The organism is Streptomyces sp. S07_1.15 (assembly GCF_020739505.1).
GTDB classification, from domain to species: domain Bacteria; phylum Actinomycetota; class Actinomycetes; order Streptomycetales; family Streptomycetaceae; genus Streptomyces; species Streptomyces xinghaiensis.
In genome coordinates, this window is the sequence record NZ_JAJBZK010000001.1 from 7,053,709 (window position 1) to 7,094,148 (window position 40,440).

Genomic DNA, 40,440 nt, shown 5'->3' on the forward strand with positions numbered 1-40,440 from the left:
CGTGGGCGTCCTCGACGACCAGCCACGGGTGTTCCAGGGCCGACAGCTCGGCCCGGCCCAGCACCGTCCCGATCTCGGTGAGGTCGCCCCGGCGGAAGGTGACGCGCGCGTCCCGCACGGCCACCGGGTTCCGGTCGACGGAGAGGACGGCCGGCTCCAGTCCTGCCGAAGCAGCAACGTCTGCCATCCAGACGGCGCTCGCCCCCGAGCCGGAGCCGAGTTCGATGATGCTCGCCGGCCGCAGCTCGGAGATCAGCATGGGGATGATCGCGGCATCGTAGACGGACTTGACGAGCGGCAGACCCGCCCAGGTCAGGGTCGACACGACGCCCTGACTCCGATGGATGGTGCGCTGGTCGGCGGCCATCGCCGCGTGCACCTCCCGCAGCGATCTGCGGAGTCTCTCCGTGGGATCGGCGAACCGGGGCGCCTCCGCCCGGCGGAGAAAGTCGGTCAACTCCGTCACCGCGGCACGGAATTGCCCCGACCGGCGGGAGTCCGGCGCGCCGTCGAGGGCGGAGTGCGCGATCTCGGCGAGCAGCAGCATCCTGTTGTCGAAGAACGTGGGAACGCCGTTCTGCGCCGCCACCTTCCTCCGTACCACCCTGCGGGACCGCGCGATGGCCGACGCCACATCGGCGTCCGGGGGGAACTCCCCGTCAGCTCCGGCTGCTTGTGGTGCGTCCTGCATCGATTTCCTCTTCCTGTCCGACATTCCTGTCGTCACCGATGCCGTCGCCCGAGGACTCCGTGCCGGAGGCAGCGACGCGGCGGGCGTAGGCGAGGAGCGCGTCCGCGAGGCCCGGCGGGTCCCGCCGGGCCGCGGCCGTGACGGCTCGCCGTATCTCCTCCGGCCCGTGGCCCGCGCCGTCCACCACCACCGCCACCCGCTCCGGCGCGAGCAACTCTGCTGCCCGGGCGCGAAACCGGGCCGGGGTGAGGCCCTCCGGCGGGGGCTCCGCCGGTACGGCCGGCGACGCGGCGCCGGCTGCTGCCACGGCCGCGGGGCTGCCGGTGGTGGCGGCGCTGTCCCGCTGGTACGCCTCCACCGTGCTGCGCAGATCGTCCGCGTCCACCTCCCCGGCCGCGAGGCCGAACAGCTCGCCGAGCGCGGTCACTGCGGCCGGGGCCACCAGGGCCTGGGCCACCTCGAAGCGGATCCGGAGCGAGCAGACCCCGCCGTCCTGCCACAGCTCGCCGTGCACGGAGTAGGCCAGGGCGGAAGCGTCCCGCAGGGCCCGGGAGAGCCGGGACGAGGCGGTCGCCACGAGGAGGCGGCGGGCGATCTCCAGGATCAAGGGGGCATCGTCCCGGGCCGTGGCCCGGACCCCGAGCATCACCACGCACCCCCCGCCCCCGGTGCGTCGCCGCAGGGTCAGGGGCCGCACCCGGGCAGCGAAGTCGTCCGCCGGGTTCGGCTGCCCGGGCTCCGAAGATCCCCGGTGCCGCGTCTCCGCCGCCGTCTCCGGCGCCGGAGACGGGCAGGCCCGGACGAGGGCGCGCAGGTCCACCCGCGTGAGGTCGGCGGCGACCACGAGGTCGCGGGGCGCGCTCAGCACGCCCCGGTGAAAGGCGTGCACGGCGTCGGCGTCGACGCGCGCGGCGGAGCCGGCGTCACCGGCCATGCCGCGTCCGTACCGGCTGCCCGGGAACAGTGCCGCGTCGAGCAGCGGTCCCGCGGATCCGCCGGGTGCCCGGCGGGCCGCGGCGAGGGCCCGGCCGCGGCGCCGCGCGAGCGCCCGCACCTCCTGAGGCGTGGGGCGGAACGCGCCGAGGGCCCGGGCCAGCAGGGCGAGGGCGTCCGCCAGGCAGTCCGGAGTCGAGTCGAGCGTGAGCCGGACCGCCTGCCACCCCAGGCTGAGAGTGAGGGTCGTGCCCAGCTCCTCCAGCCCGGTCTCGAAGCACTCCCGTGCTCCCCGCTCACCGGCTCCGCCGTCGCGGCGCAGGAGCACCGCCCAGGTGGACCCGGTGCCCTCCCGGCCCGGCGGGTCCGCTCCCGCACCGTGCCGCAGCAGCAGGGACGCGGAGGCCGTCAGCCTGCCGGGCAGGTGGACGGGGACCAGCCGGGTCCGGGGCGTCCGTGCACGGAAGGCCCTCACCGCGCGGTCTCCGCGGCCACGGTGCCCGCCTCGTCGCAGACGAGGAAGGTCGCGGCGGCCGTGCTGCGCCCGGCGGCGTGCACGACGGCCTGCTCGGTGACGTCGGCGACCGCCTCGGCCGCGGTGTAGGCGTCATGCGCCCCGCCGGTGACGCGGGTGTGGACGGCGAACGCCTCCGCCCGCCGGGCGGGGTCGTCCAGCCCGGCGAGCCGCTGCCACCGGACGAGCCGGACGGCCCGCTGGAGTTCCCGGGGCGCGAGGCCACCGGAGACCGAGGTGAGAGCGGTCCGCACGCCGTCCAGCAGGCGTGCCCCGGTGGTGCCCGGTGTGGCGGCCACCGCGCCGTAGAGCAGCGAGCTGCCCCGCTCCAGTTCCCACGAGGCCAGCAGCTCCCCGGCCGGGCGGGCGATGCGGGCGCGGCGTACGGCCGAGCGGAACAGCCGGCTGCCCCTGCCCAGGCCGAGAACCGCCGCCAGCACGGCGTACGCGGGGTGTTCCCGGGCGCCGTACGGCGGAGTGTGCAGCAGGGCGTACACCCGGGGCGGGGTGCCTCCGGGGCAGGTGGTCCGGGCGACGGCGGGTGAGGTGCGGAGCGGGCCGGGGGGCCGGTCCGGGGGTGGCGGGACGTCGCTGTCCCCGGGGGCGGCGCCGAGGGTGGTGGCGGCCGTGCCGGCCACCGTGTCCGGGTCCAGGTCGCCGACCACGACCAGGGTGGCCCGCTCGGGCCGGTAGTGCCGGCGGTGGAAGCGGGCGACCTCCTCGGGGGAGAGGCGGCCCAGCGCGTCCGTGTCGCCCATCGACGGGTGGCGGTAGGGGTGGCCGGGAGGGTACGCGTGCTCGAAGAGCAGCCGCGCCGCGTTGCCGAAGGGCCCGCGGCAGCGCTCCCGTTCCTCCCGCCGGACCAGTGCCAGATGGCCGGCGAGGGCCCGCTCGTCGAGCTCCCGCGCGAGGTTGGTCATCCGGTCGGCCTCCATGGCCAGGGCCAGCGGCAGCAGATCGGACGGGACGGTCATGGTGAAGGCCGAACGGTCCTGGTTGGTGGACGCGTTGACGTCCCGGGCGCCGGAGCGCCGGAGGGTCTCCAGGAAGTCGGGGTGTCTGCGGGTGCCCAGGAACATCAGGTGCTCCAGGAAGTGCGCCAGACCGTGGTGGCCGGGTGCCTCGTGCCGGGAACCGACGTCGTACCGCAGGTGGACGTGGAGCCCGCGCAGGGCCGGGTCCCGCTGGGCGACCACGGTCAGCCCGTTCGCCAGGCGCGTGGTGGACAGCGGGCCGTGCGGGGCGTCGTACCGTTCCACCGCTCAGACCCTGGCGTAGGCGAAACGCACGGGCAGGGCCAGACAGTGGCCGGGGTCCAGCGTGAGTACCAGGCGCTCCTTCGCGAGGAGGGCCAGCGCACGCCGGTCGCCGGGGTCCGGGGTGGCCGGGGCCGCGAATCTGCGCAGCAGGTGCCCGTAGGGCCGGTCCGGGACGGTGTGGCGGCGCGGTGCCCGTGCGTCGCGCAGGTCGTCGACGACGACGAAGCCCGGTCCGCGCCGCAAGGTCAGCAGGGGCGCGGGCGGGACGGGCCAGGCCGGTCCGGCGTCGCCCCGCGGCGGGTCCAGATGGTGCAGCAGCTCTGCCGGTACGTCCCCGGTGCCGCCCTCCCAGTAGACCCGCAGGCCGGTCCCCGCGGCCTCGGTGAGCAGGTGCAGGAAACGCACGGTCGCGGCCGGTTCAGCGGTGGAGAGGCGGACGGGACGGTGGATCACCAGGCCGCGCATGCCCGAGCGCGCCCAGGCCGCCAGCGTCTCCCTGCCGGGGGCGTCCTCGGGCGAGCAGGGCACCAGGAGGGAGGACCGGGTGGCGGTCCGGGCCGATTCACTCATGGCCGAGTCCGGTGGGCAGGGCCACGTACCGGCCGTCCTCGTGGAAGAGCCAGCGCCGTTCCCGCCACTCCTCCAGCAGCCCGGTCACCCGGTCCTCGGTCCCCGGGATGCCCTGTGCGGTCACCTCGCGGGTGACGCCCGCGGCGGAGCGGCCCTTCAAGGTGGCGCGGAAGGCCGCGACGGCGAGCGGGGTGCGGAGCACCTCCTGGACCGGGGTGGGGTTGCGCTCGTCGACGATCCGCAGTGTGTCCCCCTCGGGGAGCGCCACCAGCCGGCGGCCCCGGTGGTGGGCGCGCCAGGTGTCCACGGCGGTCCGCAGGCGGTCCGCGACCTCCTCGGAGATGCCGGCGGGTCTGCTCTCGAACACGTAGCCGATGTCGGCCACCTCCTCGGCGGGCAGCCGGTAGACCTTCTGCAGCAGCCCGGAGGGGCCGAGGTTCTCCAGGCCCAGCCCGGGGTCGTTGTAGAAAGGGCTGAAGCGGGTGAGGACGGCCCGGTAGACACCCTCGGGCGGGGTGAGGTGCCAGAGCCCCGGCAGCTGCTCGATGATCTGCTCGTAGTCGGCCTCCGTCTCCCCCGGGAAGCCGTAGAGGAAGTTCCAGCCGGGGAAGACGGCGACGGTGCGGCTGTCCCGCAGCAGGCGTACGTTCTGCCAGCCGGTGACGCCCTTGCGCATCAGCCGGAGCACATGGGTGCTCAGGCTCTCGATGCCCGGCTGGACCTGGGTGACCCCGGCGTCGGCCAGCACCTTGAGCTGGCCCATCCCGAGGTTCGACTTGATCTCGAAGAAGAGCCGCAGGTCCCAGGGCTGTTCGGCGAGCTTGGGCAGCAGGTCGCGGAGGTAGCCCATGTCCATGATGTTGTCCGCGAAGACGACGTCGAGGACCTGGTGGTCGCGGACCGCGTTGGCGATCTCGGCCAGGACGCGGTCGGAGGACTTCGCCCGGAAGGCCATCAGGGAGCCGTTCAGTCCGCAGAAGGTGCAGTGGTGCTTCTCGCCCCACCAGCAGCCCCGTCCGCCCTCGAGCTGGATCTTCGGCTCCACGTCCGCCACCGCCCGGGCGGCCCGGAAGGTGGCGAAGTAGCCGCTGAGGTCCGCCTCGGGAACGGCGTCGATGGGAAGCCCCGCCGCCGGCTGCTCGTTGGCCCGCGCCCGGCCCCCGGCGTCCCGCCAGCACAGCCCGGGGACCGCGGCGAGCCGTGCCGCCGCCGGGGCAGCGCCCGGCTCCGTACGGGCCAGCAGCCGCAGCAGCGCGGGGAAGACCAACTCCCCCTCGCCGCGCACCACATAGTCCAGGAAGGGGAAGTTCCGGTGCAGCGCCTCGCCCTGCACGTCGTCGCAGTTGGCGCCGCCCATGACCGTGACCACCCCGGGAGCCCGTTCCTTGAGGGCGCGGGCCAGGGCCAGACTCGGCATGTTCTGGTCGAAGGTGCTGGTCATCCCGACCAGGTCGTACCCGCCCGCGGCCAGTTCGCCGGCGAGCGCGTCGACGAAGCCGGAGCTGAGCCGGTACATCTCCACCGCTGCCCGCAGATCGGCCCCGCTGCCGGTCGCCGCGGTGTGGAAGGCCGACCCGACCGGCTCCTCGAAGCCGTACAGGGCGGGCGAGAAGATCCACTCACCGGTCGCCACGTAGTAGCCGTCGACGATGCGCCCGTAGTCGGCGCTGCCGATGGCGCCCCCGGTGCGCTCGTGGACGTGGTCGGCCCAGCGGATGTTGGCGTAGACGGTGTCGACCGCGCCGACTTCCTCCAGCGCGCGGGCGGCCGGCGCGAGGGTGCTGATGGCCATCGAGGGCATGTCGAGCGCCGCCCAGGGCATGCACACCAGCGCCACCCGCAGCGTGCGGACGGGCCCCCGCTCCGGGGCTTCGGGGAGGCCGAGGAACTCCGTCGTGGGCATGGGCCTGCTCCTTCACACGCGGGCGTTGACGGGCTTGGGCAGGTGCGTCCCCCGGTAGTCCGCGCGCTCGATGTCGGCACCCTCGGTGAACGCCTCGTCGAAGGACACGTCCCAGACGTACGCGGACCAGAAGTCCGCTCCGCGGAAGGCCGTTCGCCGGCAGGTGGACTCGCGCAGGTCGGAGTGGCGGAGGTCGGTGCGCCGCAGGTCGGCCTCGGTGAGGTCCGCGCCGAAGAGGCTGGCACGGCGCAGCGTCGCTCCCGAGAGGTCCGCGGAGCGCAGGCCGGCGCGGGCCAGGTCGGCGCTCTCCAGCCGGCTGCCCGAGAGGTCGGCGCCGGAGAGGTCCGCGCCGGTCAGCCGGGCCCCCGTCAGGTCCGCGCCCCGCAGGTCCGCGCCGCGCAGGTCGGTTCCGGCGCCGTGGCCGCGGAGCAGGAGCCAGCCGTCGACGAGCGCCAGCGTGCGCAGGCCGGTCTCCTCCTTGACGACGAGGGCCAGGGTCCGCATGCCCAGGCCGGCCGCGGCGACCTCGGCCGCGGTCCGCGCCAGGGGCACTCCGGCGGCGGGCAGAGGGGAGGCGAGGACCGGGTCGGTGCCGGCGGGCCCCCGCAGCCGGCCGTCCAGCGGCAGCAGGCCGCAGCCGCCGGGGCCGGCCGTGTCGTCGCCGACCTCGGCCAGCACCACATCCAGCAGGCTATGCACGGGTTCTGCTCCTCTCGTCACCCGTCCGTGGGGCCCGGGCGGGTTCGCCTTCCATGAAGAAGAAGTTCTGGGTGAGCCGGCCTTCCCCGGGGGCGTCGCCGAACAGTTCGGTGATGCCGTGGAAGAGGCGGCCCCCTCGGAAGACGACGCACCGGTTGTAGGCCAGCTCCACCTCGTGGAGGATTTCCCACCGGTCCTCCGAGGCGGTGTCCCGCAGCACGTACCGCTCGTCGAACTCCTCCCTGCTCCGGCAGCTGAAGCGGGCCAGCTCACCGTCCGCCGGGACCCGGTCCAGGCCGGTGGGTAGGTGGCGGTAGAACCCCAGTCCTCCCCGGGCGTGTTCGGCTGGCGAGAGGTAGACCACGGCCGTCCAGTCGACGAAGTCGAGGTGCACGCGGGTCTGCCCGGAGTCGGACCGGGTCGCGATCCGGAACTTGCCGAACACCAGCTGCCGGGGGTCGTGGAAGACGGGGGCGCCGACGATCTCCGCCAGGCGCCGGGCGTGCCCGTCGGAGGCGTAGGCCTTGACGCTCTCCCGGCCGGGGAAGTTCGCCGCCTCGCCGAAGCCGCGGTACTCGGCCGCGAGGGCCAGCTCCCTGACGCGGTCCGGGTCCTGGTAGAAGCCGTCGACGACCAGGACGTCGCCGCCGAGCGCGCGCTCGACGCGGGGGGCGGTCACCGCGCCGCCGCTTCCGCCGGGGCCGGTATCCGGCGCACCGCGCCGGGGACGGAACGGACCTCGTTGAAGAAGAAGTTGTGGGTGATCCGCGCGTTGGCCGGACGGTCCCCCAGCCCGCCGAGCGGCGCGTGGTAGAGCTCGCAGCCGCGGAAGAGCACCAGCCGGTTGTAGACCGGGGCGACCCAGTCCGTCAGCTCCCACTTGCCGAGGTCGGCCATGTCGCGCCGGGCGACGCCCTCCTCGAAGGCGTCGGCGTCGGCGAACCCGAGCGACCTCGCCACCCGGTCGCTGGGGGGCCGGCTGAACCCTGTCTCCCGGTGCCGGAAGAACCCGGTGCCCGCGGCGGCGGGCGCGCCGGGGGTGAGGTAGACCATGCCGGCCCAGTCGACCGCGGTGTCGGCGTGTACCTTGGTGGCCCGCCCGGTCTCCTCGGTGATCACCCGGAAGCCGCCCCAGGTGAGCCGGTCCCCGTCCACGTGGACCGCCGACCCCACGATCCGCTCGATCGCCCGCTGGAGCGCGTCCGTGCTGAGTGCCTTGTTGCTCTGCCAGCCCGGGTAGTTGTACCGGCTCGCGCTCTTGAAGTCGGAGCGGAGCGCGGCGGCCCGCACGCTGTCCGGGTCGGCGTAGAAGTCGTCGACGACGATCAGTCTGCTGCGCATCACGAGGCCCTCTCTTCGTCGAAGAAGAAGCGCTGGGTCAGACGTCCGTCGGCCGGGCTGGTGCCGAAGCCCGAACTCGCCCGGTGGAAGCGGGTGCCGCCGCGCAGCAGGACCAGGCGGTTGTAGACCATGCTGACGCGTGACATCTCCTCCCATGCCTCCGGCCGCACCTTGTCCGGGAAATAGACGTCCTTCATCCAGTGCTCGCGGTCGTCGTAGCCGAGCTCCACGGCCTTCGCGTCGTCCGGCGGGCCCAGGAGGCCGCTGTCGCGGTGCCGGAAGAAGGACAGGCCGCCGTCGCACCGGCCGGGCGGGACCAGGTAGACGATGCCCGCCCAGTCGGTGTCGTCGTAGTGGGTGGTCAGCGGGACGTTCGCGGACTCCCCGGTGAAGGCGAACACGCCGAAACCCATCACCGCCGGTTCGTACCGCACGCGGATGCCGAGGATCTCGCCGAAGGCTTCGGCGACCCCGCGCCCGGCGAAGGAGTTGTAGGTCTCGGCGTCGTAGGTACGGCCCTCGTCGGTCTTCTGCGGTGACCAGTCCCCCCTTTCCAGGGCCAGGGCGCGCACCCGGTCCGGGTCCGCGTAGAAGTCATCGACCACCTGCAGTGTCTTGTCGATCGGACTCTCCTCTCTTCCCTGTGACGATGCGGCCGTCCCCGAGGCGGAGCCGGAGGAATCCGGCCAGCAGCAGATACGCCGCGCCGCTTGCCAGGTAGGGGACCCGCAGGGCGTCCCGCAACCCGAGTGGTCCGGCGGCGGCCTCGACGAGGAGTCCGCCCAGGAGCATGCCGACGGCGCTCATTCCGAACGTCACCGTGCGGAAGGTGGCGTTGACCCGGCCGAGCTTGGCGTCGGGCACCGCCAGCTGCCGTACGGTCAGCGTGGTGACGCTCCAGAGCGCCACGCCGGCGGAGGCGAGTGTGTACAGCCCGACGACGACCGGCACGGTCGGTATCAGACCGACGCCGAGGAAGCACAGCGCCATCGCCCACAGCGCCGCCGTCAGCGAACGCTCGACGCCCCAGCGGTCCAGCAGCCGGCGCGCGTACTGGCTGCCGGCGACGCCGCCGAGGGCCGCGCACGAGAGCAGCAGCGCGTAGCCGAGGGCGTCGAGGCGGAGGGTCTCGCGGACGAAGAGCACCTGGCCCGCGAGCATGGTCGCGTAGAAGCTGTTGAGGACCACGGCACTGGCCGCCAGGACGCGCAGGAGCGGGTCCCGCCACACCAGGTGCAGGCCGGCGCCCAGCTCCGCCCGGACCGAGCCGTTCCCGGCGGGCGCGGGCGGCGGCGGGTCGTTCACGCGGCGCCGCATCAGCAGGAGCGCCCCGGCGGAGGCACCGTTGAGCAGGGCGTTGCCCAGGAACGGGACGGCCAGCCCCGATTTGAGGAGCAGGCCGCCGAGCGGCCGGCCCACGAAGTCGTTCGAGAGGATCTGGCTGGCCCGGACGTGGCCGTTGGCCCGTGCCAGGCCCTGCCCGGGGACGAGCAGCGGAACCGCGGTGTCGGCGGCGACGCCGTAGGCCACCTCGGTGGTTCCGAAGAACAGGGCGAAGAGCGCCAGCACGGCCACCGGTACGTCGGTGGCCAGGAGCAGCACCCCCAGCACCAGCATGGCGGCGGCCCGCGCGGCGCCGGTGACGGCCATCAGCCCGACCCTGGGCAGCCGGTCCACGAGGGCGCCCATGGGGAGCGCGAACAGCAGCCACGGCAGGCGCTCCGCCATCGCGACCAGCGCGATGGAGAAGGCGTTGTCGGTGACCGTGGCCGCCGCCCAGGTCAGCGCGATGAGCGTCATGCCGTCCGCGAGGCTGCCCGCCGTCAGACAGGACCAGAAGAGCCAGAACCGTGACGGCAGTGACGACTTCCGGGGAGGAGCCGGTGCGCTCATGAGGCGGCCGTCACGGCACTCGTCCGCTTCAGCAGGCGGTTCGTCCAGGGCCACTCGGGCACCAGCGGGTTGGCGGCCATGGCGAGGGCCTGGGGGAGAGCGGTCCTGGTCAGCCACTCCGGATGCTCCACGGCCAGCGACTCCGCCTCCTCGGCGATCCAGTCGCCGTACCACCCGAGCGAGGTGTCCCCGCCGAACGTGAGCGCGGCCGCGACGGTGGGCAGCAGGGCCGCGGCGGGGTGTCCGCGCCGGGCGAGCTCCAGGGTCGTCGGGACCGCCACCTCCCGGCGCAGGTAGAACTCCCGGGTCCCCACGACGGAGGCGTCGGCACCGGCGGCCTCGGCGTGGGCCCGGACCTCGGAGAGCATCTCCGGCCAGCGCCGGGCCATTTCGGCGTCCAGCTGCTCCGGGGTGCGGGGCACCGCCCCGCCGGCGTCGCCGCCCTCGGGCGGGTCCGCGGCCACGCGGAAGTCCGCCGCGCGGGCCAGCCGCAGCCGTTGCAGCGCCAGCACGGCCTCGTCCGTAGGGGAGAGCCGGGCGCCGCGGCCCGCCTCAGCGCCGCGGACCGTTCCGGCGGGGACGTCTTCCCGGGTGTCCCGGAGGACGACCGTCATGTTGCGGCGGCAGGAGAGGTAGGCGGCGTGCGGCCAGAGGGGGGCCAGCAGGCCGGCGAGCACGTGCTGGGGGGACGGCGGGGCGAGGGGCCGCAGGTGTTCGGGCAGTCCCCAGGCGTTCAGCAGCGCCGTGCCGCCCGGCGCGACGGCGCCGCGCACCCGGCGCCAGAAGGGCTCGGTGAGGAGGAAGTCCGGGTACGACTCGCCGGCGTAGACGTCGATCACGACGAGGTCGTAGCGCTCGCTGCCGTCGAGGAAGGCGGACGCGTCGGCCACCACGGTGCGGAAGTCCGTCCCGGGGAAGTGCTGCCGGAAGAGCGCGCGCGTCACCGTCACCATGTCCGGGTCGAGGTCCACGGCGGTGACGCGGCTCCCGGGTGACGCCGCGAGCAGGGGACGCAGCGATCCGCCGTACCCCAGGCCCAGCACACAGACCGTGTCCGCCGGGCCGGCCAGCGGGCCGACCGCGAAGTCGTCGGGCTGGTTCCCCACGAAGACCCGGTCGCCGGCGAGCAGGGTGGCCGAGGTGCTCAGCAGCAGGGGGGACGCGCTGTACATTCCACTCCTAGCAGGCGGTCACGGTGCCACGGTCGGGGACCGCCGGCGCGCGAGGCGAGCTCGCACCAGCGGTCCCCGAGCGACTAGCGGACGCGGGCAGGTCAGGACAGTGCCAGCACGTCGTCGACCTCGGCCTGCTCGTCCTCGCTCAGCGGGACGAAGGTCGCGAACATCGGCATGTTGTTGTTCGAACAGCGGGAGTACACCGCGTGGTCGAACTCCTCGAACAGGGGCTCGTCGTTCTGCGCGTGCTCGGCCATGTGCTCTCCTATCGGAAAAGGGAACTCGCATCGCTCGCTTGCGCCGGCGCCGGACCGCCCAACTGCCTCTGTGTACAAGGCAGTTCGGCGTTCCATGGACGGTTGGCCGAATCATGCCCAAGACGCGGACGATCGGCAAGAGGCCGCCGCGGCAGGGCAGGGCCGGGCGCATGGGGCCTTTCTCCTGATATCGGGCACCCGGGAATCGGGGCGTGTGATTCCAGATGCGGCAGTGCCGGGTGGGAAGGAGGAGCGGCGGCAGGCGGTACCCGCTCCGGTGGCCCGGCGGCCGGATCCGGCCACCCGCGCGATCGCCGGCGTGCCGCACATCCGGACCCGTCACTCCGGGCGCCGCGCCCGGGAGGTACCGGTGCCGTGCCCCGCTCACGGCCGCGGGGCCCGGCTCCGGGCAGGGCCGGCCGGCCCGCTCATCAGGGCCATTGGTCCCGCCGGATCACCCCCGGCCCGGACGTACATTAGGCATGCCTAACCTCAGGCCAGGTGAGGCCAGGGCCGGGCCGTGTTCCGCCCCTGTCGGACGGCTCCCGGCCGGGAAGAAGGGTCGAACCGTGACCTTGTACGAATGGCGGACCTCCGAGCCCGTCCGGCTGCGCCGGATCGCGGCCGACCGCGAGCTGCGGCTGCGCCTGCTCGAACTGGGCTTCGTCCCCGGGACCGAGCTGCGCGTACTCGCCCGCGGCCTCGCGGGCGGGCTCGTGGTCGCGCACGGTGACACCCGGACCGCGCTCGACAACCGCACGGCCGCGGCACTCGTCGTCCACGGAGCGCCGGAATGAAGCCCTGCTGTGAGGCCCACGGCGCGGCCGCGGCCACCGGCGCGACGGTGGCCCGCGACGACGCGCCCCTCCGCGTGGTCCTCGTCGGCAACCCGAACACGGGGAAGTCCACCCTGTTCAACGCCCTCACCGGCGCCCGCCAGAAGGTCGGCAACTGGCCGGGCAAGACGGTCGAGGTCGCCTCCGGCACCTGGCGGCCGGCGACCCGGGGAAGCGGGGGAGCCGGGGGAGCCGGGGTACACGTCATGTCGGTCACCGACCTCCCCGGCACGTACAGCCTCGTCCCCGCCTCACCGGACGAGGAGCTGACCCAGGACCTTCTCGTCTCCGCGGACCCGGCCGAGCGGCCCGATGTGGTGGTGGCGGTTCTCGACGCGGCCAATCTGGCCCGGAACCTCTACCTCTGCGCCCAGCTCAAGGACACCGGTGTGCCGCTCGTCGTGGCGCTCACCATGACCGACATCGCCGGGCAGCGGGGTCTGCGGATCGACGACGCCGCCCTCGCGGCCGGGATCGGTGCCCCGGTGGTGCCGGTGTCCGCCCGGGAGGGGCGCGGCCTGCCGGAACTCGCGGCCGCGGTCGAACGGGCTCACCGGCGCGGGGAGGTGCCGGCTCCGGCCTCCCTCGGCGAGCCCGTCGAGTCGGCCGTACGGGACCTGCTCCGGGCCCTGGCGCGGCAGGCTCCCGGCGAACGCCGCCCCGCGCGCTGGATCGCGCTGCGGCTGCTCAGCGGTGCGCGGGTGCCCGGCGTTCCGGAAGAGGTGCCGGCACTGGCGGCGCGGCTGGGGGAGCGGCTGGAGGCCGGGGCCCGGCCCGTGGCGGACGGCCGCACCGGAGAGGAGGGCACCGGCCAGGAGAGAGCCGGGGAGGACGGCACCCGCGGCGGCGCGGGCACGCGGGACGAGACGTACGACGAGGACTGGGACGTGCAGACCCTCCTCGCCGAGGGCCGCTACGCATGGGTGCACCGGGTGATGGCGGCCGCCGTGCACCGCGGCGGAGACGCCGGCACCGCCCGCGCCACCCGCAGCGACCGCGTCGACCGGGTGCTCACCTCCCGCCTCTTCGGCCTGCCCCTCTTCCTGGCCTCGATGTGGGCCGTCTTCCAGGCCACCACCACCCTCGCCGCCCCGCTGCAGACCGGGCTCTCCGACTTCTTCGCCGGGCCCGTCGCCACCTTCGCGGCACGGCTCACCGGGGACCCGGACGGCAGCCCGCTCGCGGGGCTCGTCGTCCACGGGATCGTTCCGGGCGTCGGGCAACTGCTGTCCTTCGCACCGCTGATCGTCATCATGTTCGTCCTCCTCGGCCTGCTGGAGGACTCCGGGTACATGGCGCGCGCCGCGTTCCTCGTCGACCGCCTGATGCGGATGATCGGCCTGCCCGGCAAGGCGTTTCTGCCGATCATCGTCGGCTTCGGCTGCAACGTCCCCGCGCTCTCGGCCGCCCGCATCCTCGGCGACCGGCGGCAGCGGCTGCTGCTCGGCATGGTGCTGCCCCTCGTCACCTGCAGCGCGCGGCTGACGGTCTACATCCTGATCGCCGGCGTCTTCTTCGGCAGCAGCGCCGGGACGGTGGTGTTCTTCCTGTACGTGCTGTCGGTGCTGCTGGTGGTCGGCGCCGGACTGCTGCTGCGTCCGCTGCTGTTCAGGGGGGCGCGCGCCGACGCCCTCGTCCTCGAACTGCCGCCCTACCGCCTGCCCCTGCCGCGGGTCGTCGCGACCCAGGCCTGGCAGAAGCTCGCCGCCTTCCTGAAGACCGCGGGAGGCGTCATCGTCGCCACGGTCGCCGCCGTGTGGCTGCTCTCCTCCATCCCGCTGGGCGCCGCCCAGGACGGAGCGGGCGCGGACGGGGGCTTCGGCCGGGTCGCCGTCGAGGACAGCGCCTTCGGCGGGGTCTCGCGGGCGGTCGCCCCGGTGTTCGCCCCGGCGGGCTTCGGCGACTGGCACGCCTCCGCGGCCCTGATCCCCGGCTTCGTCGCCAAGGAGGCCGTGGTCTCGACGATGGCGCAGACCTACGGCACGGAGGAGCCGGCCGACGGCCGGAAACCCGGAACGCTCGGCGAGGAGCTGCGGCGCACCTTCGACCACTCCTCCGGCGGCCACGGCGCCGCGGCCGCCCTGGCCTTCATGGTCTTCCTGCTGGCCTACACACCGTGCGTGGCGACGGTCGCCGCGCAGAGTTCGGTGATCGGCCGCCGTCTGACGCTCTGGAGCATGGTGACGATGATGGCGATGGCATGGCTGCTGGCGGTGGCCGTGTTCCAGGTGGGAAGGCTCATCACATGAGCCCGCTGCGCCGGGTGCTCACGGCGGTGACGGAGGGCCGCGCCCGCACCCTGGACGACGTGGCCCGGGAGGCCGGGGTGTCCCGGGACGAGGCGTCGGCGATGCTCGACTACTGGGTGTCCCGGGGACGGCTGACCCGCGAGGAGATCACCCCCGGCTGCCCGCCCCGGGGCTGCGGCAGCTGCCCGATGGCGTCCGGCTGCACCACGGGAACCCCCGGCAGCGCCCCGGCCCTCATCACCATCGGCGTCCGCCCGCGGCGCTCCTGACACCGGGCCCGCCCGGAGCCGCCGCCCCTCCGGGCGAGAGGGACGCTGCGGTGGATCCCGATCGTGGAGGATCGCGGCATGGACGAACGAGTCGAACGAGTCGACGAACAGGACCGGGTCATCGGTGTGGTGGGGAGGAGGGACGCGATCCGCAACCGGTGGCTCTACCGCATGTCGATGGTGTTGTGCCGGGACCCGGAGGGCCGCTACCTGGTGCACCGGCGCCCCGAGAACAGCTCCCGCTTCCCCGGGGAGTACAGCTGGCTGATAGCCGGGGCGGTGGGCGTGGGGGAGCCGTACGAGGACGCGGCCGCTCGGGAGCTGCACGAGGAGCTGGGGGTCCGCGCGCCGGTGCGGCCGGTGTTCCGGTTCCTGTGCGACGGGCAGTTGTCCCCGTACTGGTTCGCGGTGCACGAGGCGGTCGTCGAACCGGAGCGGATCGCCCCCGATCCGGCGGAGATCGCCGGTCACACGTGGTTGTCCGGGGCAGCCCTGAACCGTGCGCTGGAGGAGTGGCCCTTCGTCTCCGACAGCCTCGACGCGGCGGCCCGCTACCGCGAGCTGGTGCCGGGGGCGTTCGTCTGAGCGCGGGAGAGCCGGCCGGGTGGCGGGGATCGCCCAGTGCTCCCCCTCACCCGGCCGTGCCTGCGAGGAAGCGCTGCTGTCATCCCTCGTCCGTACCGGAAGGGTTGACCGGGGCGGTGGGCTGTTGGTTGAGTGGCTCATCCACTGAGCCAATTCGGCTCGGGTCAACGCTCCGGGAGGGATGCCGTGGAGGCGCTGCCCCGCCAGACCATCGTCGACGTACTGGAGGACCGGCTGCGCGAGGACATCCTCGCCGGCCGTCATCCGGTGGGCGACTACCTGCCGCCCGAGCGCGAACTGGCGCACGGCTACGGCGTCACCCGCACCACCCTCAAGCACGCCTTCGGCCGGCTGGCCCAGGCCGGACTCCTGGAGACCCGGCACGGCGTGGGCACCCGCGTCCGCGACTACGCCCGCCTGGGCGGCGCGGACCTGCTGCCGATGCTCGTGCGGCACAGCTCCGGCTGGATCGGCGAGATCTTCGAAGTACGGCGCGCCGTCGGCGCGCTGATCGCCGAACGCGCCGCCGTCCGGGCCACCGAGGCCCAGAGAGACGGGCTCCGTGCCCTGCTGGCGGCGGTGGCCGCGGCCGAAGGCGCGGACGCCGTGCAGCTCGCCGACGTCGAAGTGCACCGGGCCCTGGCCAGGGCGACCGGCAACCGCGTCTACGTCCTCCTCACCAACACCCTCTTCCAGGCCTATCTGCCCATCCGCTCCGCGCTGGCCGCGCCCTTCGGGGACCCGGCGGCCGCGCACGACCGGCTGGCCCCGGTCGTCGAAGCGGTCGTGGCCGGCGACGGCGGGGCCGCCCACGCGGCGGCCGGTGAGTACCTCGCCGCCACCGAACGGATCATGCTGGCGGGAGAGGACTCATGAGCCCGCGGGAGACGCGTTTCAGCGAGACGATGCTCGGCACCGTCCGCCTCGACGGCCGCGAGCCGCCACGGCGCATACGCCTCGACCTGCACGCCCGGGCCGACGGCGTGCTGCGCCCCTGGGCCACCACCCGCGCCGGGCTCACCGGCCGCGTCCGGATCACCGGCCTGGCCGACGACCCGCAGGCCACGGGCGAGTTGGAGATCTCCCCGCTCGCCCGGCGGCGCATCCGCTACCGCCTCCCGTTCACCGCCGGGGACCGCCGGCTGCTCCTGGACGGCTGGAAGTCGGTGACGCCCGCCCACCCCCTCACCTCGATGACCCGGCTGCCGTTCACGCTGTACGAGGACGGGGCGCGCGTGGGCGAGGGCACCCTGCGCTTTCCCCTGGCCTCCGGACTCCTGCCGTTCCTGGCGAGCTTCCGCTTCCCGCGCCCGGCGGACCGGCGGAACACGCAGACCCCGGGCGGCCCACAGACCCCGGGCGGCCCACAGACCCCGGAGGGCCCCGGGGCGGATAGCCCCGAAGCGGACGGCCGCCACCTCGCCCCCCGGTGGGACGGCACCCCCGGGCGAACGGAGGTCTGGTACACCACCCTCACCGACCCGGCGACCGGCACCGGGATCTGGCTCCACCACGAACTGACCGCCCCCACCGACGGCTCCCGTCCCCACGCGCACGGCTGGGCGGCGGCCTTCCCCCAGGACGGGCCCGTCCGGCACGCCCGCTTCGGGCCCGTACCGTGGCCCGGGCGGTCACCCGCCGGCGAGACCACCGGCGCGCCGGCCGGCGGGTCCGTCCGCGAGCCGGAAGCGGAGAGCACCTACGGAGCCGGGAACGGGCCCGCCCCGGACGAAGGCTTCACCGCCGGCGGCGTCCTGGCCGTCCCCGGCCGGCTGGCGGGCCGGGCCGGCGGCTTCTCCTGGGACCTCGCCGAACGGGCCGAGGAACCACCGCTGTTCACCTTCCCCCGCTGGTCCTGGCGCCGCCCTTTTCTCCCCGCGGCCCAGATGCTGCCCGCCGCACGGGCCTCGTACGACGGCGTCTTCTCCTACGAGGGCCGCACCCTCGCCCTGCGCGCCGCCCCCGGCGCCTCCGCGCGCATCTACGGGCACGGCAACGCCCGCCGCTGGGCCTGGCTCCACGCGGACCTCGGGAAGGACGGCGTGCTGGAGATCGTCGCCGCCGTCTCGACCCGCCCGGGGCTGCGCCGCCTGCCCCCGCTGGTCTTCCTGCGCCTCCGGCACGGCGGCCGCACCTGGCCCCGGCGGGCCGAGCGCTCCGCGGCGGGCTGGGCGGGCCCCGGCCGGTTCCGCGCCCGGATCGGCCTGCCCACCTGGACGGTGACGGGCCGCGCCGGGCTCCGCCGCATCCGCGTCCAGGTCACCCAGCCGCCCGGGCGCACTCTCGCGCTGGAGTACCGGGACCCGGACGGCAGCCTCTCCGTCTGCCGCAACAGCGAGACCGCCGACGCCCGCATCCTCCTGGAACGCTGGTGGGGCCACTGGCGCCCGGAAAAGGAGTGGACGCTGGCGGGCACCGCGCACGCGGAGGTGGGCAGCCGGTGAGCCTGCACGCGCTCGCCGCCGCCCTCCTCGCCGACGACGGCACCGAACCCTGGACGGCGGGCGTGGGGGAGCGGCTCGAAGCCGCCGTCGCGGCCATGCCCGCCCACGCCCGGCTCGGACTGCGGGCCGCCGCCGCGGCCGCCGACGGCTACGCCCTGGCCCGCACCGGGCGGCGGCTCGGCGCCCTCACCGCCGGGGAGCGCGAGACGGTGCTCGCCCCGCTGGCCGCCCGCCCCGGGCTCACGGCCCTGCTCGACGTGGTGAAAATGCCCGTCATCCTGGCCGGGGGCACCGAACGGATGCTCCACCACGGGCCCGGACCCGCGGGCGCCGCCCCGGCCCCGCCGCCGGACCCCCCGCTGGACTGCACCCCCGCCGCCCACTGGCCGGCCCGCACCACCGCCGACGCCGTCGTGATCGGTTCCGGAGCCGGGGGCGCCATGGCCGCGCGGACCCTGGCACGGGCGGGGATGTCCGTCGTGGTCCTGGAGGAGGGCGAGCACCACACCACCGGCTGGTTCGCCGCCCGCCCGCCGCTGGAACGGTTCACGCGGCTGTACCGCGACGGCGGCTCCTCCTTCGCCGTGGGCGTTCCCCCGGTGCTGCTGCCGCAGGGCCGCGCGGTGGGCGGGACCACGGTGGTCAACGCGGGCACGTGCTACCGCACCCCGGACCACGTGCTGCGCCGCTGGAGCGACGGCCTCGGGTTCCGTCTCGCCGAGGGCTTCGGCCCCTTCCTGGACGAGGCCGAGCGCAGCCTGCGGGTCGCCCGCCAGCCCCTGGACGTCCTGGGAGGCAACGGCCGGCTGGCGCTCACCGGGGCGGAGCGGCTCGGCTGGCGGGCGGCACCGCTGCGCCGCAACGCGCCCGGCTGCCGGGGCTCCCGCGCGTGCGTGGCGGGCTGCCCGAGCGGTGCCAAACAGAGCGTGCAGCTGTCCGTGCTGCCCGGGGCCTGCGCCGCGGGGGCCCGGATCGTCACCGGAGCCCGGGTGTCGCGGATCCTGGTGGACCCCGACACCCCCGGCGGTCCGCGCGCGGCGGGCGTACGTCTGCGGCGGCGCGGCGGCGGGGAGGCGGAGATCCTGGCACCGCTGGTGGTGGTCGCCGCCGGAGCCGTCCAGACACCGCTGCTGCTGCGGCGCTCGGGCCTGGGCGGGCATCCGCGGCTCGGCCGGAACCTCAGTGTGCACCCGGCGACGAGCGTGGCGGGACGGTTCGCGGAGGACGTCACCGCCGGGCCCGGCGTCCTGCAGAGCGTGGGTGTGGAGGAACTGCACGGGGACGGCATCCTCATCGAGGCGACCGCCGCGCCGCCGGGCATGGGGAGCTTCGTCCTGCCGGGCGCGGGACGGGAGTTGCGGCGCGAGCTGGAGGAGAGCGGCCATCTGGCGACGCTGGGCGCCATGATCGGTGACCGCCCGTCGGGACGGGTGCTGGGCCGTGAACGGGCCCTGGTCCGCTACGACCTGGACCGCCGCGACGGGGACCGGCTGATGCGTGCCGTACGGGCGATGGGCGCGGTGCTGTTCGCGGCCGGCGCCGAGGAGGTGCTGACGGGCCTTCCGGCCGCCCCCCGGGCCCGTTCCCTCGACGGGCTCGACGCGGCGCTGGCCCGCGGCGGTCCGCGGGCGCTCCACCTGTCGGCGTTCCACCCGAGCGGTACGGCCGCTGCCGGGAGCGACCCGCAGCGCTCCCCGGCGGATCACGAGGGCCGGTTGCGAGGGGTGCGGGGTGTGCTGGTCGCGGACGCGTCGGTCCTGCCGAGCTGCCCCGAGGTGAACCCGCAGCTGAGCATCATGGCGGCCGCGCTGGCCGTCACCCGGGCCTGCGTGGAGCGCGGGGGCGCGGGCGGGGCGCCGGCCGACGGCTGAGCGGCCGGACTCCGCGTGCCCGGCCGCTTCCGGGACGGCCGGGCACGGCGGGATGAGCGTTCGCCGCCTCCGCTCCGTATGGACGGGGGCGACACCCCGGCGGCGTGGTTCCGGATCGGTTCCGGTCCGGTCCGGCTCTCCGCTCCGGCCGCGGGCGTCGCACCGGGAGGCCCCGGCCACGGACGCACACGTCCGGCCGCGGGCAGGCTCCCGTCTCCTGTCAGTGAAGGACCGAGAGGTGAACATGTCGCGAGCAAGGGGCAGGAACCGAAAGTACCGGGTGATGGTCCTCGGGCTGGCGGGGGCCGCGGTGGTGGCCGGGGGAGTGGCCGTGACCGGGGCGTTCGCCGGGCAGGAGGGCACCGCGCCGGACGGGCAGGCCGCCGCCCAGGTCATCAGCTGCCCGTCGACGGACGGCCGGCTGCCGGAGATCCCCGCACAGGCCCGCGCCGAGGTCGACCGCGAACTGGCCGGCCTGGAACAGCAGATCGCGGAGGCGAACAGCCGGCTGGCCCGCTCGCAGGGCGAGGGCGGCCCCGACTTCGTGCAGAACGCCATCCTGGGTCCCCTGGAGGACAAGCGCACCGCGGCGCTGAACCGCATCGAGACGGCCGTGGGCCGGGTGGCCGAGAAGCCCGAAGGGCTGGAGGCCCTGGCCCCCTGCGGCCTGTCGGCCGGGGCCGGTGAGCAGGGTGGCGACGGCGGCGACCAGGAGGCGCCGCCCGGCGGTGAGGAGAACGGCGCCGGGGCCCCGGAGGAAGGGGCCTCCGGGGCGGGCGCGGCGAGCGTCGACTGCCCGGACGTGCGCTCCCAGCTTCCCGACGCCATACCGGCTGGAGCGCAGTCCCAGATCGCACGCGAACTGGCGGGCCTGGAGCAGCAGATCGCGGAGGCGAACGAACGGCTGATCCGCTCGCAGGGCGAGGGCGGCCCCGACTTCGTGCGGAACGCCATCCTGGGCCCGCTGGAGGACAAGCGCGGCGCCGTGCTCGACCGCATCGGACAGGCCATCGACCGCGAGGGCGGCGAGCGGCCCCAGGGGCTGGAGGCCCTCGGCACCTGTGGGCTCAACGAGGCGCCATAACAAGGGAGTTCACGGTTCCGGCGGGCGGTCTGGGCAGAGCCGGTCCCGGCCCGCTACGAGACCGGCAGGGGCCGGGCCCCGGCCGCAGGAGCGCCGTCGGGGCCCGGCCCCGGCACGGACGCCGACGGCCGCCCCGGCCCCGCGCCCCGGCCGCCGCCGGCCGGTCCCGGCGGTGGCACCGGAGCACGTCATCCCCCGGTGGGAGGGCCGGCCCCGGCACCGTCCTTTCGTACCCCCGCAACGGCGCCCGGAGATCGTTGTCCGGGCGGACGCCGTGCGCCGCCGCCCCGCATAGCGTTCCCGGCATGAGGAAACCACTGGCAATTCTGATGGCCGTGACCGCGGTGCTGGGCGTCACGGGACAGGCGGCCGCGGCACCGGAGACGGCGGGCCGGGGCACTGCCGAGGCGGGTCACCGCCCCGGCACCGCGACACTCCAGCGCGACGCGGACGCACTGCTCCGCCTCGGCGCTCCCGGCGTGCTGGCCGCTCTCAGCACCCCGCGGGGCACCGTGAAGGTGCGCAGCGGCTTCGGCGACACCGAAGCCGGGACGCCGGTGCCCTGGAAAGCGAGATTCCGCGTCGGCAGTTTCACCAAGACCTTCGTGGCCGCGACCGTGCTGCAACTCGTCGGCGAGGGCAAGCTCTCCCTGGACGACACCGTCGACCACTGGCTGCCCGGTCTCGTCTCCGGCCGGGGCAACGACGGACGCGCGATCACCGTGCGGATGCTGCTGCGGCACACGAGCGGTTTGCACGACTACGTGCGTGAACTGCCGTACCTGTTCCTGGAGAAGGAGTACGGGCCCAACCGGTTCAGGACGGTTCGGCCGGAGCAGGCCGTCCGGCTGGCGATGCGCCACGCCCCGGTCTTCCCGCCGGACACCGACTGGGGCTACTCCAACACCAACTACGCGCTGGCCGGCATGATCGTGGAGCGGGCCACCGGGCACAGCTGGCAGGACGAGGTCCGCACCCGCATCATCGAACCGCTCGGGCTGCGCCACACCTACGCCCCGGACACCTTCCCGCTCATCCCCGGTCCGCACGCCGTCGGCTACCAGCGGTTCGCCGAGAAGGGACTGGAGGCCGACCCGGCCGACCCCCGGTGGAGCGAGCCCGTCGACGTGACCGTCGGCAACCCGTCGTGGGGCGGCGCCGCCGGGGAGATGATCAGCACCACCGAGGACGGGAACCGCTTCCTGCGGGCCCTCCTGGGCGGAAAGGTGCTGCGGCCGGCCGAACTGGACGAGATGAAGAAGACGGTACCCGCCGGGGGCCTCGACGGCGCGTGGCCGGGCGTCCGCTACGGCCTCGGCCTGATGTGGGCCCCGACCTCGTGCGGCGGCGCCTGGTTCCACGGGGGCGACATCCCGGGCTTCAAGACGCGCAACGGCGTCACCGGGGACGGCACCCGGAGCGTCATGGTCTCGGTCAACACCCAGACCATGGTGCCGCAGCCGGGCGTGCCCGCACCGGCCGGGGACGAGGCGGCCGACCTGATCGACCACGCGCTCTGCGGCACTGGGTGACGGCGCTGCCGGGTGCCGCTGTCACGGTGGTCCCCGGCTCTCCGCCCCGTACTCGGGCCGGGCCCGCTCAGGAACCCTCCCGGGGAGAGACGAGACCGGTGTCGTAGGCCAGGATGACCGCCTGGACGCGGCTGCGGAGGGCGAACTTGTCGAAGATCTTCCCGATGTGCGTCTTGACCGTCGTCTCGCTGAGGGAGAGCCGCTGCGCGATCTCGGCGTTGGACAGCCCCTGCGCGAGGGCCCGCAGGACGTCCACCTGCCGCGCCGTCAGCACCTGCAGGCCCTGCGGCGGCGAGGGCTCGTCGCCGGGCAGCCGCGCGAAGCGGTCCAGGAGCCTGCGGGTCACCCGGGGCGACAGCACCGCCTCGCCGGCGGCCACCGTCCTGATGGCCTCCACGAGCGAGTCCGCGGGGCCGTCCTTCACCAGGAAACCGCTCGCACCCGCCCGCAGCGCGTCGACCACATGGGCGTCGAGGTCGAAGGTGGTCAGTACGAGCACGCGGCTGCGGGCGCCGGAGCCGGTGATGAGCCGGGTCGCCCCGACACCGTCCAGGCGGGGCATCCGGATGTCCATGAGGACGACGTCGGGCCGCAGCCTCGCGGTCTCCTCGACGGCGGCGGCACCGTCCGCGGCCTCGCCGGCCACCACGATGTCCGGCTCGGCCTCCAGGATGAGCCGGAAACCGGTGCGGATCATGGGCTGGTCGTCGACCAGCAGGACACGGACCGGGGACGTCACGGGCTGCCTCCCGGCGCGATGGCGGACGCGGGACCGGCCGGGGTGCCCGGCACGGGGCCCGGCTCCGGACCGGGCACGGGGATCGTCGCATGGACGCAGAACCCCCGGCCCGGCCGCGGCCCGGTGTGCAGGGTCCCCTGAACGGCCGCGATGCGCTCGGCCATACCGGTGAGACCGTGCCCGGCGCCCTCCGCCGCGGGCGCGGCGAGCGGTGGTCCGCCGCCCGGCCGCCCGCCGTCGTCGCAGACGTGGAGCCGCAGCAGGCGGGGAGCCTCCTGCCAGTCGACGGCGAGCCGGCAGCGGGCCCGGCCGGCGTGCTTGAGGGTGTTCGTCAGCGCCTCCTGGACGACGCGGTAGGCCGTCAGCTCCGAGCCCGCCGGCAGCGGCGCGGGGGTGCCGGTGCGGCTGAAGTCGACCCGCAGCCCGGCCGCACGCACCGCTTCCACCAGGGCGGGGATGGCCTCGGTGGAGGGCTGGGGCGGTTCGCGGGTGGGGTCCCGCTCCGCTTCGTCGTCCGTCCGCAGGACCTCCAGCAGCCGCCGCAGCTCCGTCACCGTCGCCCGGCCGGTCTCCTCCACGGTCCGGAGCAGGTCCCGCGTCGTGCCGGGATCGCGCTCCCGCACCCGGCCGGCGGCGATCGTCTGGACGACCATCAGGCTGACGTTGTGGGCGACGATGTCGTGCAACTCGCGGGCGATGCGGGTGCGTTCGCGGGCGAGCGCCGCCCGGGCGTTGGCCGCCTGCTCGCGTTCGACCGCCGCGGCCCGCAGCAGCGCCTCCCGCGCCGCCAGACGGCGCGCCATGAACAGCCGGCCCAGCGCCCAGGCCCCCGTCAGCAGCACGATGACGGTCACGGCGGTCGGCAGCCGGTAGGCGGGCATGAACAGGGCTTCGGCCGCGGCCACCGCCGGGATCAGGGCGAAACCCGCCCACGCGGCGGTACGGGGGCCGGACCTGAGCGCGGTGAGGAACACCCCGGTCGCCAGCGCCAGATGCACGAACCCGACGGACGGGCCGCCCCAGGGCCCGACCAGCGGCCGGGCGTAGTCCATCCCCCGCAGGGCGAGCACGGCCGCGGCGAGGGTGAGCAGGACCGGCAGGGGCCGGCGGTGGTGCGCCGCCAGCGGCAGGGTGGAGAGCAGGATCAGCAGGATTCCGGCGAGCCCGGGTTCCTTCACGTACTCGGCCGGGGCGTCCTCGCGGGCGGCGAGTCCTCCGGCGGCGAACACCACGGCCAGCACGGTGTCGAGGGCGGCGGGGGAGAGCTGGCGCCGTGCGAGCGCGTCGATGAACGCCATGGCCCGAACGTTAGCGCGCCCTTCGGCGGCCTGACGGGGCCTCAGGGCTGAGCCCGCGGGCCCGCCCTCCTCCGCGGGGTGCTCATCCGAAAGGAGGAAGGAGCCGGCAACGCGGCGGGGACGAGCCGGCGGCCCGGGCTCCGCCGGTGCCCGCGCGGCCGGGCGGGAGCGGAGGGCTGGAGCGGAGGGCCGGAGCGGATCCCGGATCGGGGAGAGCCGGTTGCCCGGGAGGGCGTTCCCTCGCGCACGGCGGCACGGTGTACGCCCCCGGCTTGCGGCCGTCCACGGCCGGGGCATGCCGCCGGCCGGGGCGGTGCCCGCCGTCCCGCGGGCACCGCCCCGGACGCCCGGCGTAGGTGCGCCGCGCCGGTCGTGGGACGGCCGGGTCCCCCGGCACGGCCACCCCGTTCAGCAGGCCGGCTGTTTGGGCGGAGCGGCGGGAAGGTCCGGGCGGCGACCGCCGGTATCGCGTGCGGGCACGCCGGAGAAGGGAGGGACGAGGAGAAAGGAAAACGCGGGCATTACCGCTGCCGCGGGCGGACTCCAGCCGTGCGAAAGGACCGGCGGAGCCTCCAGGATAGTCCGGGCCGGCCGAAGCCCGCCATGCGCCGGAGCATCGAAAATTTGCCCGGTTCCCGGCGGTGCGCGCCGCCGCGTTCCCGCATTTCCGCCGGAATGGGCGGTGAGGACCGCACCCGGGCGCACGGCGGGAGCCGGCCGTGTACGGGCCGCCGGGGGAGTACCGGGCGGTGAACGGCCGGAACGGCTGCGGGCCTTGGCGCGCCGGGGGAGGAGGGAATCCCCCCGGCGGGCCCGCGCGGGACGGCCGCCGCGGCACTCCCGGACTGCCGGGATCACCAGGAGAAGTTCACGGTTCACCGTCTTCCCGTTACGACGGCCGCCGCCGCGGCCCCGGCCGTCCCACCGAAAGACCGCCGCACCGGGTGCAATTGCCCCGGCCGGCCGGTCCGCCGCGGCGCGGGCCTTTCCGGGGAAATCCGTTCCGCGGGACGCGGGCCGGCCGGCGCCCCCGAATACCCCCGCCTCTCCCGGGGCTCCGCGGGGAATGGCGCCGGCGGCACACGCAGGCCCCCGGAACGTCCGGCCCGGGTCCGCCGGCCCACGGGGTTGACAGCCGGGAAACCGGCACTGCCGCCGCGAACCGCCCCGCCGTGTGCCCCGCGCCGACGGCCGTGCGCCCGCCCCCCTCCCCGCTGACGGAGCATCACGGACCCGGCCGGCGGCGCACGGCGGCGCACGGCCCGCGACGCGGCTCCGTGCGCCTTGTGACCGGCCGGGCACGGCTGCGCTACTCGGACCAGTCCGCCCCGGGAACCGACCCGGGACGGGAGCCCTGAACGCGTAGCGGAGAGGACCAAGGCCCATGGCCGCTGGAGGAGTTCACCGCCGTCGTCTGCCCAGCCGGATCCTGCCGGTGTGTCTCGCCCTGACGGTGGGAGGCGCCGTCGCCGTCCTGCCGTTCCCCGGAAGCGGCGTCGCCACCGCCGCCGGGGCGGGGGTGTGGGAGAAGGTCGCCCGGTGCGAGAGCGGGGGCGACTGGGACATCAACACCGGCAACGGCTACTACGGCGGACTGCAGTTCTCGCAGAGCACCTGGGAGGCCTACGGCGGCACCGCACACGCCCCCCGCGCCGACCTGGCCACCAGGGCCCAACAGATCAGCGTGGCCGAGGCGGTCCTGGCCGGCCAGGGCCCGGGCGCCTGGCCGGTGTGCTCGCGGCGGGCCGGGCTGACCCGCTCCGGCGGCGGCGAGGCGGCGGCCGGAGCCGGCAGGGAGGCCGGGGCGGGCGGCAGCAGCCGCGGCGGGAACGCCCGGGAAAGCAAGAGCGGCCGGGACGGCAAGGCCGCCGGCTCCACCGCGGCTCCCCGCTCACGCCCCACCGCCCCCGCCGCACCTGGCACCGGGTCCGGCAGCCGGCGGACGGCTGCCTACACCGTGGCCGCGGGGGACACCCTGTCAGCCATCGCCCAGCGGCTCGGCGCCGGCGGCTGGAAGCGCCTCTACGCGGCCAACCGCCGCACCATAGGCCCCGACCCGGACCTGATCCTGCCCGGCCAGCGGCTGGTCGTCCCCGGTGGCCGGGCGAGCCGGTCCGCGGAGGCCCCGCGGCGCGAGAAGCCGGGCAAGGCGTCGCGGTCGGCCGCCCGGCGCGCGACCGCCCGCTCCGGCTCCGGCGCGGACTCCCGCCCCGGAGCCCGTTCCCGTACCGGCGCCCGGAAGCCGGGCGGCAACCGGTGGGCGCCTCCGGTCGGCGCTCCCGTCAGCACGCCCTACGGGGCCCGGGGCCGGTGGTGGTCGAGCGGCCGCCACACCGGCGTGGACTACGCGGTCCCGGCCGGCACCCCGGTCCGGGCGGCGGCCGCGGGGGTCGTGGTGTCGGCGGGCTGGAGCGGCGCGTACGGCCGCGAGATCGTCATCCGGCACACCAACGGCCTCTACACCCAGTACGCGCACCTCGCCTCCACGACCGTGCACCGCGGCCGGCACGTCCGGGTGGGCGAGCTGATCGCCCACTCCGGTTCCAGCGGCAACACCACCGGCCCGCACCTGCACTTCGAGGTGCGGACCAGCCCCGCCTACGGCTCGGACACCGACCCGCTGGGCCCGCTGCGCTCCGGCGGAACGGGCTGACGGGCTGACGGGGCACGGAGAAACTCCCGGGGGGCGGCCGTCCGCGCGCTGCGGCCGCCTCCCGGGGCCTTCCCGCTCCGCGCCCCGGCGACTCAACCCGGCCGGGTTTTCCCGCGCTTCGGCCCCGTAACACCTGCCGCCCGAGGCGCGCGGTACGGGCCCCGCACGGGTGCGGGGGTGTCCGGCCGGCGACCGGGGGCACACGGTGTTCACCACATCTCCAGGGGAGGCACCATGCTGGGTATCGCAGCGGCGGTTCTGTTCTTCATCGCGTTTCTCATCAACGCCGCGGATCTCTCGACGAACGACGTCTTCTCGTCCACGAATCTCATGCTGCTCGGACTGGGCCTGCTCGCCCTGCACGTGGCGGGCATCGGAAGCGGCCTGAGCCGGGGCGGCCGCAGACGCTGACGCCGGGCGCGGACGCCGGCGGCGGACGCGGATGCCGGGCAGGCCGTGAAGGCGGCCGCCCGGCATCCGCGCGCGTGCCGTGGTCACCGCGGTGTGTAGATCACGCCGAGCTTGTCGATCTCGTCGCCCGCCCGTCCGGTGAAGCCGCTGATCCGCCAGCCGGCGGGGGCGGTGAACGTGGCGGTGTCCGATGCGGCGGTGCCGGCGGAGAGGGTGCGGCCGGCGTCGGTGGTGAAGGCCGCCGAGAAGATCCGGGTGCGGCCGTCCTTGCGGCTGCGGGTCAGCGTCACCGAGGTGAGGTGCTCGCCCTCGGCCAGGGCGAGGGAGGCGGCGGTGCCGCCGGTGCCCCCGTGGGCGAGGACCGTGCCGTCGTCGAGGGTGAGGGCGACGGAGTCCAGGCGGGCGCCGCCGCGCAGGGTGAGGGTACGGACCCGGGGCACGGCGGGGAGTGCGCCGGCGTCGTTGAAGGCGGTGCCGTGCGGGCCGCCGAAGAGGTCGCCGGCGCGGCGGTCGGCGGGCAGCGACCAGCCGAAGGCGGCGCTGTGGGGATAGTGGTCGGAGAGATGCCCGCCCTCGGCGTCGAGGAACCGCCGCCATGCGTTGCCGTACCGGGTGGCGGTCAGGTTCACCAGCGGGCCGGAACGGTAGAGGATCTTGTCGACGACTTCACAGGTGTCGGTGGGCGCCGCCTTGTCGCAGACCAGCGCCGGGCTGCCGGGGGCGGGCGCGGCACCGCCACGCACCAGCTCCACCCAGGCGTCGGTGAGGCCGTTGGCCTCCGTCAGGGTGCGGATGGTGTCGCCGGTGCGGGTGTAGCGGGTGTTGGTGTCACCCATGACGATGACGGCGTTGCCGGCGGAGTGCGTGCGGATGAAGTCCGACAGCTGCCGGATGTTGGCCCTGCGTGCGGCGAGGGCCGGCTCGGTGACGTCGGCGTTGGTGTGGACGTTGTAGAGGTCCACGTGGACGCCTTCGGCAAGCCGGACGCGGGCGAGGGAGAAGCCCTTCGGGGTGAGGCAGTCGGTGCCGGTGCAGTCCTTCCAGCGGACCCGCTCGAAGTCCTGGAAGGGGTGGTCGGAGAGGGTGTTGAGGCCGTCCCCGATCCCGGCACCGCCGCTGGTGGGGGTGCGGTGGGGATGGGTGTCGTGGGCGTAGAGGGCGGCGTGGTGGTTGAAGTCCTCCTGGACGTTCACGAGATCGTAGGGCGCCAGCCGCTGGCCGATCAGCGGGGTGTTGGCCGCCGGATCGCTGTCGCTCAGGCCGAGCGGCAACCCGGCGATGTTGTAGGTGAGGACGGTGAAGGAGCCGCCGGCCGGGGCGGTGCCGGGGACCGCGGACGGGCCGGCCGCCGCGGCGGGCGCCGGTCCGGGGGCGGCGAGGCCGGTCAGGGCGATCACACCGGCGGCGACGGTGCCGAGCAGTCTGCGCATGAGGGGAGACCCTCCCGTGGGATGGTGGGGCCGGGCGGGGACGGAGGATCACCTTCCTCGCCAACTCGCCTTGGCACAAGAGGGGTTGACCGGCCGGGCCCGCGGCAGGGGCGGCTCGCCGCCTCCGCGCGGGCCGCTACTCGAAGCGCGCGGTGTCGCCGGCTCCGCGGCGTACGATCTCGGCCACGCCGTCCGAGAAGTCGATGACCGTGGTCGGCTCGGTGCCGCAGTCGCCGGAGTCCACCACGGCGTCCACCACGTGGTCGAGCCGTTCCTTGATCTCCCAGCCCTGCGTCAGCGGCTCCTCCTCGTCGGGCAGGAGGAGGGTGGTCGACAGCAGCGGTTCGCCGAGTTCGGCGACCAGGGCCTGCGTCACCACGTGGTCGGGGATGCGGACCCCCACCGTCTTCTTCTTCGGGTGCAGCAGCAGGCGCGGCACCTCCTTCGTGGCGGGAAGGATGAAGGTGTAACTGCCCGGAGTCGCCGCCTTGATCGCGCGGAACACGTCGTTGTCGACACGCACGAACTGGCTCAGCTGCGCGAAGTCCCGGCAGACCAGGGTGAAGTGGTGACGGTCGTCGAGGTTGCGGATCGACCGCATCCGGCTGATGCCGTCACGGTTGCCCAACTGGCACCCCAGCGCGAAACAGGAGTCCGTCGGGTAAGCGATGAGCGCACCGGCGCGGATGCTGTCGGCCACCGTGCCGATGGTGCGCTGCTGGGGGTTCTCGGGGTGCACATCGAAATACTTCGCCATTCGCCGACCCTACGTGATCAGAACGCATGTGCCCGGCCGGCGGCCGCTCGCGGGCTTACGGCGGCGGGGCCGGCCGGTGCGCAGGGAGGACCGCGAAGGCCGGGCTCCGTCCCCGTGCGCGGCCGGGGCTCCGGCGCCCCCGCCGACTCCGCCGGAGGCGCCCCGCGGTCCCGTCCCGCACCGGTCCGTGCACCGCGGCCCGGCCAACGCCGCCGCGCGGAAGGGCGGTTGCCTCGCCGGAAAGACCCGTCCGCTCACTGGCCGAGCCCGGCCTCCCGGCCCTACGCTGCCATCTTGCTGGATCACATGATCGACCAAAGAGACGGCCGGGTGATGCGGGCATGGTCGGGCGAGGAACGCCCTCCGGCGGAGGACCCGCGGAAGAGGCCGCGCACAGGACGCCCGTCACGCCTTCCGCGGCCGAGGAGACCGCACCGCCCCGGGTGGGACGGAGGTGGGTCACCGCCTATGTGCTGGCGATGGCCGGCGTGGCGGCGGGCTGGTTCGGCCCGATCCAGATCCTGCTGCCGGCCCAGGCCGGGCGCCTGGCGGGCCCGGAGGGCAAAGAAGCGCTGCTGGCCCTGGTCACCGGATACGGAGCGGCGGCGTCCCTGGCCGCCAATCCCCTCTGGGGCGCGGTCTCGGACCGGCTGCGCTGCCGCTGGGGACGACGCCGGCCGGTGTTCGTGGCCGGTACCGGCGTCGGCGTGCTCGGGCTGCTGGTGCTTTCGGACGCCACCTCGGCCACCGGCATGATGACCGGCTGGATCCTGGTGCAGGTCGGCCTGAACGGCCCCCTGGCCGCGCTCGCCGCCCTGCTCGGCGACCGGGTGCCCGACCGGCAGCGGGGCACGGTCGGCGCTTTCTTCGGCGTCGCGCAGATCGCGGGCGTCGTCCTCGGCACGGCCGTCGCGGTCGCCCTGGGCGAGGGAGCCCTGGGGTACGCGGCGCTGGCCGTCGCCGTGCCCGCCCTCGCCGTGAGCCTGCTCCTCGTCCACCGCGAACCGGCCGCGTCCGGCCCGCCGCCCGAGGTCCGGGCACGCGGATCCCGGCGGGCGGTTCTGCTCCGCCCGGGCGGGCAGTTCGGCTGGGCCTGGCTGATCCGCTTCCTGCTGAACCTGGTCAACGCACTGGTGCTGCTCTACCTGTACTACTACCTCGACGACGCCGTCGGCGCCGGCGACCCCGGCACGCTCGTGCTGGCCGTGACCCTCCTCAACGTCACCGTCGCGGGGGTGTGCGCCGCCGCCGGAGGTGTGCTGTCGGACCGGCTGCGCCGGCGCCGCGCCTTCATCGCCGCCGGCGCGGGCCTCCTGGCCTGCGGCGCGGTGCTGATGGCGCTGCTGCCGGCCGTGCCGGCCGTCCTGGCCGCCGCCGTCCTCGTCGGCGCCGGCTGGGGCTTCTTCGTCGCGGTCGACATGGCCGTCATCACGCAGGTGCTGCCCGACGAGGAGACCCGCGCGACCATGCTGGGCATCGCCAACATCGCCGGCACCCTGCCCCAGCTGCTCGCCCCCGTCCTGGCCGCGCCCCTGGTGACCCGGCTCGGCGGCTACCGGACGCTCTACCTCGTGACGGCGGCCGTGGCCCTGCTCGCGCTCGCCTGCCTGCCGCGGCTGCGCGACGTCACCCGGAAACCGGCCACACCCGGAACCTGACCCCACCCCGGAAGGACTCCCCGTGCCCCCATCACCGCCCCTGCTCCCGCCGGGTTTCCGCTTCGGGATGGCGACCTCGGCGTACCAGATCGAGGGCGCCGCCGACCTCGACGGCAAGGGACCCAGTATCTGGGACACCTTCACCGCACGCCCCGGCACCGTCCGCCACGGCGAGGACGCCCGCACCGCCATCGACCACTACCACCGGTACGAGGAGGACGTCACGCACATCGCGGAGGCCGGCGCCCACGACTACCGCTTCTCCCTCTCCTGGCCCCGGGTGATGCCCGAGGGTCGCACCGTCAACCCCCGGGGACTCGACTTCTACGACCGCCTGGTGGACCGCCTGCTCGAAGCCGGCGTCCGCCCGGTGCCCACGCTCTACCACTGGGACCTGCCCCAGGCGCTGGAGGACGCGGGCGGCTGGATGAACCGCGCCACCGCCCACGCGCTCGCCCGCTACGCGACCGCCGTGGCGGAGCGGCTCGGCGACCGGGTGCACGACTGGATCACGATGAACGAGATGAACGTCCACACCCTCTACGGCTACGCGCTGACCGACCACGCGCCCGCCCGGGGACTCGGCCTCGCCGCCCTGCCCGCCGCCCACCACCAGCTCCTCGCCCACGGCCTCGCCGTCCAGGCGCTGCGCGCCCACGGGGCGGCCCGCACCGGTGTGGCGAACCAGCACTTCCCGGTCTCCCCGGCCGGCGACGACCCGGCCGACACCGAAGCCGCCGCGCTCTTTGCGGACCTCACGAACTGGACCTTCTCCGACCCGATCCTGCGCGGCGACTACCCCGGCGAACTCATCCGGTCCGCGACCGGCACCGCGGAACCGCGCCTCGCCGAGGACCTGGAAGTGATCAGCGCGCCGCTCGACTTCTACGGCGTCAACTACTACGAGCCCACCGTGATCGAGGCGCCGCGCGAGGGCAAGGACTACCGAGGGGTGATGGAGGTCGACATCCCCGAGGGCCTGCCGTTCTCGCCCGTGCCGGTCGCCGGCGCCGAGCGCACCGACTTCGGCTGGGCCATCGCGCCGTCCGCGCTCACCGGCATCCTGCGGGAACTGCGCGACCGCTACCCGGCCCTGCCACCCGTCGTCGTCACCGAGAACGGCGCCTCCTTCCACGACGCCGCCCCCGACGCCCGCGGACGGGTGGCCGACCCACGCCGGATCGCGTATCTGGACGGGCACCTTCGGGCCGTGGCCGACGCGGTCGCCGCCGGGGTCGACGTGCGCGGCTACTACGTGTGGTCGGCGTTCGACAACTTCGAGTGGGCCGCCGGCTACGACGAACGGTTCGGCCTCGTCCACGTCGACCGCGCGACCCTGCGGCGGACGCGCAAGGACTCCTGGTACTGGTACCGCGATGTGATCGCCGCGCAGCCACCGGCCCCGGCCCCGGACCGGCCTCAGACCGCCGGCGGCGCCGGTGGCCCGGGCGCCCCGAGCTGACCGACGAAAGCCGTGGCCAGGCGCGACAGACGCTCGCCGCGGCCCTCCTCGGCCCAGCCGTCGACGAGGCTGAGCAGCGTGCTGCCCTCGACGAAGATGATGAAGTCGTCGATCACGTCGTCGTCCTCGACACCGGGACGCAGCTCACCGCCCTCACGCGCCTCCCGCAGGCACACGCACAACAACTCCCGGATCTCGCGGTGGGAGTCACGACGCGCCGCGGCCAGCCGGGGGCTGGACAGCGCCGCCCCCGCGAAGGCCACGTTGACGTGGGCGTCGGCGGTCCGCTCCTCGTCCAGGGGGAGCACGGCGTCCAGGGCGGCGCGCAGCGCGGCGAGGCCGGACAGGTCACCGCCGAGCCCGAACGCGCGGGTGACGATGCGCTGGTAGACGGCCGTCTGCGCCGCGACGAGGATGTCGTCCTTGCCGCCGAGGAAATGGGCCAGGACACTCAGCGAGCATCCGGCCTCGTCGGCGATGGCCCGGGTGGTGGTGCCCTCCACGCCGCGGGCGCGGACCACTCGCCAGGTGGCCGCGAGCAGTTCCGCCCGCCGCCGCTCGTGGTCCACCAGCTTCGGCACTCGCCCAGCTTACCGAGACCACAGGGCGCGTCCGGCGCCTGGCGGCGGGGACACCGACGCACCGGGACGGGGCCGGGCGCCCCGCCACCGGGCGGGAGGGCCGTACCGGGGCGGCAGATCCGGAAGGCCAACGGCGGCCGGGACCGGAGCACGTTCCCCGGACCCCCGCCACCGTCCACTCCGCCGCCCACTGCACCGTCCGCGGCTCAACGGCCGCGCCGGCGCCGCGTGTCGTCGGCGTCCGAGTCGATCCTCTCCTTGCGGACCTGCTCGGAGACCTCCTGCTGCTCGGTGACCGTCTCGGTGTCGAGCCGGACCCGTTCGACCGGCACGGTCTCCTTCTCCACCACCGGCCGTTCCTCGTGGAGGGTCACCTCGTGCTCCTCCTCGGAGATGGCGGGCCCCCGCATGGCCCGGTCGCGGTTGGCCTCGGTGATCGGCTCCCGCTCGACACGGACCTCTTCGTGGCTCACCGGCACGGTGCGGGTGACGTTCTCGGTCACGACGTGCTTGCGCAGATGGGCCTTGCCCGACTCGACGGACTCGGTCCCCACGCGGAGCCGCTCCTCGGAGCGGGTCATGGCTTCGTCGGTGGTGGGCCCGGAGGTGTCCCGCCCGACGGGGCGGCTCGGCCGCTCACCGGCGGGCGAGCCCCTGCCCCGCTCACCCCCGGTGCGGCCCGCCGCGGCCTCGGGCCGCTGCGCCTCGCCCCGGGGGATGCCGTAGTAGCGGTAGAGCTCTGACTCCTCCGACTCCGAGACGTGGCCCTGATCGGCTTCGACACGGGGAGCGTTCTTGACCTTCTCCTTGTCGTACGGGAGCTCCAGGGACCCGTCGGCGAGCCTGGCCTCGGCCAGCGGGACGAAGGACTCCTTGGTGCCGAACATGCCGGTCTGCACGGTGGCCCACTCCGGGCGGTTGCTCCGGTCGTCGACGTACACCTGGCTCACCTTGCCGAGCTTGCCGTCGGTGCCCACGGCGGTGCTGTCGGCGACCCGGTCGAGATCCTGGTACGAGATCACTGGTTTCTCCCTGGGAAATGCGGACGTGCGGCGCACGCCGGTCGGTCTGCGGTTGCGCGGGAGGTGTGGCTCCCCCGGGCGGACGGCGACGGTGCCCGCCGGCGTCCGTGCCGGGCCACCGGGGCGGCCCCCGCCTGGCTGCGGGCGCCCCCTGCCTCCTTCGTCACGCGGTACCCGCACAGATGTGTGTGAATCGCTCGAAAAGGACATTCCATCGAGGCGGAAGCGGCTCGGCAGGGCGGCCGCAGGGCCGCGGGGATGAGGGCACAGAGGCCCCGGCGCACAGTCCGGCGTCTCCCAATCCGCCGCGCACGGCAGCACAGCGAGCCCGCCGCTGCGGCATTGACCCGCGCCGGTGCCGGCTCTACCGTGCGCAAGGATCACAGCCCGCGGGGGAGGGGCGTGCGGGGAAACTACTGGAGAGGACAGTGATGGTGTCACGCCGCTTACCGAGGTCGCGTCACGGGTGGGCCCTGGCCCGGGCCGCCGGTCTCCTGGCCCTCTGTGCCGCGATGACGGCACCCCTTCCGGCCTCGGCGCGGGCGCATGCGGCGACACCGTTCCAGGACCACGGGCGGCTGCAGGTGTGCGGCACGGCGCTGTGCGGCGAGGACGGCCGGCCGGTGCAGCTGCGGGGGATGAGCTCCCACGGCACCCAGTGGTTCGAGCACTGCCTGACCGGCGCCTCCCTCGACGTCCTGGCCCGGGACTGGGGCGCGGACGTGCTGCGGGTGTCCACCTACGTCCAGGAGGACGGATACGAGACGGACCCCGCCGGCTTCACCGAACTGGCGAGCCGCGTCATCGACCAGGCGACGGAACGCGGGATGTACGTGATCGTGGACTGGCACATGCTCGACCCGGGCGATCCCCGCGTCAACAAGGAGCTGGCCGCCCGCTTCTTCACCGATATCACCGAGCGCCACGGTCATCAGGACAATGTCCTCTACGAGATCGCCAACGAACCGAACGGCGTGAGCTGGCAGGCGATCAGAAGCTACGCGGAGGACATCATTCCCGTCGTGCGGGCCGGCGACCCCGACGCCGTCGTGCTGGTGGGCACCCGCGCATGGTCCTCACTGGGCGTCTCGGAGGGCGCGGACGAGTCCGAGATCGTGGCCGATCCGGTGGACGCGGAGAACGTGATGTACACCTTCCACTTCTACGCCGCCTCGCACCGGGAGGAGTACCTGCGGACCCTGTCCCGGGCGGCCGCTGAACTCCCGCTGTTCGTCACCGAGTTCGGCACCCAGGACTACAGCGGCGACGGCCCCGACGACTTCGCCATGGCCCAGCGCTACCTCGATGTGATGGCGGAGAAGAACATCAGCTGGACCAACTGGAACTACTCCGACGACTTCCGCAGCGGCGCGGTCTTCCGGCCGGGAACCTGCTCCGACGGGACGTGGGCCGACCCCGGCACTCTGAAGGATGCCGGAGTGTGGATCCGGGACCGCATCACCTGACGGCGCCCGCGCCGCGCCCGGGGCGCTCCGGCGCCGCGGCGGCTGGCGGCCACCCGCCGCGAGGCGGAGGGCCAACCGGCAGCCGTACTGCCCGCGGGATCACCGGGGTACGGGTCTCCGGCCGGGACGGCGCCGGCCGGAGACGGTGCGTTCGGGGCCGGGTCCGGCACCGCTCGCTGCGGCTGTTCCCGTCTTCCACCTGGCACGGTTCACGCCCTCCAGCTGATCGGCCACGGCGGACAGGGGGCCTGGGCCACCGACCTGTGAGCGCGTTCCATCGAAGCCGGGGCGACAGATGGGAAGCACGGCGGCGATGGTCCGTCCGAGTCAGCGACTCCAGTAGTCGCGGCGGGGCAGTTCGACCCACACATCGGGAGGTCCGACCACGGCACGCCTGTCGGCCGGACGCAGCCCCGCATAGGCGCAGGAGAAGGCCACGGCGTTGTATTGGTAGAGGTACGAAGCCAGCACTTCCTCGGAGGTGCCGTTCTCGTGTGGTCCCCCGCCCGGGTGCAGGTCCCAGCCCTCGACGGTTCCATGACGGGCGATGCTGCCCTGGTTGCCGCTCTTGGGATTGGCGTACAGGCCGTAGCAGAGCGTGTCCGCGGACAGCCGGGTCAGCACGCCCGGCATTTGCGGTGCGTATCCCCAGGGCTGGGTCACGACGCAGCCGCCCGGCACGGACGTCATGCCGATGATCCGCAAGCTCTCGTCCATGTCGTACTCGTACGGGTCTTCCAGCAGCTCATCGATGACTTCGGCCTCCACCGGCGCGGCCTCCAGACGACGCACCGCCTCGGCCGCGTCGATGCCGGCCACGCAGGCCAGCCCCGTACCGTCGTAGTGGAACGTGCCCAGTGCCGTGGTGAGCCGGTCGGCCTCTTCCGCTGCCGCACGCTCCGTGCCGGTCAGGCGTATCCCTTCCGGCACCGGGAACAGGTCAGGCGTCGGTCCGGCAAGACTCAGCCGCCCCGGTGACCAGCCGCCGATCAGCAGCCGCCAGGGGTCGGCCCCGGCAGCGGCGAGGGCTCGTGCGTTGTCCGGCTTCCTGGAGACGACGGCCTCCCACAGCGCCGTCACCCCGTTCTCCAGCGCGTCCACATCCGCAACTCGACCAGCCAACTCCGCGACGACCGCCGAGGACCCGAACACCGCTGCGCGATGCAGCGGTCGGCCTCCGCTCCACTTCTCCGGGTCGGCGCCTTCGTCGAGGCGCCGGCGAATGTCGTCGACATCCGTCCAGTCCCAGCCCATGCCACTCCAGCCGTGACTCTCTGCTGCCACCGATCCCCCTTCACCATGTCGCATGCTTTCGCGCTACACGCTGGCACAGGGGTCCGACACCGGACCGACCAGCTTGCGGATCCCGGCGCCTTGGAGCGAGGGTGATTCGTCGAAGCGGCACTCGTTCAGGACGACCCGCACGCGGTGCCGGCGAATCGCAGGTGCATCGGTCAGGCGCAGCGCCGGACGGTCGCCGGAGGCGGGGCCGGTGCCGGCCTCCAGCCGCAGCGCCGCGATGACCTCGACCGCACTGCGGGTTCCGCCGGTGAGGAGTCGTCGCGGAGGGCCGACGGCACCGCCCCGGGCGCATGCGTCCCACAACTGACGTTCACCAGGGTCGAGTTCGTCTGATCCGGAGTCCGACCCGGCCTCAGGTCGGAACCGTAGGGGCGCACCCCCGGTCAGATTCTTGGGAAGGTGGCCGGGGTGTGCATTCTCCTCGCCGTGGGGACAGGCGCGCGGGTTTCAGGAATCCTGGACGCCAGGACACCGGAACCCGCACGCGAGCGTCCGAGTCATTGGGGCTTTGCGTGCGGGTTCGGTGGGCTGGCGAGCCATCCCCTCGGCAAGGGGAGCGGACCCGGTGGTGGGGGCCGTGGCCTGCGTGATCGTGGGAGATCCACTGATGCTGATCGGAAATACGATGTCCGGGAGGGCGGGCGACAGCATCCGGGCCGCGTGCTGACCGGATTCCGGTGAGGCGGGCCGGTGGCTTCGTTCACGAGTTTCGACAGCGGATGTATGCGGCTTTGAGCAGCACGTCGACGCGGCGGTGTTCGATGTTCATGAGTACCGACAGCAGACTCTTCCTTGCAGTAGCCAGGTGGGTTGAGAGGCCCCGTGGCCGGCGGTGGTGGCCTGATGGGACTCGCCGAGGAGAATCGCTCGATGCGTATTCTGATCATCACTGCCGGTTCACGCGGAGACGTCGCGCCCTTCACGGGACTCGGACGGCGTCTGTTGGATGCGGGCCATCAGGTTGCCGTGGCCGCTCATCCTTCCTTCGCCGCACTCGTCGGCGGGTGCGGTCTTGACTACCGGTCTGTGCCGGGAGACCCGCAGGGGCTGATCCGGGACTGGGCCCGGGCGGCGTCGCGGGAGGAGGCGCAGGCGTTGACGAGGGCGTACGCTGACGGGCTCGCCGATGGGGTGGTGGAGGCCGCGGCGGGTGGAGCCGACCTGCTGCTCACGGCCTTCGGCCCGGCACCGCTCAGCCGGACAGCCGGCGAAGCATTCGGCGTCCCCGTCATCGGCACCTACCTGGCACCGTCCTTCGCTACCGGACAGTTCCCGCTGCCCAACGCACGGAGCATCGATGACCTGGGGCCGGAGGGCAACCTCGCCGCGGGCCGGGATGTGCTCAAGCGTGCGGAAGGAGTCTTCGCGGGCGCCGTGACCCGGCTGCGTGCCCGCCTCGGGCTGCCCGCCGGCGCGCCTTCGGCACCGGTGGACGTCCGGCCGGTCTTTCACGGCTTCAGCCCGCTGGTGGTGCCGCGCCCCGAGGACTGGCCGTCCTGGGTTGAAGTGACGGGCTATTGGTGGCCCGCGCGGCCGGACGGCTGGCAGCCCCCTGCCGAACTGGTCGACTTCCTCCGGGCCGGTCCGCCCCCGGTTTTCATCGGATTCGGCAGCATGGCGGCAGGACAGGGGGAACAGCTCAGCGAGCTGGTGGCTGCGGCGGTGAAGCGGGCAGGTGTGCGTGCGGTGGTACAGGCGGGGTGGGCCGATTTGAACGGCTGCGGCGCCGACGTCCTGACCATCGGCGACGTGCCCCACGACTGGTTGTTCCCTCGCACCGCCGCCGTCGTCCACCATGCCGGGGCAGGTACCACCGCAGCGGGACTGCGGGCCGGAGTGCCCGCCGTGCCCGTTCCCGTCATGGCCGACCAGCCGTTCTGGGCATCCCGGCTGCATGCGCTGGGAGTTGCTCCGCGGCCTGTGCCGTTCCAGGAGCTGACCGGTGAAGCCCTCGGTGACGCGATCAAGGCCTGCCTGTCCGAGCCGTCCCACCGTCGCCGCGCGGCCGAACTGGCCCGCGGGATCGCCGCCGAGGACGGCACAGCCTCGCTGCTCGCCCACATCGGCGAGCAGCCGGGCACCGGCCGAGCCCGCCGGCACTACCGCGACCGCCTCAACGATCCGCCGTAGCGCCGGCACCCTGCGCCGGTAACGCCGTCAGTCCGTCGATCTGCTCCACGTACGTCGTCCTCGGGCAGGCCGCGTTTTCGCAGTACAGCCGCCGCACCGATAGGTCGATCATCACGGGTCGTCCGCCGGCCGACTCGTCCGCGACATGACGCACATACCGCGAGTGCACCCAGTCCGGCCTTTGACCACATCCCGGGCACGCGCGGCACGTATCTTCCCTGGTGAACGCGGCTATTCTCACGGCTTCCGAGCCAGCGCTCACCCGCTCGATGAACCGCTCCGGGGCTGATGGAGGTTCCGGACTGTTCCGAGTCGGGTGGAGTCGAGTTGGTGGGCGGGGCTGGTTGGGGGTGTTTTCGGGTGTCTCCGGGGGGCTGGTGGTCTGTGGGGCCTCGTCGCCGGGGTGGGGGCTGGTTGGCGGGGTGGGAGTTGTTGCCGGGTGGTGTGATGGGCCTGTGTGTGCCGGTCACCGGTGTGTTTTCTGTGCGGTGGTGTGGTCTGCCGAGTTCTCGGGTTCCCAGCGCAGTAGGTCTCCCGGCTGGCATTGGAGTACTTCGCAGAGCGCGGCGAGGGTGGCGAAGCGTACTGCTTTGGCGCGGCCGTTTTTGAGTACCGCCAGGTTGGCGGGGGTGATTCCGACGCGGTCCGCGAGTTCGCCCACGGACATCTTCCGCTTGGCCAGCATTACGTCGATGTCGACGGTGATCGGCATCAGATCACCTCTTCCAGTTCGGCGTGCATCCGTCTCGCCTCGGCGTCGCGTGCGACGGCCTGGGCGAGCAGCATCCGCAGCACGAGCACGATCAGCGCGACTCCGAAGACTGCCAGGGAGCCCCCGCACAGCAGGAGCACGATGCCCGGGGCCACGGCCTCGCCCGGCGCGAGGAGGACCGCGAGTGCGAACACCAGGAGCGCGGCCGCCACGAATGTGCCGATCACGATGTGCACGTACCGGAAGGCTGCGTGGGAGAACACGGTGTTGTGCCGCACCATCGTCACCAGCCGCCACACGCAGACCGCCACGACCTGGACTGTCACGATGCCCAGGAAGACGATCACGAGGAGGGGGATGCGCAGGTGGGCGGACTCGGGGCCGAGATCCTCCAGGTCGGTGGCCAGCAACGGCACCATCACCGTCTGGACGAACAGCGAACCGGCCAGCAGCGCCACGAGCACGGCGCGCAACGCAAGCACTGTCAGCTTTCCCATGACCACTCCTTCGATCGAATCACGATGGTAATCTATCGAGTATCGATAGCCGCAGGGAAGGGGTGGGTCGTACGTGAGACGGAGGAAACCGCGGCAGACGGCAACCCGGGGCCGGTCGCGCTGCGCGTGGTGAACGATCCCCGGGGTCTTCGCCCCTCTCCCTCCAGGCGGCCCGTGTGATGCTGTACCGGGACGCGCACGGCGTAACGATCCCCCG

At 74.3% G+C, this 40,440-nt stretch carries 38 protein-coding genes and 1 pseudogene (1 of these 39 only partly in view); 15 read left to right on the forward strand and 24 right to left on the reverse strand.

The window, feature by feature from the left end:
• The 13 genes and pseudogenes from LIX60_RS30380 to LIX60_RS30440 all read right to left on the reverse strand — a co-directional run.
• Window positions 1-26 carry the 5' portion of a hypothetical protein gene (locus LIX60_RS30380; protein WP_227962993.1) on the reverse strand. The gene continues 205 nt to the left of window position 1, outside the view, so only the first 26 of its 231 coding nucleotides appear in the window; its start codon is at window positions 24-26; its stop codon lies beyond the left edge, outside the window.
• 113 nt (window positions 27-139) lie between these two features.
• A pseudogene (locus LIX60_RS32010) lies at window positions 140-715 on the reverse strand (CmcI family methyltransferase); the annotation flags it as partial.
• Window positions 660-2,099 carry a hypothetical protein gene (locus LIX60_RS30390; protein ID WP_227962520.1) on the reverse strand — a complete coding sequence of 480 codons (1,440 nt, stop codon included), beginning with the start codon at window positions 2,097-2,099 and terminating at the stop codon, window positions 660-662. The gene LIX60_RS30390 and the pseudogene LIX60_RS32010, both read right to left, overlap by 56 nt.
• Entirely contained in the window at window positions 2,096-3,397 is a 1,302-nt protein-coding gene (locus LIX60_RS30395; protein WP_227962521.1) for a pitrilysin family protein, read from the reverse strand. Before LIX60_RS30395 ends, LIX60_RS30390 begins: the two co-directional genes overlap by 4 nt.
• Window positions 3,398-3,400: 3 nt before the next feature.
• Window positions 3,401-3,967: a DUF5825 family protein gene (locus tag LIX60_RS30400; RefSeq protein WP_227962522.1), complete on the reverse strand. Its 567-nt coding sequence runs from the start codon at window positions 3,965-3,967 to the stop codon at window positions 3,401-3,403.
• Window positions 3,960-5,870, reverse strand: coding sequence for a RiPP maturation radical SAM C-methyltransferase (locus LIX60_RS30405; protein WP_227962523.1), 1,911 nt, complete (start codon window positions 5,868-5,870; stop codon window positions 3,960-3,962). Before LIX60_RS30405 ends, LIX60_RS30400 begins: the two co-directional genes overlap by 8 nt.
• A gap of 12 nt (window positions 5,871-5,882) precedes the next feature.
• Complete coding sequence (locus tag LIX60_RS30410; protein ID WP_227962524.1) at window positions 5,883-6,569, reverse strand: pentapeptide repeat-containing protein; 687 nt, start codon at window positions 6,567-6,569, stop codon at window positions 5,883-5,885.
• Window positions 6,562-7,248: a DUF6445 family protein gene (locus tag LIX60_RS30415; protein WP_227962525.1), complete on the reverse strand. Its 687-nt coding sequence runs from the start codon at window positions 7,246-7,248 to the stop codon at window positions 6,562-6,564. The genes LIX60_RS30410 and LIX60_RS30415 overlap by 8 nt, the downstream gene beginning before the upstream one ends.
• Window positions 7,245-7,910 carry a DUF6445 family protein gene (locus LIX60_RS30420; protein ID WP_227962526.1) on the reverse strand — a complete coding sequence of 222 codons (666 nt, stop codon included), beginning with the start codon at window positions 7,908-7,910 and terminating at the stop codon, window positions 7,245-7,247. The genes LIX60_RS30415 and LIX60_RS30420 overlap by 4 nt, the downstream gene beginning before the upstream one ends.
• Complete coding sequence (locus LIX60_RS30425) at window positions 7,910-8,515, reverse strand: DUF6445 family protein (protein ID WP_227962527.1); 606 nt, start codon at window positions 8,513-8,515, stop codon at window positions 7,910-7,912. The genes LIX60_RS30420 and LIX60_RS30425 overlap by 1 nt, the downstream gene beginning before the upstream one ends.
• Window positions 8,505-9,803, reverse strand: coding sequence for an MFS transporter (locus LIX60_RS30430; protein ID WP_227962528.1), 1,299 nt, complete (start codon window positions 9,801-9,803; stop codon window positions 8,505-8,507). The genes LIX60_RS30425 and LIX60_RS30430 overlap by 11 nt, the downstream gene beginning before the upstream one ends.
• Window positions 9,800-10,975, reverse strand: coding sequence for a spermidine synthase (locus LIX60_RS30435; RefSeq protein ID WP_227962529.1), 1,176 nt, complete (start codon window positions 10,973-10,975; stop codon window positions 9,800-9,802). Before LIX60_RS30435 ends, LIX60_RS30430 begins: the two co-directional genes overlap by 4 nt.
• 101 nt (window positions 10,976-11,076) lie before the next feature.
• Entirely contained in the window at window positions 11,077-11,235 is a 159-nt protein-coding gene (locus LIX60_RS30440; protein WP_019707897.1) for a hypothetical protein, read from the reverse strand.
• Between the two features lie 569 nt (window positions 11,236-11,804).
• Here LIX60_RS30440 and LIX60_RS30445 point away from each other — a divergent pair.
• The 9 genes from LIX60_RS30445 to LIX60_RS30485 all read left to right on the forward strand — a co-directional run bounded on the left by LIX60_RS30445 (window position 11,805) and on the right by LIX60_RS30485 (window position 22,105).
• Complete coding sequence (locus LIX60_RS30445; protein ID WP_050363872.1) at window positions 11,805-12,032, forward strand: FeoA family protein; 228 nt, start codon at window positions 11,805-11,807, stop codon at window positions 12,030-12,032.
• On the forward strand, window positions 12,029-14,320 hold the full coding sequence (gene feoB / locus LIX60_RS30450) for a ferrous iron transport protein B (protein ID WP_227962530.1): 2,292 nt from the start codon (window positions 12,029-12,031) through the stop codon (window positions 14,318-14,320). Before LIX60_RS30445 ends, feoB begins: the two co-directional genes overlap by 4 nt.
• Entirely contained in the window at window positions 14,317-14,589 is a 273-nt protein-coding gene (locus LIX60_RS30455; protein WP_227962531.1) for a FeoC-like transcriptional regulator, read from the forward strand. Before feoB ends, LIX60_RS30455 begins: the two co-directional genes overlap by 4 nt.
• Before the next feature lie 78 nt (window positions 14,590-14,667).
• Window positions 14,668-15,174, forward strand: coding sequence for an NUDIX hydrolase (locus LIX60_RS30460; RefSeq protein WP_227962532.1), 507 nt, complete (start codon window positions 14,668-14,670; stop codon window positions 15,172-15,174).
• Between the two features lie 186 nt (window positions 15,175-15,360).
• Complete coding sequence (locus LIX60_RS30465; RefSeq protein ID WP_227962533.1) at window positions 15,361-16,050, forward strand: FadR/GntR family transcriptional regulator; 690 nt, start codon at window positions 15,361-15,363, stop codon at window positions 16,048-16,050.
• The gene (locus LIX60_RS30470; protein WP_227962534.1) at window positions 16,047-17,618 is read left to right on the forward strand and encodes a hypothetical protein; all 1,572 of its coding nucleotides are present in this window, start codon (window positions 16,047-16,049) and stop codon (window positions 17,616-17,618) included. The genes LIX60_RS30465 and LIX60_RS30470 overlap by 4 nt, the downstream gene beginning before the upstream one ends.
• Window positions 17,615-19,489: a GMC family oxidoreductase gene (locus LIX60_RS30475; protein WP_227962535.1), complete on the forward strand. Its 1,875-nt coding sequence runs from the start codon at window positions 17,615-17,617 to the stop codon at window positions 19,487-19,489. The genes LIX60_RS30470 and LIX60_RS30475 overlap by 4 nt, the downstream gene beginning before the upstream one ends.
• Before the next feature lie 244 nt (window positions 19,490-19,733).
• Window positions 19,734-20,573 carry a hypothetical protein gene (locus tag LIX60_RS30480; RefSeq protein WP_227962536.1) on the forward strand — a complete coding sequence of 280 codons (840 nt, stop codon included), beginning with the start codon at window positions 19,734-19,736 and terminating at the stop codon, window positions 20,571-20,573.
• Window positions 20,574-20,878: 305 nt separating this feature from the next.
• Window positions 20,879-22,105, forward strand: coding sequence for a serine hydrolase (locus LIX60_RS30485; RefSeq protein ID WP_227962537.1), 1,227 nt, complete (start codon window positions 20,879-20,881; stop codon window positions 22,103-22,105).
• Between the two features lie 67 nt (window positions 22,106-22,172).
• Here the strand turns inward: LIX60_RS30485 and LIX60_RS30490 are convergent, their stop codons facing one another.
• Window positions 22,173-22,844 (reverse strand): response regulator transcription factor, encoded by a 672-nt coding sequence (locus LIX60_RS30490; protein WP_227962538.1) that lies wholly within the window; start codon window positions 22,842-22,844, stop codon window positions 22,173-22,175.
• Window positions 22,841-24,142, reverse strand: a complete 1,302-nt coding sequence (locus tag LIX60_RS30495; protein ID WP_227962539.1) for a sensor histidine kinase — start codon at window positions 24,140-24,142, stop codon at window positions 22,841-22,843. Before LIX60_RS30495 ends, LIX60_RS30490 begins: the two co-directional genes overlap by 4 nt.
• Window positions 24,143-25,526: 1,384 nt before the next feature.
• On the opposite strand from LIX60_RS30495, the gene LIX60_RS30500 reads away from it, so the two are divergent.
• Both LIX60_RS30500 and LIX60_RS30505 read left to right on the forward strand, forming a co-directional pair.
• Window positions 25,527-26,795 carry a transglycosylase family protein gene (locus tag LIX60_RS30500; RefSeq protein ID WP_227962540.1) on the forward strand — a complete coding sequence of 423 codons (1,269 nt, stop codon included), beginning with the start codon at window positions 25,527-25,529 and terminating at the stop codon, window positions 26,793-26,795.
• Window positions 26,796-27,029: 234 nt separating this feature from the next.
• Window positions 27,030-27,206 carry a hypothetical protein gene (locus LIX60_RS30505; protein ID WP_019707889.1) on the forward strand — a complete coding sequence of 59 codons (177 nt, stop codon included), beginning with the start codon at window positions 27,030-27,032 and terminating at the stop codon, window positions 27,204-27,206.
• An 83-nt stretch (window positions 27,207-27,289) separates the two neighbouring features.
• Here LIX60_RS30505 and LIX60_RS30510 read toward each other — a convergent pair whose 3' ends face one another.
• A complete protein-coding gene (locus tag LIX60_RS30510) occupies window positions 27,290-28,636 on the reverse strand; it encodes a jacalin-like lectin (protein WP_227962541.1) in 1,347 nt (448 codons plus the stop codon).
• 136 nt (window positions 28,637-28,772) lie between these two features.
• On the reverse strand, window positions 28,773-29,393 hold the full coding sequence (locus LIX60_RS30515; protein ID WP_227962542.1) for an L-threonylcarbamoyladenylate synthase: 621 nt from the start codon (window positions 29,391-29,393) through the stop codon (window positions 28,773-28,775).
• Between the two features lie 443 nt (window positions 29,394-29,836).
• Here LIX60_RS30515 and LIX60_RS30520 point away from each other — a divergent pair, with 443 nt between their 5' ends.
• Window positions 29,837-31,051 (forward strand): MFS transporter, encoded by a 1,215-nt coding sequence (locus LIX60_RS30520; RefSeq protein ID WP_227962543.1) that lies wholly within the window; start codon window positions 29,837-29,839, stop codon window positions 31,049-31,051.
• Window positions 31,052-31,073: 22 nt separating this feature from the next.
• Window positions 31,074-32,513, forward strand: a complete 1,440-nt coding sequence (locus LIX60_RS30525; protein ID WP_227962544.1) for a GH1 family beta-glucosidase — start codon at window positions 31,074-31,076, stop codon at window positions 32,511-32,513.
• Here the strand turns inward: LIX60_RS30525 and LIX60_RS30530 are convergent.
• Both LIX60_RS30530 and LIX60_RS30535 read right to left on the reverse strand, forming a co-directional pair.
• Window positions 32,471-33,094, reverse strand: a complete 624-nt coding sequence (locus LIX60_RS30530) for a TetR/AcrR family transcriptional regulator (RefSeq protein ID WP_227962545.1) — start codon at window positions 33,092-33,094, stop codon at window positions 32,471-32,473. The genes LIX60_RS30525 and LIX60_RS30530 overlap by 43 nt on opposite strands.
• Before the next feature lie 206 nt (window positions 33,095-33,300).
• Complete coding sequence (locus LIX60_RS30535; protein ID WP_227962546.1) at window positions 33,301-34,116, reverse strand: DUF2382 domain-containing protein; 816 nt, start codon at window positions 34,114-34,116, stop codon at window positions 33,301-33,303.
• Window positions 34,117-34,628: 512 nt separating this feature from the next.
• Here LIX60_RS30535 and LIX60_RS30540 point away from each other — a divergent pair.
• A complete protein-coding gene (locus tag LIX60_RS30540; RefSeq protein WP_227962547.1) occupies window positions 34,629-35,582 on the forward strand; it encodes a glycoside hydrolase family 5 protein in 954 nt (317 codons plus the stop codon).
• Between the two features lie 327 nt (window positions 35,583-35,909).
• On the opposite strand, the gene LIX60_RS30545 is transcribed toward LIX60_RS30540, so the two are convergent.
• Together LIX60_RS30545 and LIX60_RS30550 are read right to left on the reverse strand one after the other, a co-directional pair.
• Complete coding sequence (locus tag LIX60_RS30545) at window positions 35,910-36,866, reverse strand: ankyrin repeat domain-containing protein (protein WP_227962548.1); 957 nt, start codon at window positions 36,864-36,866, stop codon at window positions 35,910-35,912.
• Window positions 36,867-36,899: 33 nt separating this feature from the next.
• Window positions 36,900-37,187, reverse strand: coding sequence for a hypothetical protein (locus LIX60_RS30550; RefSeq protein WP_227962549.1), 288 nt, complete (start codon window positions 37,185-37,187; stop codon window positions 36,900-36,902).
• Window positions 37,188-37,727: 540 nt separating this feature from the next.
• On the opposite strand from LIX60_RS30550, the gene LIX60_RS30555 reads away from it, so the two are divergent.
• Entirely contained in the window at window positions 37,728-39,014 is a 1,287-nt protein-coding gene (locus tag LIX60_RS30555; RefSeq protein ID WP_308101984.1) for a glycosyltransferase, read from the forward strand.
• Here the strand turns inward: LIX60_RS30555 and LIX60_RS32015 are convergent.
• The 3 genes from LIX60_RS32015 to LIX60_RS30570 form a co-directional block, all read right to left on the reverse strand.
• Complete coding sequence (locus LIX60_RS32015) at window positions 38,998-39,276, reverse strand: transposase family protein (protein ID WP_374117949.1); 279 nt, start codon at window positions 39,274-39,276, stop codon at window positions 38,998-39,000. The genes LIX60_RS30555 and LIX60_RS32015 overlap by 17 nt on opposite strands.
• Before the next feature lie 204 nt (window positions 39,277-39,480).
• Window positions 39,481-39,726, reverse strand: coding sequence for a helix-turn-helix transcriptional regulator (locus LIX60_RS30565; protein ID WP_227962550.1), 246 nt, complete (start codon window positions 39,724-39,726; stop codon window positions 39,481-39,483).
• Window positions 39,726-40,223 carry a DUF2975 domain-containing protein gene (locus LIX60_RS30570; protein ID WP_227962551.1) on the reverse strand — a complete coding sequence of 166 codons (498 nt, stop codon included), beginning with the start codon at window positions 40,221-40,223 and terminating at the stop codon, window positions 39,726-39,728. The genes LIX60_RS30565 and LIX60_RS30570 overlap by 1 nt, the downstream gene beginning before the upstream one ends.
• Between the last annotated feature and the right edge of the window lie 217 nt (window positions 40,224-40,440).

Bases quoted from the DNA above. Each gene is read 5' to 3' on its own strand.
- LIX60_RS30565 (WP_227962550.1), bottom strand. From the start codon at position 39,726: ATGCCGATCACCGTCGACATCGACGTAATGCTGGCCAAGCGGAAGATG.
- LIX60_RS30570 (WP_227962551.1), bottom strand. From the start codon at position 40,223: ATGGGAAAGCTGACAGTGCTTGCGTTGCGCGCCGTGCTCGTGGCGCTG.
- LIX60_RS30495 (WP_227962539.1), bottom strand. From the start codon at position 24,142: ATGGCGTTCATCGACGCGCTCGCACGGCGCCAGCTCTCCCCCGCCGCC.
- LIX60_RS30455 (WP_227962531.1), top strand. From the start codon at position 14,317: ATGAGCCCGCTGCGCCGGGTGCTCACGGCGGTGACGGAGGGCCGCGCC.
- LIX60_RS30500 (WP_227962540.1), top strand. From the start codon at position 25,527: ATGGCCGCTGGAGGAGTTCACCGCCGTCGTCTGCCCAGCCGGATCCTG.
- LIX60_RS30460 (WP_227962532.1), top strand. From the start codon at position 14,668: ATGGACGAACGAGTCGAACGAGTCGACGAACAGGACCGGGTCATCGGT.
- LIX60_RS30405 (WP_227962523.1), bottom strand. From the start codon at position 5,870: ATGCCCACGACGGAGTTCCTCGGCCTCCCCGAAGCCCCGGAGCGGGGG.
- LIX60_RS30505 (WP_019707889.1), top strand. From the start codon at position 27,030: ATGCTGGGTATCGCAGCGGCGGTTCTGTTCTTCATCGCGTTTCTCATC.
- LIX60_RS30470 (WP_227962534.1), top strand. From the start codon at position 16,047: ATGAGCCCGCGGGAGACGCGTTTCAGCGAGACGATGCTCGGCACCGTC.
- LIX60_RS30515 (WP_227962542.1), bottom strand. From the start codon at position 29,393: ATGGCGAAGTATTTCGATGTGCACCCCGAGAACCCCCAGCAGCGCACC.
- LIX60_RS30485 (WP_227962537.1), top strand. From the start codon at position 20,879: ATGAGGAAACCACTGGCAATTCTGATGGCCGTGACCGCGGTGCTGGGC.
- LIX60_RS30435 (WP_227962529.1), bottom strand. From the start codon at position 10,975: ATGTACAGCGCGTCCCCCCTGCTGCTGAGCACCTCGGCCACCCTGCTC.
- LIX60_RS30420 (WP_227962526.1), bottom strand. From the start codon at position 7,910: ATGCGCAGCAGACTGATCGTCGTCGACGACTTCTACGCCGACCCGGAC.
- LIX60_RS30540 (WP_227962547.1), top strand. From the start codon at position 34,629: ATGACGGCACCCCTTCCGGCCTCGGCGCGGGCGCATGCGGCGACACCG.
- LIX60_RS30480 (WP_227962536.1), top strand. From the start codon at position 19,734: ATGTCGCGAGCAAGGGGCAGGAACCGAAAGTACCGGGTGATGGTCCTC.
- LIX60_RS30440 (WP_019707897.1), bottom strand. From the start codon at position 11,235: ATGGCCGAGCACGCGCAGAACGACGAGCCCCTGTTCGAGGAGTTCGAC.
- LIX60_RS30430 (WP_227962528.1), bottom strand. From the start codon at position 9,803: ATGAGCGCACCGGCTCCTCCCCGGAAGTCGTCACTGCCGTCACGGTTC.
- LIX60_RS30510 (WP_227962541.1), bottom strand. From the start codon at position 28,636: ATGCGCAGACTGCTCGGCACCGTCGCCGCCGGTGTGATCGCCCTGACC.
- LIX60_RS30400 (WP_227962522.1), bottom strand. From the start codon at position 3,967: ATGAGTGAATCGGCCCGGACCGCCACCCGGTCCTCCCTCCTGGTGCCC.
- LIX60_RS30555 (WP_308101984.1), top strand. From the start codon at position 37,728: ATGGGACTCGCCGAGGAGAATCGCTCGATGCGTATTCTGATCATCACT.
- feoB (WP_227962530.1), top strand. From the start codon at position 12,029: ATGAAGCCCTGCTGTGAGGCCCACGGCGCGGCCGCGGCCACCGGCGCG.